The organism is Paenibacillus konkukensis (assembly GCF_023523925.1).
Lineage (GTDB): Bacteria > Bacillota > Bacilli > Paenibacillales > NBRC-103111 > Paenibacillus_S > Paenibacillus_S doosanensis.
Map to the genome: position 1 here is coordinate 3,315,001 of NZ_CP027059.1, position 57,671 is coordinate 3,372,671.

Here is a 57,671-nt window from a genome sequence, read left to right on the forward strand (position 1 = left end):
GTACGCCGGAGGATTCTTCGCTGCCGCTCCAAGTTCCCAGCAGCTTCCTTGGTCTTCACCCATATCCACGAGGTTCGACTTCCTCTCTCCCCTCTTGCGAGGCCTTTTTGACGACGCGGCAGGATTCACTTCATGTTACGGCCTGGTATCTTGCTCGCCCTATCTCTGACAGGTACTTTCGTCGACGCGCTTCTACGCACAGATTTCGCCGTACGCAGGCATCCTAGCTACGCGGGGGCTTGGCCCCTCCCGCGACCGGATTTTCACCGGCTAGAAGATGCGTGCCTCTGGGCACGCTAAACAATAAAAAAGGCACACCTTATCCAAGGCATGCCTCGCTTTGTTATTCAATCATACCTTCTACGGGGCTGCTGGCAGACGCGTAGCGTTTTTTAGGAATGCGGCCGGCTTGAAACCCTTTGCGGCCGGCGATGACGGCATGCTTGAACGCTTCCGCCATAAGCGCGGGATTTTGCGCTCCCGCTACCGCCGTGTTAAGAAGAACGCCATCCGCTCCGAGCTCCATCGCCAGCGCCGCGTCGGCCGGTCCGCCGATTCCCGCGTCCACGATGACAGGCACTTTGGCTTCCTCGATAATAAATCGCAGCTGGTTCGGGTTCGCAATGCCTTGGCCGGAGCCGATCGGCGATGCCCCCGGCATCACCGCCGCAGCGCCCGCTTCTTGAAGCTTGCGCGCCAAAATAGGGTCATCCGAAGTATACGGAAGAACGATGAATCCCAAGTCGACCAAAATTTTGGTCGCTTCCAGCGTACCTATCGGATCGGGCAGCAGCGTTTTCGGATCACCGATCACTTCGACTTTGATCATATCGCACAACCCGGAAGCTTTCGCCAGTTTGGCTATTCGCACGGCTTCATCTACTGTAAAAGCGCCGGCCGTATTGGGGAGCAGCGTGAATTTTTTCAGATCGAGCGTTTCAAGAAAGTTAGGCGCCTCCGGATTGTCGATAGGCAGACGGCGGATCGCGAACGTCAATATTTCCGCTTCCGACGCTCGCACCGCTTCACTTTGAATATCGAGCGCGGAAAATTTCCCTGTGCCCAAAAGCAAGCGGGATTTAAATTCATAAGGTCCAATTTTCAAAATATCGTTCATGATCAATGCCTCCATAATAATGATCTAAATGATGCCGGATAAGCCAATAGCTTATTAGCCTCCGCCTACAAAATGGACGATTTCAAGCGAGTCGCCGTCCTTCAAAAGCGTATCCGCATAAGCGGAACGTTCCACGATTTCCCGGTTCAGCTCGATGACCAATATTTTTTGCTCCAGCTTAAACGACACCAGCAAATCGGCGACAGAGGATACCTCCGCGATCTCGCGCGGTTCCCCGTTAATAATCAGCTTCATGATGAGACACCCCGCTTTCCGCTGCAGTTGATGACGCACAGAACAAATTCCGTCGTACATGAACGGCTGCGCATCGTTTTCCAAACAAAAAAGTCAACCCGCGCAAGGGTTGACTTTGTACGAAAGCCGTCGGTCGGCATCGTTACGTTCGTCCACTTCCCTACGCTGGTATCATCCAGAAGCATGTTAATGCAACATGCCGTATCAGGTTCCAAGGGTCAAGGAACGGCTTCCTTATCTCAGCCCCGCATAATAGGGCTCCCCTAGTGGCTATTCAATTCACTTTATTATATCAGAAAAAAAAGATATTGTCGCTTCCCGTTCCTTATCTCTTTCCCGATTCAGCTGTTCAGATAGCGGATCTCAAACGTAGACACCTGCTCATCCACGGTATAAATGATCTCTTTGGTCAACGATTTTTTGACCAGCTTATTCAGAATAAGCGGAAGCTCGAACTGAATGTCGGACAGCTTGTCGATCTGCTGAAGCTCCTGCAGGCTCCAAGCTTCCTCGCGACTTGACAATACATCGAGCAGCGGCTTGCAGCAGCGCTCCATCTTGGACATGACGGAGAACTCGCAGGCAAGCAGCACGAGTTGAACTCTTTGCTTCAGCGTCTCGTTGCTTAACGTCAGCTCCTCATACAGCTTGTATACGCCCGGATTGATGTTCTTGACCTGCCGCCAGACGGTAATCTCGGGATGGATGCCCGCCTCGATAATGACGATCCGCGCCCAATGATGCAGAGCTTCGAGGATATCGTTATACGCATCAAGCAAATGGTCGTACAGCACATATTCCTTGCTGTCCAAATATCTCCGCAGAAAACGGGCGAACTCGATCAATAGCTTATGTTCGCGCATATCCGGAGGAAACTCCAGCATCCGATGCCGCAAGCCTTCCAAATACGTATTCTTATCCAGAAGAATCTCTCCTTTTAAGATCCAGTAAATGAGGTTGCGATGCTCTCCGTGCACAATAAGCCGGCTTAGTTCGGAAATGCTTAGCCATCTTTCTTGTATACGACAGTTGTCTTTTATATAATGATACTGTTGGTTTGTTCGCTGGTCTTCGTCGGTAACGACAAGCAGCAGGAGATCGAATCCGTCCGTAACCGCAGAAAACATCGACGGATTATCCACCGCCAATATGCTGATAACCGCGTCATCATCCCGGAGCGTAGCAACCCGTTGTTCCTTTAGGGCATTCATCGCTGCAGCCTCCTATAGTCCATTCCATGATGCATCTTATTTCTACAAATGCGGGTCTTTCTCCTGCATCGCATTCGTGACAAATATCACAATTTATATTACAAGAAAGAAGTGACCAATGTTGAGGTTAAAATCCAGTAAAGTCAATGAGTTCAGACTGTGGGGGCTGCTGCTTACTTTAGGCGGCATGCTGCTGATGATTGTAGGACTCGCAGGGATCGTTTTTAACTGGGGAACGTTCGGAAAAATTATGGCGGGCGTATTTATGGTGCTCGGCGCTATCTCGATGCTGGCCAGTATGGCCGTCTACTTCTGGGCGGGGATGATGTCCACCAGCACGACTGTCGTGGAATGTCCGGAATGCGGGAAGCAGACCAAAATTCTCGGCAAAACCGACCGCTGCATGTTCTGTAAAACGATCCTGTCTCTGGACCCCGCTCACGATCCGACTGCAAAAGCCAACGCCAATGTAAACGGATAGCCGTTCGGCCATTCCCCTCTACGGCCGCCGAACGCCGGCGAATGGAACAAATCCCCCAAAAGTGACGTGATGCTCTGAAGCTTATTCCGTCCGCATCCAGCTTCGGCTGGATCGGCGTCCAAACAATCCGCCGGGATCGTTCTATGGCTAGACAAAAAACTGGCTCTCTCCCGCCTTGACGGCAGTGAAAGAGGCCAGTTTTTTTGGTATGCCGCAAAGCTGTGTCAACAGCCTGCTCATTGGGCCAATGAAGTACGGATAAGCTCCCAGATGGCCGGGTTTTCGTAGCCCCTTCTCCAGGAAGCGACGCCTGCCAGTTTATACTTCTTCACAAGGTCCATGCGCGCTTTCATGGAAACCTCGTCTTCGATCCATATTTTGATCAGTTTGTCCCCGTCTTTATACTCCACATAATTTTGTCCCGCTTCCGGCAAAAATACCGGGGTAAGGTTCTTTTCCTTGATCACTTTCTGCGGATTGTCCATGTACACCGCGCGCGAGCTGACCTTCTTCTTGCCGTTCACCGTCTCCTCCGTCCATATTCGGGTGTAGAAAGGAACTCCGAGAATAAGCTTGTCGGCGGGAATGTTATCCTCTTGCATCAGCTTCACGACGTTCTTCTCGACCCACGGCAGCGATGCGACCGAGCCGGCCGTCGGACTGCTCGCCCAAAATTCGTCGTATGCCATAATCATCATATAATCCAAAGATTCGATAAGTGCTTTGCGGTCATAGAATGCCGACCACATCTCGCTCCCCGACTTCGGGGTCACGTCCATCGAGACGACAAGCCCCTGCTCGTGCATTAAAGGAACCATTTCACGCACGAATTGGACGAGATTGTCTTTGTCCTTCGTATTGACGTTCTCGAAATCAATGTTGATTCCTTGCAAAGAGTACAGCTGCGCATAGCTGAGAAGCTGCTTGATCATCTTCATTCTTTTGTCGTAGGAGGATAAGGCCTCCGAGGTCTGCTTAGGCTCGAATCCGTTATCGAAGAGCGCCCATACTTGATAGTTTTGATTATGCGCCCATTTGACGTAAGCCGGGTCAGCCAGGTTCTTCAAGTTGCCCTCGGCGTCGTCAAGATGAAACCAGGTAGGGCTTACGACGTTAAGTCCGGGCATCGCCGGAATTTTGCTCGTATCCGGATTTTTGGGGCCGGCTACCTGCTCCCACGTCATGTTGATCTTCCCCCCGGCCAGTTTCGGAGGCACAAAGCTCGGAGGCTGCTCATCCTTCGGAATCGTCTCCGTCCGTTCAGACGCAAGCTGCCCTTTCTTAACGTAGCCTAAATACCCGTTCTTGAGCTGTACCCGATACCATTCGGCGTCCTCCGACCAGATCATCACTTCCTCTCCTTGCTTTAAATCGGCAAGAATGGGAGATTTGATCGAAGGCTCTTTGCGCATGGCGACGGTTTTATCCGGCTTATCCGGGTAGGAAGCCGCCCCTGCCCAGCGGATGGCATCGCCTTCCTTAGCCATTATTACGGCCCCGGTATCGGCCGACTCTCTCAGCTCGATCCGGTACAGCTGCTTGAGCGGTTCCATAGGCAAATATAAAGTCCCGTCTATCTTCTCCAAAGGAAATTTAAGGTTGAAAGGCTTCTCGTTCATCAGTCCCGTCAATTGACTGGTTCTGAGGCGCACCACTTTGTCCTGAGTCGTTATGATAGTAGAATCGCTGGCCGCCTCGTAAATCATCGTCGGGTCCACCAGTTCCTTCACAATGTCGAAGGGCAGCTTCAGGCTCTCCGCCTGGCCCTGCGCCGGCTTGTCGAGCATGCTCCCTTGATAGAAAATAGGCTTACCCATACCGTCAAAGGAAGGGTCCTCATGCTTGCCGGTAGGGACGTATTCATCCCAAAACCATACAGCCGCGGCTCCGAGCAGGATAGCGGACAGCAGTGTCCAAACGCGCCATTTTTTCGACTTTCTTCGCTTAGATCTGTAAGTCCTATTATCGAGTTCCATTACTTCACTCCCATGTTGACTCTAGTAATCTCTGTATTATATTAACAAAAAAGACGTGCGAAAAGCCACTTGTCAGACAAGTTAGCCTAAGCACGTCCATTATACCTTATTTGCCGCGCGCCATTCCACGCAATTGTTATGCCCGCTTCGCCGTAGCGCATTCCGCGCATATACCGTACACTTCCACACGATGGCTTTTGACAAGAAAGCCCGTCTCCTGTCCGGCCGTCTTCTCCAGATCGTCAAGCGGCTTGTAAGCGAAATCGACCAGTTTGCCGCATTCCTCGCACAAAGCATGATAATGATCGGACATATCCGCATCGAAGCGGCTGGAATGATCTCCGTACGTCATTTCCCTGACCAATCCGACTTCGATAAACACCTTCAGATTATTATAGACCGTCGCTACGCTCATGCTTGGAAATTGCGGAGCTAGCGCTTTATAAATCTCATCCGCCGTAGGATGGCTCATCGTATTCAATAAATAGGCGAGAATGGCATGTCTTTGCGGGGTCATGCGCACGCCCAACTGCCTTAACTTTTGCAACGCTTGCTCCAATCGTTCATCCATGCTGTCTCACCGCCTAATCCGAGAAAAGAGTATCAATCTATTCTATGCGGCTCGGAAGCGGTTTGTCAATCCATGAGGGCCCTTTCACCCGGGGAAATCGCCGAAAGGATCAGCTGGATCTTCGGATCGAAATGGACCCTTTCGTGTCAATCTGAATTTTATTTTTGCCGCTGCCGACAGTGCCGTTCACCGATTTTTTGCCTATATCCAGCGGCAGCTCCGAGCGGATGCTTCCGTTTTCGCCGGAGCCTTTAACGGTATAATCCCCTGCGGAAGGAAGTTCTAACCGGATATCGCCATGACTTGTTTCCACGCTCCAATCTCCGTCAACCTTATGAGCGCTTACTTCCACCGACCCGTTGGTCGTACGGGCTTTGACGGCTTGAGGCGCCTCGCTGATTTGAATGTTGCCGTTCGTCGTCTCGACGTCCATACTGCCGCTCACTTGGCTTAAGGTCAAGCCGCCGTTGGTCGACTCCAGCTCCACATCCCCTTGATGGCCTGTTACCTGAATCTCGCCGTTGGTCGTCTCGGCCCGCAATTTTCCTATGCTATCCGTTATGACGATGCGGGCATTCGTTGATTCCAGATCTACTTTGCGCGCTTCCAGCGAAGAAAGCTGAATGGTCCCGTTCGTCGTGTTGGCCTTGAATTCCTTAGGGAATTTCAGCTGCCCGGCCGTTATTTGCCCGTTGGATGATTCAACATTCATATCGACGTCGGCATGCGGCGGAACGCTGATCACCAGATCCGTCCTCACCAAAAACTGCTGCCAAAACCCGCTAACCGCCGTATTGCCTTCCGCCTTGATCGTGAGCGTGCCGCCGCCGACGCTGTGCTCCAGCCGGGTTTGCTCCGCGATACGTCCGGCCTCCTGCTCATCCTCCAGCGCTACGTATACGATAGACTGAATTTGCAGCTCGTCAGCGGTTCCCTGTTGGAGGACGATATTTCCTCCGGAAGGATTTTTCACGACGATGCGGTTGACCCCCGCGTCAATGGGAATCTCCGTGACGCCCTTATCAAACTTGCGGCTTTCTCCCTTCGTAATAGAGTTCATGGCACCGCCCAGATCAAAATGGCCGAACCAATTGCGCAAGGCGGAAGCCGACTGCGTGCTGCCTATAACCAGCGCCGAAATCACCACGGCGAAGACGACTCCTCCAATATCGAGCTTCAGCTGTTTTTCGCTCTCTCCGTATTTCATATTAAATAAAATGTACTCGATTCCGAGCGCCACAAACAGCACCGGCCACCACTGAATCAGCATATCGGTCCAATGCGACCCCGCATATTGATCCGCAATAACCGAAGCGCCGACGGCGACTAGGAGAAGAGCGGCTGTATAACGGCCTGCTTTATGCATACATCATGTCTCCTCTCTACCTTGGTCCGCTTTGCCGGACGCTTTATTTTTTAGTCGATTCCCGCAAAAACAGCACGACTCCTACGACGATCAAAATGACCGCGCCGATCGAGGAACCTAGGAGATCGAAAATCCGGTTAAGCCACTCCGGCTTGCTGCTGACGAGAAATAGAAAGACGCCGCCGATAATGAGCAGGTAACCGAGCGTGCTCCCCTTCGGCCACTTGCGTCCCGTCAATCCTCCGTTCCCTCCCGGCTCGCCGAAGGAATCGGAGTATAAGCCTCCCCATTGCCCGTTCACCTTGTCGGTTTGCTGCAGCGCATCGAAAATGTTGTAAAAATAAATGACCGGCACGAACAAGGAAAACAGCACGATCAGCGGAATGCTGGTACTGGAGCTTGTAGCAAAAAAAACGATAGCGAATATATCCAATATAAGCAGCAGCATAATCATCATGCCCCGCTGCATGAGACCGAGATACAGCTGGCCGGTTCCGGGAATCAGGAAAGATAACAGACAGGCGATGATTTTGCTCTTGCGCGGCGCTATCCGAAACGGATCAAACGGCGGTTGGCGGTTTGAGTGAGGCTGGTTCCATCGTTCCATCCGCTCCCGCAAAAATTCGTCTTCTCTCTCTTCTTCATTTGCAATAGGTTCTTTGCGTTGTTCTTCCATCTAGAATTGACCTCCATTCATTACACAGCTTTTTTTGCGGAAATATACGTTAAGCTCAGAGCGGCTGTTACATCCGGACCGGATCAGCTAGAGAGCCGCTGCACGATCCATTCGACTGCGGCGACCTTGCTCTGCACGTCGGCGCCCCATTGCTCGGCGTTAATGGAAATGATTTTGCCTAGGACGCCGGAGGACACGAACAAGTAAGTGGCTGCAGCAGCCACCAGTCCGTGCAGCAGCTCGGCGCGCCATCGCGGCTTCCGTGCGCTTGCCGGACGGGCTTCCGGCTGCCCGCTTGCGGCTCGCGGTGGGGCGGCAATAGCTTGCATCACCCGATCTTCAAGGCCTGGCGAAGCGTGGAGGAGCGGCAGCGAATCAAGAAGCGATTCCATATCGAGATACGCGCGAAGTCGGGTCCGGCAGACCGGACAGGATTGAATATGCCGTCCGATTTTTTTCAGCTCCAGCTCGGAGCAAGCATTATTTAGAAATTGTTGAAGAGCGCGGTCGTCCGGATGCAGATGATGTTTGTTCATTGTAGCGTACCTCCTGCCATTTTTGTTTGAGCAGCGCCTTGCCCCGATACAGTCTGGTTTCGATGGTTTTGAGCGGAAGCTGCGTCGCTTCGGCAATCTCCTGATAGCTGAGCTGCTTGTAATGATACAAATAAAGAATCAGTCTATATTTGTCGGGAAGCTCGGATAACAGCCGCAGCATCGTCTGCTGCTCTTCTTTTTGCAGCGCCGCGGCTTCCGGCTCTTCCATACGGTTGCCGAACCAGCCCTTGACTTTATCCAAAATCGCTTCGTACGGCTTGCGGCGCTGCGAACGGCGGTAATCCGTAACCAAATTGACCGTTAAGCGGTATACCCAAGTTGTAAACTTGGCGTCCCCCGAAAATGAACCAGCGACCGGTACAGTTTAATGAAAATTTCCTGCGTCAAATCTTCGGCGGTTTCGCGATGCTCGACCATGCGATATACGAGGGTATAAATGTAATGCTTATGCCGCTCGATTAAGAAGCGGTAGGCTTCTTCATCGCCTTGACGGATCTGGTCGACCAACTGCTCATCCGTCAATTGCTCCATCGTTTCACCGCCTTTGCATGTTGTTCTAAGTATAAGACGTCAGGCTGCCGTTCGCCCCCTTCAAATTCATCCAAAAAATTTGGCTTGCAGTTGACTTCCCCTCCGATGACGCTACACTAAAGGGTAGGGATGAAACGTTTAAAGCGTTAATTTTGCATCGACTAAAACGGAGGACGTCACATGACCACCTATTCTCAAGCTTTTATAGAAAGACGCAACGCCATCCGCAAGCTGGCCGCCAACAAAGCGCTGGAGCTGCCCCTCCTGCCGAGCGGCTTCTGGTTCCATAGCGATGTGCGCGATAACTTCTACTACGCCATTCATTTGTTTGCTTATTGCTCAGATCCGGGGACATGTCCCGAACTCGGCGAAACCGAACGCCAAAATGCGCTGAAGCTTGCGTCCGGCATGATCAGTAGAGTGCTGAGCCTGCAAATGCAGCATCCGGAGCATCCGATGTACGGCCATTGGCCGCTGAATCTCGGCAGCGACCCTGCTGCGGCGAAGCCAAGCGGACTTCCCGTGGAGCTGATGGGCTGCTTAATCATCTTATTTTATAACCAATATCAGGACGTACTCCCTCTGGAGCTGAAGAGCGAGCTGAATATCGCAATTGTTCATATGTATCAAAGCAGCGTGTACCGTCAGCAGCTGGAGCAAATCCATCATCATGAAGCTAAGCACACGTCGCTCAAGCTGCTGCTCGGGCATCAATTCGACGATCAGGAGCTGCTCGGACAAGGACTGCGCTTCGCCAAACAGCAGCTGGAGCATATCCGCACTTTCGGCTTCAAGGAATATGGCGCATTGCCGTGGCATTGGCACTGGATTCAGTCGTTTACCTGCGTGTGGCAGGTTGTAGACGATTCTGCGGTTCGCGAGACGGTTACGGCCATGCTGGAGCATCTGTGGAGCCTGCGCGCCGATGTCTACCTGAAGGGCGCATGGGTCGGAGCGCAATCCAGGCAATGGCCCCATGACGGGCCGAAGGATAATAACACCTTGCTCGATTATATCCAATTCGGCGACTTTCCGCAGCCTTCTGTCATTACCCGATTGGAAGGAGCGTATTTGTACACGTACCAAATCCCGGAGAGCATTTATAAACGGGGCGTAGAACGCAGCGGAGCGGAGGAGCTGAAGCGGAAAATCCGTTTCGCCGGAGCGAACGGCCAGGTGCAGGAAGAAGCGCATACGTACGCGTATATAACGCCGGACTATGCCGCAGGAGGCATCTGGGAGCGCCGCGAGGAATTCGATAACGAGCAGCAGCGCTGGGACATTACGCTGCCGCTGACGGACCCGGCAGCCCAGGAAGGCGTGAATCAGGCGTTCTTCTTCCATCCGGGAGCCAAATACAAGGAAGGCGACGACCGTCACGCCAGCAATTACGGCGAAGTTCTCCTGCATCAAGATACCGCGATTCAGCTGTGGGCGGTCCCGGCCGAGGATACGACGGCTCATCCGGGGCTTGTCGGCTGTCTGCCCAAGGGAGATTGGACATTTGCCGAACGCAGCGGCTGCGGGAAGGTTGGCCATATATACATCGTTTTTCACTTGATGAACCCGTTCACGGCGGAAGAGCGCTCAGACCGCTTCTCCATCGCCAGTCCGCTGGTCGACGGCTTGAACGGAGTCGTTATGGAAGCTATCTCCGCGGAAGAAGCGGCCCGGCTCGGCATTAACAATTTGGCCCAGTTTGCCGCCGCGGCACAGACTCGGCAAGCGCTGTTCCAGCCGACCATCCAGGAGAGCGGAACGGAAGCTAAAGGTGTCAGCGTCCGTTATACAACAAGAAAGCGGGACGAGCTTGCTCTAACGCTCGGCTTCTCCGGCCCTCTCGCCATAGTAAACGGCACTCCTGTCCGCAAGGACGACTACATCATCCGCTAGTCCGCTAGTTCGGAGCTATTGTTTAAATAAGCCGTGATGCGCTTTTTTCGGCGCTTCACGGCTTTTCGTTAAGTGCCCAACGAGGGCATTTGCTTGTAAAATACGGTGAGCGTTACATCCGGTGCAATCTCGATAATTTGGCAGGACTCGTAACCGTATTTGCGGTAGAGACGAATGGCGGGATCATTCTTGGTTCCGGTCGAAACCTTGATAGGGAGTCCGGGTACGGCGCAGCCTTCTGCGAATCGGAGCAATTCGCCGGCGATGCCTCTGCGGAAAAAGGACGGGTGCACCATCATCCGGCATATGATCAGTTCCTTGGCGCTCTGCTTGACGGAGACGGCTCCTGCCAATTGCTCCTCTATAAAATAACCGAAAAATTGCTCGCCGCTTTCTCTTATCGTCTTGGGAGAATCCCATAGAGGGGGAATCTCGTCAAAGCCGATCCGTTCAGCTTCTACGCGGTAGGACAATTGTTGAAGCATCAAAAGCTCCAGCACCAACTGGTCGTTCGATAGATCGATGGACCGGATCATAGATTCCCTCCTGCTTACAAGTTATTAGAAGTATACACCAGAACGGCGCCGATTCCAATCGTTCCCAATAAGCCGCCGCGAAAAAACTCCTTTTTACGAAAAAAAGAAGCCGTTTACGCAACATGACTGCGTACGACTTCTTCTCCTTCACTGCGCCTTCTATTGATTCAAGCACTCCACAATCAGTTTGTTAACTAATCCCGGATTGGCTTTACCTTTGGTTTCCTTCATCACCTGGCCGACGAGGAAGCCGACGGCTTTATCCTTGCCCGCCTTGAAATCGGCGACGGACTGCGGATTATTCGCGATCACCTGCTCCACGACCGCTTTAATGGCGCCTTCGTCGCTGATTTGCACCAAGCCCTGTTCCTCTACGATCGTTTGCGGAGCTTTGCCGGTTTCCAGCATCGCTTTAAAGACCGTTTTGGCAATTTTGCTGCTGATCGTTCCTTTTTCTATCAAGCCGATCATCTCGCCCAGCCCTTTGCCGGTAATCTTGACGTCCTGCAGCTCAAGATTGTTGGCGTTCAAATAGCCGAGCAAATCGCCCATAATCCAGTTGGACACGGCTTTGGCGTCCTTCGTATAGTTCAGGCTCTCTTCGAAGAAATCGGCCAGCTTCATCGAGGATGTAATCACTTCCGCGTCATAGCTAGGAAGGCTGTATTCCTCGATATAGCGCTTCTTGCGGGCATCCGGAAGCTCGGGAATGCTTACGCGCACGCGCTCCTTCCATTCGTCGTCGATGTAGAGCCGCACCAGATCCGGGTCCGGGAAGTAGCGGTAATCATGCGCTTCCTCTTTGCCGCGCATCGTCAGCGTCTTGCCTTGGGCTTCGTCCCAGCGGCGCGTCTCCTGCACGACTTCGCCGCCGCCGTCCAAAATATCCGCTTGACGCCATTCCTCGTACTCAAGCCCTCTCTGCACGCCGCGGAACGAGTTCATGTTCTTCAGCTCCGCTCTTGTGCCGAACTTCTCCTGGCCGTACGGGCGAATACTGATATTCGCGTCGCAGCGCAGCGAGCCTTCCTCCATCTTGACGTCGGAAACGTCGCAATACTGCATAATCGCCTTCAGCTTCTCCAAATAAGCGCGCGCCTCTTCGGGCGAACGCAGATCCGGCTCGGACACGATCTCGATCAGCGGGGTTCCTACGCGGTTGTAGTCCGCCAGCGTTGCGTAACCGCCGTCCACATGCGTCAGCTTGCCCGCATCTTCTTCGAGATGGACGCGGGTCACGCCGATTCGCTTCGTCTGTCCGTTCACTTCGATCTCGATCCAGCCGTGCTCGCCGATCGGCTTGTCGTACTGGGAGATTTGATACGCCTTCGGCGAATCGGGGTAGAAGTAGTTTTTGCGGTCGAATTTACTCTCCGTCGCAATTTGGCAGTTCAGCGCCATCGCCGCTTTCATCGCGTACTCTACCGCCTGCTTGTTAAGCACCGGCAGAACGCCCGGGTAGCCTAGACAGACCGGGCATGTATGGGTATTCGGCGGAGCTCCGAATTCGGTGGAGCATCCGCAAAAAATTTTGGACTTGGTGTGAAGCTCGACGTGAACCTCCAGCCCGATGACCGTTTCATATTTTGTTTCGGTTGCTGACATGCTTCGCTTGCTCCTTTCGTCTATTCTCTTACAGCTGCGGACGCCGTTTATGATGATCGGTATGCTGCTCGTAAGCATGGGCTACGCGCAGTACGGTCGACTCGTCCAGCGCTTTGCCGATAATTTGCAAGCCGACCGGCAGGCCGTCCGCCAAGCCGCAAGGAACGCTGATCGCCGGAATGCCCGCAAGGTTGACCGGAATCGTCAATATATCGTTCAAATACATCGTGATCGGATCGTCCACCTGCGAACCGACTTTGAAAGCCGTCGTCGGCGCCGTAGGCCCGATCACCACGTCGTATTGTTCGAATACTTTATCGAAATCTTGCTTGATTAGGGTGCGCACTTTTTGCGCTTTCAGATAATAAGCGTCGTAGTAGCCGGAGCTCAAGGAATAGGTCCCCAGCATAATCCGCCGCTTCACTTCCGGTCCAAAGCCTTCGCTGCGCGATTTCAGGTACAGATCGAGCAGGTTTTTCGGATTGTCCGCACGCACGCCGTAGCGCACGCCGTCAAAGCGGGCCAGGTTGGAGGACGCCTCCGACGAAGCCAGCAAATAATAAGATGCTACCGCGTATTCCGTATGAGGAAGAGACACTTCCTCGACGACGGCGCCGAGACCTTCGAGCACCTTCAGCGCGCTAACAACCGCTTCGCGGACTTGCGGGTCGATTCCTTCTCCCATGTATTCCTTCGGCACCGCAATGCGCAAGCCTTGAACGTCGCCGGTCAAAGCGCTCAAGTAATCCGGGATGTTCACGTTGGCCGAAGTGGAATCCTGCGGATCATGTCCGGCGATCGCCTGCAGCAGGTAGGCGCTGTCCTCGACGTTTTTGCTCAGCGGACCGATCTGGTCCAAGGAAGAGGCGAACGCGACTAGGCCGAAACGGGATACGAGGCCGTAGGTCGGCTTCATCCCGACGATGCCGCAGTAAGCCGCCGGCTGGCGGATGGAGCCGCCCGTGTCGGAGCCGAGCGAGAAATACACCTCGCCCGCCGCAACCGCCGCCGCGGAGCCGCCGCTGGAGCCGCCCGGAACATATTCGGTGTTCCATGGGTTATAGGTGGTGTGGAAGCTCGAATTTTCGTTGGAACCGCCCATCGCAAATTCGTCCATGTTCAGCTTGCCGACGGATACGGCTTGCGCCTCTTTCAATTTCCGGACTACCGTAGCGTCGTAAACGGGGTTGAAATTCCGCAGAAATTGGCTGGCGCAAGTCGTCGTTACGCCTTCGGTCACAATATTGTCTTTGATGCCGATCGGCAGACCGAAAAGCAGCCCTCTCTCATCGCTTTTGCCGAGCTGCTCGTCCAATAATTGCGCCGTCTTGCGGGCGTTCTCTTCATCCAGCGTCAAAAACGCCTTGACTTTATCTTCCACCTGACCGATTCGCTCGTACGAAGCGTTCACCAGGTCGGAGACGGAAAGCTCCTTGGCGCTGAGCTTGCTATGTATTTCTTGTAATTTGAGATCAAATAAAGACAAAACTGCATCCTCCCTTCAGCTGTATCGATCGGCTATTCCAAAACGGCAGGCACTCTAATTTGGCCGTCTTCCTCGTCAGGCGCGTTCAGCAGCACCTTCTCAAGCGGCAGCGACTCTCTGGCCGTATCTTCGCGCATCACATTGGACAGCGGCATCGGATGGCTGGTCGGCTCCACATGGTCCGTGTCCAGCTCATTGAGTTTCTCTGCATATTTTAAGATGGCGTTCAACTGCTCCGTGAGCTGTTCATTCTCTTGATTGCTGAGTTCCAGCCTCGCCAATTTCGCCACATGCTCTACATCTTTGATTGTAATACTCACTTGACTCCCCCCGCTTCGTAGTCACTTCCATTTTCGACAAATTCACCGAAAACTCATCCTTAACATTATAGACCAGATGTATATTGAACTCAATTGCCCAGAAGCGCATACACAAACAAATCCCCCAAAGTGGCCGACGATCTAAAGCAATTTCCAAACAGCAAAAACAGCCCGCCTCCGGAAAAGCTCCGAATGGGACTGCCGTTGGTCATATTTCAAATCCAAGCTTTCAAATTGACCTGCTTAATAAAATCTTCCTGAGACATAACATCCTTCGCGGCCTCGGCGGCCTCTTCCGGTTCTTCGTCCCCGTTCATAATGCGGCGGAACAGCTCTTCGTTCTTCGTAGCCAGCGCGAAATCGATCAGCGCTTCCCGCTCCAACCGGTCGACCTCCTGCTGAATGAGCACTTCCTCCAGCTCGATATCATCGGCGGCAACGAAAAAATGCTTGTTTATTTTAGGAACGCGAACCACATAATCAAACACGTTATCCGCATTGCGGTCGTAAGCGATAATGTATCCGTAATCCCCCACAGGCAAATTTTGCTCAAAACGGTCTGCGACGATATATACTTTTTGCCCCAAACGCAGCATATGCCATTCCTCCCAAGACTAACGCGTCTATTTGATTCATGGTCGAAATTCGTTATGATGTAGTAGGTAATCCAACATAATAGAGGTGTAAGATGAGTCGATCCATGAGTGTAAATATACGTCGGTGTTTAATTCTATTAATTTTAGCATCTTTTTTTTGCATTAGCAATGATAGAGAAACGTCCCAGGCTCATCCTCTGAACAACGGCTATTCGGAAATTACGGTGCAGGAAACCGGAGTGGACTACCGGCTCTTTATTCCCGAGTATAGCTTGACCGCCTACGATACCGACCATGACGGCCGCCTGACGGAAAACGAACTATCCTCCCAGCAAGCGCAAATCGAGCAAGAGCTCCGAGCGCATTTGCAGCTTCAGCAGGACATGACGGATATGGAGTTCAGCTTCCGCGGCTGGCAGCGGACCGAGAAGGAATCGATTCCCGGCGTCAGCTTCTCTCTCTATTATACTAGCGCTCAACCGATAAGCGGCTTTACTATTCAATATAACCTGCTTTTTGACGATGCAGACCCGAATCATTTGAATTTTGCCGTTATTTTGGACGGCGACGATGCGGACCAGACGATCTTCGACGCCCAGCACCGCACCTATCGCTATCAATCGCTGCATCCGGCTACGGCCTTGACGACGGTTTGGCGTTACTTCGTCCTGGGCATCGAGCATATTTTGACCGGCTACGACCATCTGCTCTTCCTGTTCTCGCTCCTGTTGATCGCGGGGCGTTACATGGACATGCTTCGCATCGTCACCGCCTTCACCGTCGCTCACAGCATCACGCTGATCGCAGCGTCGACGGGATGGATTCACCCATCCTCCAGCTGGGTCGAAGCCGGTATCGCGGCGACGATCTGCTATGTGGCGCTCGAAAACATATGGTCGTCCAGGCACGAGCAGCGCTGGCTGGTAACCTTCGTGTTCGGCCTCATTCACGGCATGGGATTCGCCGGCGCGCTCGGAGAAATCGGACTGCCCCCATATGCCTTCGCCAGCTCGCTTCTCACCTTTAACCTCGGCGTCGAAACCGGCCAATTGGCCGTCGTGGCGGCCGTCATGCCGATCCTCTTATGGCTGCGCAAAAAAGCGGGCTACCGCGCTTTGGTGATTTACGGCTCGGCGGCTATTTTCCTGCAGGCTCTCTGGTGGCTGCTGGAGCGTATCGGGCTGTTGCCCGGGTAGAGCCCGCAATCCGCTTTCACAAGCTTTCACAGACAGAGGGGACTCGGTAAAAGAAAAAGGTTACCGTCCCCCTCGCCGACCTTCCGGCCCAAAGGGTTTCGATAACCTTACGTACTGCAAGCCCGCCCGGTCCGCTTAAGGCGGATTGATAGCGGTCTAGCTTTCGACTTTGCCGGCAGCCGCGCTGGCGATTTGCCGGAATAACAATTCGAAATCTTCAACGGATAACGGCTTGCTGAAGAAATAACCCTGCGCTTCATTGCATTTTTGATTTTGCAAATAATGCAGCTGCTCGACCGTCTCCACGCCTTCGGCAATGACTTTCAGCTTGAGGTTGCGCGCCATCGCTATGATCGTCGTAATGATTTCATTATGATCGGACGCGTCGGTGATTTGATTAATAAACGACTTGTCGATCTTAAGCGTATCGATAGGGAATTTATTCAAATAATTCAAAGACGAATACCCGGTTCCGAAATCGTCGATCGCAATTTGCAAGCCCAGCCGCTTGAGCGAGTTCAGCTTGTTGATCACGTAATCCTCGTTATACATCGCAATGCTCTCGGTGATTTCGAGCTCCAGCAGCTTAGGATCGAGTCCCGTTCGTTCGAGCACCGTTCCGACGTAGCCGACGAGATTTTGCTGCTGAATTTGCCGCGCCGAGAGATTGACGGAAACCCGCATTAGCGGAAATCCTTTACCCTGCCACTGCATAATTTGACTGCATGCCGTCTCCAAAATCCATTCGCCGATCGGAGCGATCAAGCCGGTCTCCTCCGCCAAAGGAATAAATTCGATCGGCGAGATCATGCCTTCCTCCGGATGAATCCAGCGGATAAGCGCTTCGACCCCGACAATATGCCCGGTCTGCAGATCGATCTGCGGCTGGTAGTGCAGCCTGAATTCATTGCGTTCCAGCGCTTTGCGCATCCCCTTCTCAAGCACGGCTCGCCGCAGAAATTTATTTTTCATTTCCAGCGCATAGAATTGATAGTTGTTCCGTCCCTGTTCCTTGGCGCGGTACATGGCGATATCCGCATTTTTGATCAGCGAATCGATGTCCCCGCCGTCGGCCGGGAACATGCTGATGCCGATGCTCGGCGTGACCGACAGCTCCTGCCCTTCGTAGAGGACGGGCTGCGACAGCAGCTGAAGAATTTGCTCCGCCTTCTGCTCCGTCATCTCGCGGGTATAGCCGGGCAGCAGCAGGACAAACTCGTCTCCGCCGATCCGCGAACCTACCTCGTCTTCCGCCGACAAATCGGCGATGCGTCTGGCGACCTCTTTGAGCAGATAATCTCCGCTGGAGTGACCGAACGTATCGTTAATCCATTTGAACCGGTCCAAGTCCAAAAAAAGAACCGCGATAGAGGTGCCATCCTTCTTCACCGACTCCAACGTTCCCTGGAACCGCTCGTTGAACAGCCGGATGTTCGGGAGCCCGGTAAGGAAATCGTAATTGGCGCGAAATTCAATCTCCTCGTTCTTATCCTTGAGCTCTCGGGTGTACGCGTCGAGATTCATTGACATCGTATTGACCCGCTTGGACAACAGCCCGAGCTCGTCGCTGCGGTTGATCGAAATTTTGGCGCCGAAGTTGCCTTCCGCGATTTCATTGACCTTGTACAAAATATGATTTACCGGCCTCGCGATATAATTGGCAAGCAGAAAACTGATGCCCAGCACGAACAGCAGCACGATAATCGAAATGACCGTATTGTTTAAAAACTGCTCGTTTAATATATCCTGAATCATCTGATAGTCGGTAACAATTCCGATAATGTAAGGATTAGCCGATGAGATCGGGATGAAGCTCTTCAGCACCTTTTTGCCGTTCGATTCGGCTACGACACTGAGAATTTTGCCGGATTGGAACGATTTCTTGACGTTGCTTACGTCATCCGGCTCCTTATATTCGTACTGCCCGAACTGGATGTCGCGGTTGACCAGATCGATATACTTTTGCCCGTTCGCTTCCGAGTAGACCGGCGGCTCTCCGAATGTCTTCGGATTAAATCCGGTAATTTCCAAAACGCTTTTATTATTGTTGAGAATCTTCTCCAGGATCGATTGCGGCCCCAAAATTTGCTGGAACTTCAAAATCTGCGTATCCCGGATGTAGGGATTAATAATGTAGTTTGTCGTACCGTCGAAGTAATACCCCCATTTATCCACATGATCGGGGTCCGTATACGAGATATTGACCGGTCCCGACCAAAAATTCGGCAGCTTCAATCCTTGAGATACGTTCGTATTTTTATCCGTCAGCAGCTGCTTGAAGGCTACGAACCAATAGTCCCAATCCTTCGTGCTCATATTGATCTCTTTGGGATCGGACGATTTAACCCCTACGATGTCGTCGCCTACCTCTTGCATGAGAGTAATATGCGAGATGCCCAGCTCCTCGGACAGCCGGGCGAGCTCTTCATTGGTTACGTTCGCAATGTCGGGATTCAGCGCATTCCGGGCGGCGATCGCCGCAACGCGCAGCTTGTTGCCTATCAGATCTTCGACATATTGGGCTCCGAACTGGGATTGCTCAATGGAAATGCCGATTTGTTTGGCCAAAAGATCCATCTGCTTCTCCTGGTCTTTGATCAGCAAATCCCTCGAGAAATAATAATTCAAAAAATTGTACAATCCCATAATCAGAGTGACGACGAGCATAAAGGTAATCGCTAATTTTTTTCGAAGAGGCAATCGAATCCCTCCAACTTAAACCGAGTCGTAGATCATAGATGTCACGCGAAGTATTCAAAGTAGTTTTTCTCGGTTTCCCACAGACCCACTTTATACAATTTGGGAATCCGTGCGGCCAGCATCTGGCAAATGACCATGACGACCACGTCGGATGTCGGATTCAACTCTTTAAACTCTTCCGTATCGAGATTCAAATGCTTATGGTCGAATTTCTTGATGACAAGCTCGTCGACGATCGCGTCAAGATCAGCCAAGTTCATAATCATCCCCGTGACAGGGTCCGGCTCGCCCTGAACGGTTACGTCCAAATAGTAGTTATGCCCGTGTCCGTTCGGATTGTTGCACTTGCCGAAAATCCGTTTATTTTCCTCATCGCTGAGCAAATGACTATGCAAACGATGCGCCGCGCTGAAATGATATTTTCTGGTCAAACGAACCATGGAATCCAGCTCCTTTTCCGAATGTAAATAATGATTTTCACGCAAAATGAGTTTGTACAGCTCACAATCCGGAAATTTGCCGCTCAAAGCATCCCATAAGTATTGAACGATATTTTCGGTCGTCGGGATACGCTCCCGGAAATACGGGTGCTCCCGGTCGAGAAATTTGCCGTCCAGCTCCTCTTCGATCAAGCCCTTGGCTACCCGGTCGATATCCGTAATGTTGACGACGATTCCCGATAAAGGATCGAGCTCGCCGCGCACCATAATCTCCAGTACGTAGTCATGGCCGTGCCCGTGCGGGTTGCTGCACAATCCGAACACTCTTTTATTCTCCTCTTCGCTCCATGCGTCGACATGATACACATGAGCAGCGGAAAAATGAATTTTCCTGCTTAAATAAATCATGAATTCAGCTCCCACTTTTGAAATTCGATTGTATTTGGCAGTCAGACGAGCGGCGATTTAAATAACTCCTTTGGGAGGCGTCATCGTTATCTCGTCTATCCGGACATGCAGCGGCGTCTGCGCGATAAAGGCGGCCGCCCGGGCAGCATCCTCCACATGCAGCATATCGTCTTGAGTGAAGCCTTCCGCCTCGGCCCATAGATCGGTGTACGTGGCCCCAAGACACAGCTTGGTCAGGAAAATCCGGTGCGGATGCCATTCCTCGGCCAGCGCCTCGCCCATACCGTTCAGCGCATGCTTGGAAGCGGTATAAAGAGCGGATTGCGGCAGCGGCTTCTCCGTCATAATCGAAGAAATATTGATGATTCTTCCGCCGTTTTCTTTCATTAAAGGAAACGCCCGCTTCATGCATTGGATGGGGCCGTACACGTTGGTTTCGAACGTATCCTCCCAGGCCTTCGGCTGAAATTGCTCGAACGGGCCGTTGATCATAACCGCCGCGTTATTGACCAGAACGTCCAAAGCTCCGTGCTCTCGGGCGATCAGGTCGAACGCCTCCTCGACGCTTCCTTCCTTGCGCAGATCCATCGGAAGATGAATCCAGTTTCCTTCGCGATATCCTTCGCTCGCGCGGCGGCTCGCCGCATAAGCAATATAACCGCAGCGTGCCAGCTCTTTGCCGATGGCCTCGCCGATCCCTCGAACGCCTCCTGTTACCAGGGCGATCTTGTGTTTCATATTTATCACCTTTCCTTATGTAGCGATTAACCGTTTACAGTACGAAAACACGCGCGGTTTCTCCGATCCGCTCCGAATCCTGCTCGTCTTCTGCGGCATAGTTGTCGGGAAGCCTTGTGAAGGGCCGTCTCGCGGATCTGTCGCGTGAGTGTTTCTATTATTCTATCTTTTCGACAAATGCAGATATTACCCTGCATAAATATGCTAACTTTTAATGAAATTGTACATTTCTAATAGAAAAACAAACTAATTTATACTAAAATGATAATTTTTTTTGCCTGCCTCCGGGTTATCTGTCGCTGTCTGTCAAATGATAACGAACGGAAAAAACGCCCGCTCGCGCTTCTTTCAATGCTTGCGCACGGCGTAAACCATATGAACCCAATCGTTCAACTGCTGCTGCACGGTAATATAGTCATGTCTGCGAAACCAGCCGATGATTTTGGAGCGATCGGCGGGAAAGCGCTGCGACAGGCCGGTCAGCAGCTCCTGCCGCCCCGCCAGCCGCAATTCGTTCATCCTCGCCTCCTGCGCCTCTTTATGCTCGAACATCAAGGCGGTGATGACGATTCTTCCGTGCGGCTTCAGCACCCGGTCCATCTCCTCCAAAGCCAGCGTTTGCTGTTCTTCGTTCAGATGGTGAAAAGCAAAATGCGTTGCTGCAAAATCAAACTCGGCTTCCAGAAACGGCAGCGCCAAGAAATTGCCCAGCTTGGCCTGTACATCCGGATAGTTGTTGCGGCAGCGAACCAGCATTTGGCGCGATTGCTCGACGGCGGACATCCTCGCCCCCGCCTGCTGCAGCCGGCCGGCCAAAGTTCCTGTCCCGGCCCCGATATCAAGTCCGGCTTCTCCCGGACGCGGCGCGAGCCACTGCCCGGTAAAGCTGAGAGCCCGCTCATAATCGGCGGCGGACGCCATGAAACCGACCGGGCTCGCGCTTTGTTCACCGCCGCTGCGGTCGAATTGCTCCGCCAGGCCGTCGTAATCCCAACGATCCTCCCAGGACGAGCGGGTCGATTTTAGCCGTTTCATGCTTGCAGCCAGCCCGAACAGATCGTCCAAGGCAAGCGGCCTGCGCTCCGCGCTCTTGCCGATCAGCTTGTCCATCGCGGCAAGCACATGCTTCCACTCGACCCACTGCGATACTAAGACGGCCCGCTGCAGCTCCAAATAATGACGGAAGCTCTCTTGATCGCCCCGATCCGCATACTGCAGCAGCTTGGCAATGCCTCCGACGCTGAAGCCGAGCTCGCGGAAGGCGGCGATAGCCTGCAATCTCCACGCGTCTTCCTCGGTATAATAACGGTAGCCGTTCTCTCCGTAGACCGGATGAAGCAGCCCCTTCTCTTCATAGAAGCGAATCGCTCTCGGCGTCACATCGAGGCGCCGTGCAAGCTCATTGATTTTCATCCGTTCCCCTCCATCTAGTATTGTAAACGATGACGTAACGGAAAGGTATATCCCCGTTCTTCGAAATATTCCCCATCCATGCGGCCCGCAGGAAAACTTGAACAGATTGTGTCCAACTGGCTGGCTATTGATCCATCCAATTGGATGGTTACTTATTGGCGCAATTACGTTACAATAAAACCGGATAACCCATCCATAATCCATTCCATATAGAAGGTGATTGTATGAATCTGACGGTTTTGTACATTCTTATATTTATCGTCGCAATGTTCGGATTGACGGCTACCATAGTCATCGGCGTTTCGCAGAAAAACCGAGAAGGCAATCCCAATTACGACAAAAGCACAGGCAAAATTTTTCTGAGGCTGGCCGTTTATTACATTATCGCTATTGTAGGCGGTTACCTTGCTTACGTCTTGTGGGCTTTCAGCTAATAAATTCGCTCCTCGGGAGGAAGCAGACCATGTGGAGGCCGGATCGCTCGGGCGATAAGCCCATCTACCAGCAAATAGCCGAGCATATCGAGCGCAGAATCGCATTCGGCGAATTGCCTCCCGGCTCCGCCCTGCCCTCCGAGCGAAAGCTGGCCCAGCAGTGGGAGGTCAACCGGAGCACGGTCATTCAAGCTTATGAAGAATTGCGGGCATCCGGCTTAATCGAAAGCATCCCGGGAAGCGGCCGACGGGTGAGCCGTTATAAATGGGGCATCGCCCCCAAGCATACGCCGCCCAATTGGCGGCAGTACGCGGAAGGCGGCACGTTCATGCCCAATTTGCCGTTCATCCGCCGCTTGCGCGAGGCGAAGCGGTCGGAAACGCCGCTAATCGATTTCTCAAGCGGAGAGCTCGCTGCGGATTTGTTCCCCAACGATGCGGTACGGAAGCTGATGAAGGAGCAGCCGTTCACGGATCATCTGGGCTATCACGATCCGCAAGGGTATTTGCCCTTGCGGGAAACGCTGACCGCCTACCTGCAGCGGTATCATCAGATTCAGGCCACCGAAGCGTCCGTCTTCATCACTTCGGGCTCGCAGCAGTCGCTATATCTCATCACGCAATGCCTGCTCAGCCCGGGCGACGCCGTCGCTATCGAGGACCCTTCGTACGCCTATTCGCTGCCGATGTTCCAATCGGCGGGCCTTCGCTTGTTCAGACTGCCTGTCGACGAGGGCGGCGCGCGGCCCGAGGATGTCGTCGCCCTGCACCGCAAGCATAAGCTGAAGATGATTTTTCTCAATCCGAACTTTCAGAACCCGACCGGCAGCGTGCTGCTTCCGGCGCGCAGGAAGCGAATGCTGGAGCTGGCCGCAGAGCTCGGCGTACCGATCGTGGAGGATGATCCGTTCAGCTTGACCGCCTGCGGCGACATGCCGCTGCCGCTGCCGCTTAAATCGCTGGATACGGATGGGACGGTGCTCTACATCGGAAGCTTGTCCAAGATCGCCGCTTCGGGCTTTCGCATCGGTTGGCTGATCGCTCCCCAGGAAATCGTCAGCCGCTTGACGGACGCCAGGCTGCAGATGGATTTCGGACTGAGCATCTTCCCGCAATGGATCGCCAATGCGTTTCTGCAATCGGAGCATTTCCCGCAGCATCTGCATGAGCTGCGTCAGGCACTGAAGGCAAGACGCGATTTGCTGCTGGAATCGCTCCGGCAGCTCCTGCCCGAAGAGATTTCTTGCCGCCGACCTGAAGGCGGCCTCAATTTATGGTGTAAAATACGGCAGCCGATCAGCGATTCGCGGCTGCTGGAGGAAGGGATCAAACGCAGCATCCTGTTCGTCCCCGGAAGCGTGTACGGCTCCGAGTCGGGCTATGTCAGGCTGTCCTATTCCCGGCCAGGATTAAGCGATATTCCCGTCGGAGCGGCCAGACTGGCCGAAGCTATCCGCGCCGCCAGACTGTAACGGTCCGCAGAGCTCACCGGCACGGCAGACGAACAGAACAAATCCCCCAAAAGCCATCCATGCCGCTACGCGGCACCACAGACAATGGAAATGGGGTACCAAGAGTAATTTCCAGGGTAGTGACGTGATGCTCTGAAGCTTATTCCGTCCGCATCCAGCTTCAGCTGGATCGGCGTCTAACCATTCAGCTAGGATCGTTCTATGGTTAGACATTACTTTCGGGGGAGCCCCCGGATATCCCCAGGAAATTGCTGCGCATCATTTCCTAAACAACAAGAAAACCCGCGCAAGAGGCGCCTGACGGCAGCCTTTTTGCGCGGGTTTATGCGTTCCTCTTCCCAAGTAATTCGGATAATCATTGAGCCGGGGGCTTGGGTCCGGCGCCGCTTCACCGCTGCCGGCTCGATGCTTTAGCCCGCGACCGCTGCCCACAACTCCAATTCGTTCGTGCAAATAAGCAGCGAAGGATAGGCGGCCAGCTTCTTCATATCGCTTTCCTTATCGACCGTCCAAGAGATAAGCTGAATATGCTCCCGCTCGCAGCGGCGAATGAACTCCTCCGTCATATATGGATAATAAATGGACATGTAGCCGCATTTCATTTCCCGGGCCCAAGGAAAGAACGCCGGAGAGGCTCCCTGATTAATGAGCCCGATATCGATTCGGTCGTCAAGCTCCCTCACCCTGGCAAGCGAGTAATGATCGAAGGATGTCAGAAATACTTGCTCCTGCATTCCTTTTTTCTTCACCGTCTGAATAACGGCTTCTTCCAATCCCGGGTAAAGATCCCCCATCTGCTTCAATTCAATATCGACGATCAAACGGCCGTTCAGCAACTCAAGCGCTTCCTCCAAGGTCGGAATACGTTCGCTTCCCCCGACCGTCAGCTGCTTCAGCTCCGCTAACGTCAAATCTTGAACACGTCCCGAGCCGTCCGTCATCCTGTCGACGGAAGTGTCGTGAATGACGACGGGAACTCCGTCCTTGCTCAGCTGCACGTCCAGCTCCAGATGCGAATACGACAGATCGCATGCGGCTTGAAACGAAACCAGCGTATTTTCCGGATACCGCACGGGGTATCCCCGATGAGCGATGCCTCTTACTTTCATCTTATATCCTCCTCCGTCTCCGAAACCGGGCTTAACAGGCCAAGCGCCTCCATCGCCTCGACAACGCCGTCTCCATAGCTGCGGCTGCATACAAACGAAGCCTTCGCTTTCAGCTCGGGATGGCTGTTGGCTACGGCCGCCCCTACGCCGGCGTACTCTATCATATCCATATCGTTCAGCTGATTGCCTATGCCGAGCACCTCGGCGGGCGTTACTTGCAGCAGCTCAGCCAGCTTTTTCAACGCAGAGCCTTTGCTCTGGTTCGGAGGAATAACTTCAAAATAATCGTCCTCCGACTGAATCGTAGCATAGCTTCGGTTGAAGCTCGGAAGATGCAGTTCCCACAGCTCTCGGATGCGCCTCATATCGCCGATGAGCAAAATCTTTTGCAGCGGCTTGCCCTGCCATCCTTCTTCGCTTGGATCGACGACGACGCAGCGAATTCCCTCTTTTATCTCGAATTGCTCGACGGCGGCCGTCCGGCTGAGCACCGAAACTCCCGCTTCCTCAAACAGCATCACCGTAACGCCCGACCGCTCCGCCGCCAGCAAAAAAGGCGTCAGCTCCCGCAGCTCCAGCGTCGAAGCCGACCAAACCCGGCTGCGGTCGGCAATTACGCTGCCATTGCACAAAATAAACGGGATGTCGATATCCAGCTCCTCGACGATTTTTTGGGCGGCGAGCCCGAAGCGTCCCGTCGCGATGGTGAACATCCCTCCGTTCGCCCTGAACCTGCGAACCGCCTCCTTGACCGGTTCGGTCAAGGAATGATCCTCGGATAGCAACGTACCGTCAAGATCGCTCACGATCAATCGTATGTTGTTCATACTTGTTCCTCCCGCTCATGGACGGAGCGGATGAAATGAGTTCCCGCCTGCCCGCCGCAAACGATCAGGGAATGCGTTATCTCCGCATGACCCGCATCCTTGGAAATGCCCGCCAGCAGCAGTCCTGTCGTAATTCCCGTAGCCGCGAACACGCAGTCGTCCGAAGAGACGAGATCATGCAGCGTCAGCAGCTTATGGGGATCGGCTATTCCCATCGAGCGGCACCGTTCGTATTCCGCCTCGGTTCCCGGCAGCAGCCTCGCCTGCATTTCGCCGCCCAGCCCCTTCAACGCGACTGCCGAAATGACGCCCTCCGGAGCTCCGCCTATGCCGTAAAACAGGTCGACGCCCGTTTCTTCGACCGCGACCGAAATCGCGCATGTTACGTCTCCGTCGTCGAACAGCCGCACCCTCGCCCCGGTCCGGCGAACCATGTCAATCGCCGCTTGATGCCGATCCCGGTACTGCATCATCACCGTGACGTCGGAAATATCTTTGTGCAGCGCTGCCGCCACTGCGGCCACGTTATCGACGAGCGGTCGCTCCAAGCTAGCGGCGCCTTTGGCCTTGGGCCCGACGGCCAGCTTCTCCATATACATATCGGGGGCATGCAGCAGCGTACCGCGCGGCGCCGCGGCGATCACGGCCGTCGAATTATCTTGGCCGGAGGCGACAAGCGTCGTGCCTTCGAGCGGATCGACCGCAATATCGACCCGCGGCCCCCTGCCGGTGCCGAGACGTTCCCCGATGTACAGCATCGGCGCTTCGTCCAGCTCGCCTTCGCCTATGACGACGACGCCGTCCATTTCCATCCGCTGCAGCACTCCGCGCATCGCCGTCGTTGCCGCATCGTCGGCTTCATGCTTGCAGCCTCTTCCGATCCACGGCTTGGCGGCAAGAGCCGCCGACTGAGTCACCCGCAAAAAATCGAGCGCGAGATGATTCATGCGCCGGCCCCTTCCGTCACCGCGCGCTTCCACTGCTCGGCGAAGGCGGCGAGAATATGGCAGGCCGAAGCCGCTCCGGGATCGATATGGCCGGCCGACCGCTCTCCGAGCCGGCTGGAGCGGCCCAGCTGCGATACGAGCGCCGCCGTCGAGCGCATCCCCTCTTCTCCGGCACGAACCGCAGCCTCCAAGCAGTCGGACAGCCCCTTGCCTGCGGCTCTCGCTTGCTCCAGCGCATCCATCGCCGGCAGCCACGCATCCATCATCGTCTTGTCGCCCAGCTGCGCCTTCCCGCGCTCCTGAATGCCCCGCACCGCCGTCAGCCAAAATTGTGCGATATCGTCTTCAGTCAGCACTTCCTTCCCCTGCAGCACGGCGCCGCCCCGCAAAAACGCCGTCGCATACAGCGGGCCGACCGAGGAGCCGACCGCATTCAAAAACGTCATCGCCATCTGTTGGCACAGCGCGCCGCAATCGGTCCCTTCGTACGTCCCGATCACCCCTGCGATCGCCTGCCACCCGAGCGACATCGTCACGCCGTGATCTCCGTCCCCTACGGCGCGGTCCAGCTCCGACAGCTCTTCCTTCGTCTCCTCTATCCGCTCCGCAATATGCGTAAAGAGACCTTTCCACTCGCGAATCGTTATCTCCACCACCGCTTCACCCTTCCTTTCCTTCTCTATGCTGCGCATACATCGGCGTATCCGCCGGGTCATCAACCAGCTCCGCGAGCTCGTCGTCGAGCTTCAATACCGAGACGGAGCATCCGCCCATCTCCAGCGAAGTGACATATTCCCCTACGAAGGAGCGGTGAATATGCGCCCCCAGCTCGGCAAGCCTCTGCGCTACGCGCCGGTATACGATGAACAGCTCCATTTGCGGCGTCGAGCCGAGACCGTTGATGAGTACGGCGACCCGGTCGCCCGACTCCACCGGCATATCGGCGAGAATCCGCTCCAGCAGCGCGTCCGCGACTTCGTCCGCGGTCCGCAGCTTGCCGCGTTCCACGCCGGGCTCGCCGTGAATGCCGAGCCCGATCTCCATCTCGTCTTCGCCGAGCACGAAGCTCGGCTTGCCCGTCTGCGGCACGGCGCACGGCGTCAGCGCTACGCCCATCGTGCGGATGGCATCGTTCGTCTTGCGAGCGACTCGCACGACGTCCTCGAGGCCGTATCCGCGCTCCGCTGCCGCTCCCGCCGCCTTGAACACGAGGAAGCCTCCGGCGATCCCGCGGCGGCGATGGGCTTGCGACGGCGGCGCCGAAGCCACATCGTCGGTTACGAGCACCGTCTCGACGCGGATATGTTCCATGGCCGCAAGCTCGGCCGCCATGTCAAAGTTCATGCAGTCGCCGGCGTAGTTGCCGTACATGTAGATCACGCCCGCGCCGCCGTTTACGGCGCGGGTGACTTCCAGTATCGGCGCCGGCGGCGGCGAAGCGAACACGTTGCCTACCGGTGCGCCGTCGGCAAACCCGCGCCCGATCAGCCCCATGAACGCCGGTTCGTGGCCGGACCCGCCGCCGATCACGACGCCGACCTTGCCGGGACGCGCCCCTCCGGCGCATACGACCGCCCGCTTGTTTTGCGGCAGCACCTTAACATGCCGGGCATATGCCGCGGCGTAGCCCTCGATCATTTCATCTACAACCGCATTCGGTTCATTCATCAGCTTCTTCACGCTTCTTCGCTCCTTTCTATGACCAAAGGGGATGAGCAGGAGTAGTTTTCCTTGCGCCCGCCGCCCGCGGCAAACAGTCTCTGCTCCCCGTCCATAATCTTCTGTACCTTCCTGCCGGAGCTGCCTCCGTCGAATTCGGCTTCGAGCCATGCGCGTACAATATGTTTGGCCAGCTCCGGCCCGATCACTCTCGCTCCCATAGTCAGCACCTGCGCGTTGTTGCTGCGCATCGCCCGCTCCGCCGAATACGTATCATGACAGAGCGCCGCCCTAATACCGGGAACCTTATCCGCGGTGATCGTCATGCCGATGCCTGTGCCGCATATCAGAATGCCCCGGTCGAATCGACCTTGAGCAATTTCTTCGGCGACGGCAAATCCGACATCCGGATAATCGATCGGCTGCGTGCCGTCAGACGGACCGAAATCGACATAGTCCACCTTGCGCTCCTCAAGATAGGTTTTAATCATTTCTTTCATGTCGTATCCGGCCTCATCGGCTCCAATCGCAATTTTCATGGTGAACAACCCCTTCGCTTATGTTATGGGATAAGGACGATCTTGAGCGATTGCGCTCCCTTTTTCATCAGCTCGAAGCCTTCCATATACTGCTCAAGCGGAAGCTTATGGGTAACTACGCCTTCCGTCGGGAATATGCCGCTCTTGATTCCATCGATGACAAGCGGATAGCAGTAAGGGCCAAGATGAGAGCCGAGAACGTCCAGTTCTTTTCTGTCGCTGATAATGCTCCAGTCTACCGTAACCGGGTCCTTGAACACGCTGAATTCCACAAAACGGCCCAGCTTGCGGATCATGGCAAGCCCTTGCTCCACCGACTTGGGATGGCCCGTCGCTTCGATATAAATGTCGCAGCCGTAGCCTTCGGTCATCTGCTTGATCTCCTTCACTACGTCGACTTCATTCGGATTCAGCACGATATCCGCGCCGAACTGCTTAGCCAGCTTCAGCCGTTCCTCGAACAAGTCGAGCACGATGAGCGTTCCGGCGCCGGATTGTTTGGCCGCTCCGACCATGCCGAGCCCGAGCGTCCCGGCTCCGGAGATAACGACCGTATCGCCTAACTGGATCTGCGCCCGTTGCACCGCGTGCAGCGAGCAGGCGTACGGCTCGATCAGAATCGCCTTCTCCAGCGGCAAATCATCCGGCACCTTGTAATTGATCGCTTCTTTGGTAAATTTCATATATTCCGCCATGGCACCGTTTACATTATTTTGGAACCCGTACAAATCATGCTTCTCGCACATCCAATACTGTCCCCGGTTGCAGAAACGGCATTTCCAGCAGGGAACGATTTGCTCGGAGATAACCCGGTCGCCGACGGCATAGCCATCGACTCCTTCGCCGAGTTCAACGACGAAACCGATAAATTCATGCCCCGGAATCATCGGCGCTTTAATATAAGCGGGCTGCGTCTCATCCCCCCAGAAGCTCGGCGCCCCTTGAAACGCCTTAATATCTCCGGCGCATATGCCGCATGCTTCCACCTTGATTACCATTTCCCCCGGACCTGCCTTGGGCACGGGAACCGTCTCCAGACGGTAATCGCCCGGGGCGTAAGCGACAACCGCTTTCATTTTCTCCGGAACGCTGACATTGTTCATAGGAAATCCTCCTCTATAAAATGGATTGAGTATAATCATCAATAATTTGGAAATGATCTATATTTATTTTTGCATTTACCTTATGTTTTGTCAACGTTTTTTATCATTTGATGTTGTTTGCTTTCATTTACCTATATTCCTATGAACCTATCATTGCAATTTCGGCTCACGCTTCGCGTCAGCGGCATCCCCTTTATTGTCGGTAAATGTTGATAATTGTTTCATGAATTTGCAAACGCCCCGAGCTTCAGGGACGCAATTCACTTTGCCAACGTTATATAAATTGATTTTTGTTTTCAGATGTTTTCTATATATAATTGTTGTATGATGATTTTTCATTTGATATAATTTCAATAAATCGTTAATATGGGAGATGCGAAGATGTTAGCACCCGAACGCCGCAATCGAATTATGCAAATTTTGAACGAACACAAGCAACTGCTGGTCAAGGACGTTTCGCTGGAGCTCGGCGTTTCCGAAGGCACCTTGCGGAACGACCTGAAAATATTGGAGGAAGACGGCTTGCTGGAGCGAACGCACGGAGGAGCCGTGCTGCCCAAACCGCATACGCCGGAGTATACGTTTCAATCGCGCAGCTTGACCAATCAAGAGGAGAAGAAAATGATCGGCAAAGCTGCGGCGAAGCTCGTACAAAACGGACAGTGCCTTATTCTCGACGCCAGCTCGACGTCGCTTGAGCTTGCCCGGCATCTGGTGCACTACGATTATTTGACCGTCATTACCAACGGACTTGCCACCGCTCAGGAGCTGACGCGCAATCCTCATATCAGCGTCATTGTCGTCGGAGGCGTGTTAAGACCCGGCTCAAGCTCTTTGGAGGGACTGCTCGGAAAAGGGCTGCTCGGGCAAATTCATGCGGATGTCTTCTTTACTTCCGCCCACGGCTTTACGGTCACTGCCGGGCTCTCCGATTTCAGCATTTATGAAGCGGAGCTCAAAAAGACGATGATATCGAACGTAAGCAAGGTCGTCGCCCTGCTCGATCATTCCAAGCTTAACCGCAGATCGATCGCTTCCTTCGCGGAAACGTCGCAAATCGATACGATTATTACCGATCCCGGAGCCGATCGCGAGTTTCTCGACGAGCTTGAAGGAGTGGAGATCATTATCGCGGATTAATGCACAATAAAAGTTCCTCTGCTTGCCGCATGAGGAACTTTTTCATTTTACGCCCGCCTCCGCTATTCGACGGATTTGCCTACATACCAAGGATAGTCAACGAAAAAAACTATTCCAGCCCTTCTTTACCCATTTTAACAAATTAATGGAGTGAAAGAGAATCCCTATTTTCCCATTTACGTCACGCGATCAATCGATTCAAATCGTTCATACAACGACAAAAGGCCGCGCAGCATGCAAATGCTACAACGGCCTCGCCTATTGCAGAGGAGCCTTTTCAATCGTTTACCCGATCCAGGCGCCGCTTCATCCGCTTTAACGTCTTCATTACGTCGTTTCCGCCTCTGCCAAGCAGCTCATGAAGCCGGTTATACTCCGAATACAGCTCGTCATACACGTCGCTGTGCTCTTCCACCGGCCGGTAGCTTTCTTCCCGCAGCCGGGTCATGCGCTCCGCAGCTTCGGTTATGCCCGCGCAGCCTCCCCTCGCGGGACCGGCGGCTACAGCGCCGAACATCGCCGCTCCGAGCGCAGGCGTCTCTGTCGAATCGGCAATCCGGATTTCGCGCCTCATCACATCCGCATAAATCTGCATCAGCAGCCGGTTGCGCTGCGGCAACCCGCCGCAGGCAATAAGCTCCTTCACCTCCATGCCGGACGTCTCGAAGGTCTCGATAATTTTGCGCGTGCCGAAAGCGGTCGCCTCCAGAAGCGCCCGATAGATCTCCTCCGGCCTCGTTTGCAAGGTCAATCCGACGATCAGGCCGCTTAAATCGGCGTCGACGAGCACCGTACGATTGCCGTTCCACCAGTCGAGTGCCAGCAGCCCGTGCTGACCCGGCCGCAGCTCTGCAGCCCGCCTCTCCAGCCAGCCATGAAGGGTCAACCCTTCGCTCGCCGCGGCATGCTTGGCGTAAGACGGCGCAGCTTGCTCCACAAACCAGCCGAACAGATCGCCGACGGCCGGCTGCCCCGCTTCATAGCCGTACAGCCCCGGGATGATGCCGTCTTCGATGACGCCGCACAGCCCTTCCACGCACACTTCTTTATCGCCAAGCAGCATATGGCATAAGGATGTCCCCATCGCCATAACCATCTGCCCCGGCCGCACGGCCCCCGCGCCGACGGCTCCCGCATGCGCGTCGATAATGCCGACGGCAACCGCGGTTCCCGGGCGCAGCCCCGTTATCGCAGCAGCCTGCTCCGTCAGCTCTCCGGCTTTGGAGCCGAGGGGAAGCACCTCGCCCCGCAGCTTGGTCTCCGCGAAGCGCTCCAGCCGGGGGTCCAGCGCCCGGAAGAAGGACCGCGCCGGATAGCCTTCCCGCTTATGCCAGAAAGCCTTGTATCCGGCGGCGCACCCGCTTCGTACCGGATTACCCGTCAGCCGCTCCACGATCCAATCGGCCGCCTCGATAAACCGGTCCGCCATCCCGTATACGGACGGAGCTTCGTTGAGAACCTGCCAGGCTTTAGCCGCCATCCACTCCGAGGAGCTTTTGCCGCCGTACCGGCGCAGGAACGTCTCGCCTAAACGCCGGGCAGTCTCGTTGATCCGGCTCGCTTCTTCCTGAGCGGCATGATGCTTCCACAGCTTGACGTAGGCATGGGGCTCGTCCCGCAGCGCCTCCTGAAAGCATAAGGGCGCGCCGGAGCTATCCACCGGCAGCACCGTGCTTGCGGTAAAGGCGATGCCTACGCCGATCACCTGCGCGGGATCGATGCCGGAGAGGCGCAAAACCTCCGGTACCGATCTCCTTAACACTTCCATATAATCATCCGGATGCTGGAGAGCCCAATCGGGCTCCAGCAGCTTGCCGGAATCCGGCAGGCGCTCGTCGATCACGCCGTGAGGATACGGCGTTACGTGAGAAGCCGCTTCTTCCCCCGTGCTCACGTCGACCAGCAATGCCCTTCCCGATTCCGTTCCGTAATCGATGCCTATCGCATACCGTTTCTCCATCGCCGAAATTCTCCTTCCGCCTTAACCGTAGAGCGGCCCCAATGCCGCGCAAGCTCTGTAATCCGCGCCTTGCGGATCATCCGCTCCGAAGGCGCTCCAATAGCTCGGACGGAACAGGCGTTCCGGGTCCACGTTATGCATACTGACCGGAATGCGCAGCATGGCGGCCAGCGTAATCAGCTCGGCGCCTACGTGACCGTAGCTGACGGAGGCATGATTAGAGCCCCAATGGCTCATCACCGAGTATACATCCCGGAATGCACCCTCCCCAGTCAAGTTCGGTACGAACCAGGTTGTCGGCCATGTCGGGTTAGAGCGCTGATCGAGCGTATCGTGAACATCCTCCGGCAGCTCTACAGAGTACCCTTCAGCCAGCTGCAATACCGGACCTACTCCTCGGATCAGATTGATCCGCGCCATCGTCAGCGGCATACCGCCGCGAGTCGTAAAGTCCGTCGAGAACCCGCCGCCGCGGAAAAAGTCGACGGCAGGGCGCCATTGCGTCGCCTCCAGGCAATCCCGGACTTCAGACTCCGTGATGTCCCAGAACGGCTTCATGACCGGTTGTCCGTCTTCGGTCTGCCGGCCGGTTCCGTCCAGTGCCGCCGCCCCCGAATTGATCAAATGAATGACGCCCTCCGCGGCCCTACCGGTCAAGTCTTGTCCCGTCACGCGCCGCACCGCCTCAGGACTCCAATACGTCCGCACGTCGGCAAAAATTTGCGCGCGGTTCGTCAGCAGATGGCCGAAGAGCATCGTAACGGCGTTCAAGTTATCGTTCTCGGTAGCGAGCATGTACGGCTCGCGAATACCGTTCCAGTCGAACGAGCTGGTCAGCATCGCTTCCATGAAATCGCCGTTCGGAAAATGGTCCGTCCACGCCCGCTGTCCCTGAAAGCCCGCCGCAATGGCGTTATGCCCCATGGCTTCCTCCTCGTAGCCCAGCTCGGCCAGCTTGGCATTGCCGACCATCAAATCGCGGGCGATCAGAGCCATTTTGACCATCGTCTCCCAATCCTGCGCCTTCTGCTCCTCGGAACGGATGAACCCGGGCGGGTTCGGATCGGCCCCGATACGGCAGTTCTCCCGGGTCCAGGCCAAAGCCCGCTCGTATTCGTCCCGGTCGTAGATACCGCGCTCGATACGGCGAACGAACTCGCTCATATCTACATATTCGTTGCGCATGCCCAAATAGTTTTGGAAAAACGTCTCATCGGCAATGCAGCCCGCTATCCCCATCGATACGGTACCGAGCGCAAGATAGGATTTGCCCCGCATAGTAGCTGCGGCGAGTCCCGCCTTGGCGAACTGAAGCAGCTTCGCCTGTACATCCCGGGGGATCGAGCCGTCCCCGATATCCTGCACGTCTCTGCCGTAAATACCGAATGCGGGCAGTCCCTTCTGATTATGCGCAGCCAGCGCCGCCGCCAGATAGACCGCTCCCGGGCGCTCCGTTCCGTTAAAGCCCCAGATCGCTTTGGGCATGTGCGGGTCCGTATCCATCGTCTCCAGCGGGTAGCACCAGGACGGGGTTACCGTAATGGTCAGCCCGACGCCCTGCTTGCGGAACTTCTCCGCCGCCCGGGCCGCTTCCGCCACGCCGCCGATCGTCGTATCCGCAATGACGCATTCGACCGGCAGGCCGTTCGAGTGCCGCAAGTTATCGCTTAACAGCTTCGCGCAAGCGATAGCCATGTTCATCGTCGGCTCCTCCAGCGACTCCCGGATACCGCCCCGGCGGCCGTCGATGACCGGGCGAATGCCGATCTTCGGCATGTCTCCTTGCAAACGGTTGATTGTCGGGTTCATGCTCATACTCGCTTTCCTCCTAATTGTTCGGTCATATACCGGGTGAGGCGGCGCAGCTGCTCGACCTCCAGCTTATGGGTCGCGGTAAACTCCCCGGCGCTTTTGGAACGGCACTCGAAATTGGACAGGACGCCTTCCAGCATCAAATAATATTTGGCGTTAACCGGGTACAGCTGCTTCTCGATCAGCGACGCCATGCTGAGAAAGCTTGCCAGCAGCTCCGCTTCCTCCGGCTCGGCAGACGCTTGCTTCATTAGCCGTACGTACAGCTCCGGATGAAAATTGGCCATAACCCCGCTATACCCCGTCATGCCCAGCTTGATCGTCTCCAGCAGCGTGGCGGAGTTGGCATTATAAATGCGCAAACCCGTCCCCCTTACAGCCTCCAGCTTGGCTCGCATATTGCCGACATCGCAGCTGGTGTCCTTGAGAAACCGGAAACGTCCGGTTTCCGCGCACCGCTTGAGCAGCTCCGGCGATATAAGCCGTTTGTACGGATACGGGCATTCGTAGAAGCCGAGCGGTACCGAGTCCGGCAGCCCGGCCAGCAGCTTCTCAAGATTAGCCAGCCATACATCGTCAGGCTCATCCTGCCGTGCCAGCCGATTCGTAATCAACACCAAGGCGTCGATCCCCGTCGCCGCCATAGCCCGCAGCTCCTCCAGCTGCTCTTCCGGAGAATCGGCGATATGGCCGGAGGCGATTACGGGCACACGGCCCGCCGCCTTGGCCTTCACGAAGGAGGCGAGCTTCACCCGCTCTTCCAGACGCAAATAAAACATTTCGCTCGATTGACATACGGCGAACAGCCCGTCAACCCCTTTCGCGATATACCATTCAATCAGCTTCTCCAACGCCTCGTAGTCGATCTCATTATCGTCGGTAAACGGAGTGACCATCGTCGGCCATACTCCATCGGATATATGTCCCTGCATCGGTTTTCCCCCTTTGTTCATTTCTTGTCTAAAAGTATGGTGAAAAACGATTGGCCTGCGGCTGCCGAGCATCGAATCGTTTCTAAGTTTAACGGACACCGGGGAGCTAAATTCGTCGCAAACAGACGTATTTGAAACGTAACGGACGTCATGGCGCTTACATAGCTCCGAATGGCTTTCTATGAAGGCTTTGCCAACCAATAGCTGCATCTGTGTCCGTTAAAAATCCAAAATGGCCGATAGGACTAATATAACGGCCGCTGTGTCCGTTGCTTCCGATCGCTGTTGAAATCGGGGACAAAGGCAAACGCTTCATTTCTCCAGATTGCCCTCGCTTGCTCTATCTGTTTTTTCGCCGGTTCCAACAAGGTGATGATTTCGTCGTGGACTGCGCTTGATAGAAGTTTCCGCTCGCTTGTTCGCCACGCTTCTAAAAGCGCACTAAACAGCGCCGCCGGTCATCGCGCAGGTACGGACCACAGCTTGATCTGCCCGAACAAGCCGTACGGGTGCACAAGATACTGCGGCGTACGGTCTTTGCCTTCCTTGCGGAACGATTCGCAGCTCGTCGTCGGCGTGCCTCCCAACGCTTGATGGAACGGCCCGAACATATTTCTCGGACTGCCCATGACCTCGATTTCCAGTCGGTTCGAGCCTGGGAGCAAGTAGGAGGTCACATCGACGCCGTCCGCGGATTTCCAAGGGATATGCCCGGCTGTACGCCCGTTGACGCGAATTTCCGCGATCACGGCCGAGCAATCCCCCAGCTCCAGTACGAATCTGCGCTGTGCCGCCGGCTGATGCTCGTAATCGGCATGATAGACGATGCTGCCGTTATAGTGATAATAGCCTTGGAGACACCAGTCTCCGGCATGAAGCGTTAACGGCTCCTTCACGATGCGCCGGTCCGGACTCACCGCAAAGTCACCGATCAAATAGACATCTTCGACCTCCAGCGCCTGACGGTACAAACAGCGCAGCTCCAGCTCGTTCATTCCCCGGACGAGCACGCCGAGAGGCACGCGGTCCATCGAGCGGTCGACGAACCAGCCGGTCGGTGAGTTGGAAACCTCCATACCGTTAAGAAAAATCCGGTAATGCCGGGCGCCCTCAATAACCAGATCGACGCCAGCAGCCGGCACATCGGCGACCTCGAAGTTCAAGAGAAAGGCAGCCGGCGCGCCGTCATTCGGATGCGGCTCGTGAATCCATTTGTACCGCTGCGTCATGCCGTTGTGATGAACCGGCCGCATCCCGAGCACTTCGCGAATTTGCCGCTGCGCGGCCCAAACGTCCGCTTCCTCCGCAGACCAATCGGTATCGCCGAGCCGGAACCGGCATGTATCGAGCGTCAACACGTTAGGCATCGTCCGCGTGAAGCCGAAGGCGGGCCCAAAGGCTTGTTCCAGCGCCGCACCCGCTTGGCGGGTCGCAACGGCAAGCCCGGAAGACGGCAGCGCCCCTCCCGCATCCGCTCCACCGACCCAAGCTTCCGCAGGCGGCTTCTCCTTATAGATGATGTACAGCATCGAATCCGCCGGTCCAAAATGAGCGTCGAAACGCATTTCTCCGTCCGCAAGCGATACCGCCACTTCATGAATCCGGCCGTTCAGCGCGTCCCACCGTTCTACGCGGCCGGTCAGCGCGGTAGAGACGATAACGTCGACGGCCCGATCGCGGTCGTTATTAACGACGAACAACGAGTAGTACGAGTCGGTTTCCTTCAGCATGTACAGCAGCTCCGGCGCTTCCGCCCCGTACGCGCTGCGGAGGCTGACCGGCCGCGGCATATGCCGCTCCAGCGCGCGGACCGCCTCCTCCTTGCCGCTTACGATCGTGACGCCGGAATGCTCGTACAGCTTGGCCGCCTCCGCCGACGACCGTCCCTCGATCATCGCAGCTCCGGGCGTCATCGCGATGATCTTGCCTCCGGCGTCCAAATAACCGAGCAGCAGCTCGTACGTGCTGCGCAGCATCGTGCGGATCGGCGGAAGGACGACAAGCTTATAGGCCGCCTGATTCACATGCAGCTTCCCGCCATGTACCGCTCCCGCTTCGGCCATGATCGTCTCGTCCCCGAGATCGAAATCGTAGTGGGAACGGGCAAAATGCCGCAGCAGATCGTTAAACGCATAGCCGTATTCGTCGATGGCCGGAATATCCCGGTCCTTCCCCCGGGATGGACTGCCGTAAGGATTCGTGCCGAGCATCGACCATGCGGTCGTGGCCGGATGAAGCACCAGAATGTCCCGGATCGGCTTGCCTTCCGTCAAGATCATTCCGAGCCGGGCGAAGTAATCCTCCACAATCCGGTTATATTTCCACCAGCTCGTCTGGTAATTGAAAAACGGCGGGTAATCTCTCTTGCGGCAGCCCCGGATCGAGTACTGGGCAAGATGCTGCGAGCGCAGGTTGACGCCGAGCGCGTACTGCCAGTCTCCCATCCATTTTTGCCCTTCAAAGGTAAACTCCCATCCGGCGCAGCCGTACATCTCGGAGATGACGAACCGGCGCCCGTATTGATTCGCCACGCTGGTACACTGCTTGACGGTCATGTACTCGTCCGTCTGCTCGCAGAGCATATCGATGCCCGGCACATGCTGGTAGCGGTAATGCGGCATAATCGCTCCGCCGACCCGCGTAGCTACGCCGAGCGCGCTCTCCCACAAATAATGCCCGGTAAATTCAAGACGGTTGCGCTCGCACCAGTCGCCAAGCTGTTTGGAATACGCCTCGCTGTATTTCTCGGTAACGGTGCGCCAGTAATCATGCCGCGCAGCCGACGAATGCTCGCCGTCGAAATATAAATATGGCAGCAGTCCGGTTATGTCATAACCCCTTTGCTTCAGAAAATATGGCTGAAACGTGTACGTCCACGGCAGCCAGCCCCGGCCGGCCGTAAACCGGCAATGTCTGTCATGCACGCTCGGCTCGTCGGTGAATATCCCGCGGATCGCTTTCCCGAACTGCTCGCCGACCTCATCCTTATAGCGCTCATAGGTCGATTCGATAAACCGTGCGACCGTCTCCTCGTTCATACTGTCGGGCGGCGCCTCGCCGTTAAACCATTCGCTACCGGCCGATACCTCGATCCGGAAAACAAGCAGCGTCTCGTTGTCCCCCAGTACGGGAGTCTCATGGAGCGGCAGCCGCTCGCAGCGCTGAAGCCTCATCCCGTCGATGACGGCCTTGAACAGCGCGATCATGCATCCGCCCGGCTCGAAAGAGCCTCTCGTCACTTCGACGGTCAGCCCCTTGGCGCGGTACTCGTCCCCTCGGGCAGGTACCGTGCCCCCGGCCGATCCCGACGGCCAACGGTCCTCGTCATAGAGCCAGGCGTGCATGCCAAGCGACTCCGCGCGGGCGACGGAAGCCTTAACGGCTTCCATCCATTGTTCTCCCATATACGGCGTTTCGAGCCCGTCGCGCGAATGCATGAAAAATCCGCCCATCCCCTGCTCGTTCATATCCTCAATCTGCCGGACCAGCTCTTCTTCGCGCAGCTCGTCATTCCATGACCAGAAGGGCATCGAGCGGTAGGCCGCAGGCGGATTCGGAAACGCCTTCTTCAGAGCGGCCAGTTCCGTCCATTCCTTCATTGTGTGCCACCCCCGTCAGCTTTCTTCAAACTCCAGCTCCAGACTCCAGCACACAATACGCTCCCGCTTCCAGGTATAGGTCACATGGACGAAATTCCCCTGCGCGATGACGGCGGGATAAGAAAACTCGCCGTATTCGATCGGCACCGTATATGACGTATACTCGCCCTCCAGCACTTTGAGCTGCTCCCATGTCTCCCCGTTATCGGCGGAGATGCTCAGCATAAGCGGAGTGCGCGGCCCCCGGTACATGCCGATCGGGTTATAAGCCAACACAAGCGCTCCGTTGTCCATTCTCGCCAGATCGATGCCGCTGTTATTGTTCGGCAAATAGGTCCGGTAAGCGGGCGACCAGGTGCGGCCCGAGTCGCCGGAGTCGCTCCGGTAGATGAATCCCGCCGTGCTGCGGGTCAGCATATGCACCCGCCCCGGCGCGGATTCCCACACCGTCGGCTGGATAATGCCCTTGCCCCGGATCGGCTCCGCTCCTTCCGGGTATTCGCCCTCGGCCTGACCTTCATGGCGGACCGGCACCTTGGCGCTGGCCGTCCAGGTAAGCCCTTGATCGGTCGAAATATCGGCGAAAGCGTCCCAATACGTCCCTTCCAGCGACGCCGGCGCAACCCATGTGCCGTCCTGCAGCTGAATCAGCTTATTTTTTACCGGCCCTCTTCCCCCGATATCGCCGGGCACCAGATCGACGGGGCGGCTCCAGGTCAAGCCGTCGTCATCGGATACGGTAACCCGCGTATACCATTCGGGAATCGGATGTCCCACCTTATAATGGAGAACGATTTGCCCGTCGTCCTTGCGGAACAGGACGGGATTCCAGTGGACGAGATCAGGCTCGTCGGCGACAAGATAAGGCGCCGACCAGGAGCCGTTCGTCCGTTTGGAGCACCAGATGCCTACATCCGGATTGCCTTCCTTGGAGCCTGCAAAATAAGCGGCGAGCAATTCCCCGTTCGGGAAAGCGATCACCGTCGAGGCGTGGCAGCTGGCAAACGGGCGCTCCTCCTCGAATAAAAATTGTTTCGTATACTGCTTGATCTTCATCTGCATTCCGCTCCTTGTTCGTGACGCATTACTTTTTCATTCGGGCCAATGCGTCGTTATAGATTTTTTCCAGCTCGCCGGCCCCCATGTCGCGCGCTTTCTGGATCACGGCGTCATATTCGTCGATCTTCTTCACGCCCATAATAAATTTATCGTACTCCTGATCGAGCATCGTATTAATGGTAACATTCAGCTCCTTGACGCGGGAAGCTTCCTCTTTGCTCAGCGGCGGGTCCATTACAGGTTCGTTATATGCTTTATCTTTAGCGATAATGCCCCAATATTCATCGTTAATCGCATCCCAGTTGCCCGTCATTTTCTCAATCTGGTTCTGACTCATCGTGTTCGTATAATGAGGCGTAAAGCTCAGCTGGCAGCAGCCTAGATCGGAATACAAGGCATAGTACGGCGTCGGCGTAGCGTCTTTGAATTTGGCTACGTAATCTTCCTTATACTTCGGCTCGCCTTTATCGTCCAGGGCGTAATGCACCCCTTCAATACCGAAGTTCATCAGATTGGAGCCTTCCTCCGAATACATCCAATCCAGCAGCTTCACCAGCTGCTCGGGATTTTTCGCCTTCGCGCTTATCGCGAACGTCTTGCCGCCGAATACCGTAGCATAGAAGTTGGCGCGCGCTTTGCCAGGAGCATATTCCGGAATGGGCAGCACCTGGAATTGTCCTTCCGGCTGCGTTTTGCGCAGATCGCGGGTGTAGTTTAAGGAAAATCCGCTATTATCCAGGAAGAAGAACGATTTCCCGCTGGTCAGCTTCTCTGTCCACTGCTGCTGCGTGGTCACGGCGTAGTCGGGATCAAGAACGCCCAGTTTATATGCTTTGTTAAAATAGGACAGCACGTTTTTAAACGCCGGAGTGGCGGGACCGTAGACATATTTGCCACCGTCGATATCCTTATCGTAGTACATGCCGTTGCCTTTGGTGCCGTTGACTCCGCTGCCCAGCATATAGGCGGTCGTCACCAGCAGCTGCGGCGTGCCGTTGCGCACCGTCCATGGCTTGGAGTCCGGGTACAGCTCCTTCAGCTTGGCCAACACGGTAAGCAGCTCGTCGAAAGTTTTCGGCTGCTCCAGCTGATGCTTCTTCAGCAAATCCTCGCGGATGACCGGGCCGAAGCCGTTCTTCAGCTCATTGCGGGCTACCGCCGGGAAGCCGTATAACTCCCCGTCCACCGTCAGCTTGACCATGTCGGGATTGGCGTCCCATATCTTCTTGAAGTTCGGCATCAGCCCTTTGTTCATATAGTCCATCAAAGGCAGGAACACGCCCGTTGAGCCGAAGTCGTTCAAATCGGTTTTTTCCACCTGGATAATGTCGGGCAAATTGTTTGTCGCGATCAGCGTCTTCTTCTTGTCGTTGTAATTGCTGCTCGGCACCGTTTCAAAGTCGAGCTTCACATTCGTCCGTTTGAAAATTTCCTGCTGAATCGGAGAATTATTTTTCACCGGCTGATTGGCGTTTTCGGGAAATACGACCTTCACGGTGCGCTCTTTATCCGCAATTTTCGCGCCTGCCGCCGCCTGACTGCCGCCCGTGTCGGCCGGGGCCGCCTCCTTGCCTCCCGAGCATGCCGCCATGCCGAGTGTCAGCGCAATCCCCGTCAAGGAAACCGCCGCCATGCGAGACCATCTTTTTGCCATACTTACTACCTCCCTGGAATGATTAGCTTTGTTTTTCTTAGCTTCTAGTCTTCTTGCTCAGCCTTTTAAGGCGCCTATCATAACCCCTTTGGCAAAATACTTTTGCAGGTAAGGGTACACCGCAAGAATCGGAATGATCGTAATGATGATGACCGCGTATTTATAGTTGGCGGCCACGACCCGGAAGCTGGAACCCGCGCTGCCGATATCCCCCTGCTGGTCGGCGAATTCGCCGGCAATGACGATATTCCTCAGCAGCACCTGCACCGGGTACATATCCTTGCTGTTCAAGTACAGCAGCGACGGGAAGAAGCTGTTCCAATGATGGACCGCATAAAACAGCACCATCGTCGCCATAATCGGCATCGATAACGGGAGAATGATCCGAAGCAGAATCTGAATATCGTTCGCCCCGTCCAGAAAAGCCGATTCCTGCAGCGATACGGGAATCCCTTCGAAGAAGGTTTTCATAATGATCATATTGAACGTGTTGATGGCGGGCGGTAAAACGATAGCCCACATCGTATCGATCAGCCCCAGCTTCTGAATGACCAGATACGTAGGGATCATGCCCCCACTTAAAAACATCGTAAACGCGATCATAAAGATAAACGCATTGCGTCCGTACATATCCTTGCGCGACAGCGCAAAGGCGCACATCGCCGAGAAGACGACGTTAATGGCCGTACCGATGACCGTGTAACGCAGCGTATTTCCGTAGGCATGCCAGATGTCTTTGTTTTTGAAAATAATTTTGTAGGCTTCGATCGTCACGTCATGCGGAATCCACTTGACGTCGCCCCGGTTCACGGCGCTTCCGTCGCTGATGGAGACGATGAAAATATAGTAAATCGGATATAAGGTAACGAACACGAGCGCCAGCAGCAGTACGATAATGACGCCGTCCAGCAGCCGGGATGCGAGCGTTGCTTGTCGGTTCATCTTCTCTGTCCCTCCCTACCACAAACTGGTTTGGCTTATTTTTTTGGACGCTTTGTTCGCGGTATACAGCAGCACTAAGCCTACGATCGCTTGAAACAGCTCGACCGCCGTGGCGTAGCTGAAATCGCTTCCGAGCAATCCCCTGCGATAAACGAATGTGGAAATAACATCCGCGGTTTCATACGTCGATCCGTTGTAAAGCAAAATGATTTTCTCGAATCCGACCGACATCAGCCTGCCCAAGTTCAAAATCATCATAATGGAGATCGTCGGCGCGATGCTCGGCAGCGTAATGCTCAGCAGCTGATGCCAACGGTTCGCTCCGTCGATCTTGGCGGCGTCGTACAGCTCCACGTCGACCCCGGTCAGTGCAGCCAAATAAATGATCGAGCCCCAGCCGACGCTCTGCCATATGCCGGAGGCAACGAAAATCGTACGGAACCACTCGGGCAGCATCAGAAATTTAACGGGTTCAAATCCCAGCCATTGAATAACCTGATTGATCAGCCCGTCCGAGGACAAGAAGTTCGCGATCATCCCGCAGACGACGACAGTCGAAATAAAATGCGGCAAATAGCTGATGCTTTGCACGATCCGTTTGAACGCCTGATTTTTCAGCTCGTTGAGCATGAGCGCAAGCACGATCGGCGCCGGAAACGCCCATATCAATTCATAAATGTTAATCAGCAGCGTGTTGCGGATCAGCTTCCAGAAATACGGGTCTTTCAAAAATTTCTCGAAATGATGAAACCCGACCCACGGGCTCCCCGAGATGCCCTTGACGATGTTGTAATCTTTGAACGCAATGATGATTCCGTACATCGGCCAATAATGAAAGATGACATAATAGCAGAACGGAATAAAAAAGATCGCGTACAAATATTTGCTCCTCGCCATCCCCTGGATGACAGGGTGGCGTATTCTCGCCGAGCTGAACGCGGCCGCCTGTTTGGTCTCTTGACTATGAATCATAATCCCCTCCCGGTTTAACGCATATCCCTCTCCCGTATGCACAGGTTGCTTCAGGATGCTTTCTGATTCGGACGTTCCCTAGCCGGTCATCGCCCGGTGAGCTTATTATAGAAACCGCCGCCGCCGTCTGAAAAGAACCGATACCCGACCCGACGATGCACTTTTCGCACTCCGGCGGGCTTGATTCAACTTTCTACCGGTGTCCATTTTTCCCCCTTGGGCCGCCAGAAACGGGAGCGAAGCCCCGGCAATCCGCCGCCGAAGCCGTGCCGCATGTCTTTCCCCGGCCGCATAAAGTCTTGCCTTCCAATCCAAATAAGATAGCCAAAAAGCCATAGACCAAGGCGGGTCTATGGCTTCTATTGAACTGTTATGAACAAGCTTGATTCGGATGCGCCCTCATTTCCGGTGCAGGGAACGATAATCGTTAGGCGCGATTCCTTCCATTTTTTTGAATACCCGCAGAAACGTCGTCCGGCTCGGAATGCCGATCTGCTCGGCGATATCGCTTACCCGCATATCCGTCTCGGTCAGCAGCTTCTTCGCTTTATCCATGCGAACCTGGTTAATGTAATCGGTCAGATTGACGCCCGTCTTTTCTTTGAACACGCGGGATACGTATTTGAGCGAGACGCCCATTTCTCCGGCGATTTGTTCCAGGCCGAGATCCTGCCGGTAATTGTCCTCGATATACTTTTCGATCAAGGAGACGAGGCTGCCGGATTTGCCGTCGCCGCCCGTTCGCGTCGCATCGATGATCTGCACGTAATAGGCGTAAATCGCCTCCTGCATGTCCCTATACTCGGAGAACGATACGCTGCGCTCGCCCTCCAGCAGGCGGCTTAACTTCTCGTCCGCGGCGATGGAATGGACATCCATTCCCCGCTCCACAAGAAACCGCGCGCCGGTCGTGTACATTTCCTGAAACAACAGCCCCAAATATTCGTACGAGATGCTGCCCTGCACATTCGCCGTCACAATCTGGTCGATAATATCGCGAAGGGCGTCCTTATGGCCCAGCTTCAAATGATTCCATATTTTTTGCTCGTCGAACAGCGAGTACATGAACCGGTTTTCAATCTGGAGCTGTTCGGAATCGACGATCTGGAACCGGTCTTTGCCGCTGCGCTTGCCGATCGCCGTCATCGCTTCGTTATACGAGGCTCCGATCTCGTTAATACCGGAATAGAACGTACCGATGCCGACGGTCATGTCGTAGTACATATGAATGTCGTATTGAAACAGGCTCATCAGCTTTTGGAACGTGGGATGCAAAGCCGCCGCCTGTTCCCGATTCTCGACGTTGATGATCGCCACGAACAAATTTTGCCGGTACTCGATGACGTACGACGGCGCAATTTCCCCGAGCAGCGTCCAAATGATTTTCTTAATCCCGTTCATCACCAGCATCCGGTCCGTATCCTGAATGTCCTGGTAGAACGGCTCCTTAAAGTCGAAGGACACTCCGCAGCAGACATACCCGGCTCTGTCGAGGCCGAATTCCGCCTGCAGCGTCTCCTGCAATATTTCCTCTTGATTCAAGGTATGTCCCTTCAGCAAAAATAAAAAGGATGACTCGACATATTCGCTCGTATGCTGATCGTATTTCCTTTTATACTGCCGATGATAATCGGTTAACGAACGAAGGCTCTGTTGGATTTGTTCAAAATCGTTAACCTGCTGCGCCGGCGCGTGGCCTTCATGGCTCCATAAATCGCTTTTGTCCAGGATAATATTGCGAATATTGCGTATCGGATTATAAATTCGCGAGCTGAACACAAAGGAGAATACGATGCCCATCAAGACTAACACCAGGCATAAGAGCAAGGTCATCAGAAGAATGCTTGAAGTATGGCGGTGAAATTCGCTGATCGGCGTAAACGAGTAATAGTCCCAGCCGTACAGCGCCGATTTGGCGTGAGACACCTCATAACGCTCCCCCGCGATGTCCATTTCTCCCTTTAACGCCTGATCGCCCTGACGGTCCGCAGCGGCTTCCGCGAATAGCGGGTCCGCCATATAGCCGTTCGGATCGAACAGCGCCTTGCCGCTGCCGTCCGTAATCACATAGCGGGTCGATTCGAAGACGGCGTTGCCTTTGAGCGCTTTCTCAATCGCGTCTACCGCCACGTTGATGACCATCACGGCATTATAGCTTTGCAGCCGGTCGCGGATGACGACGGGCACGACCTGCTTGTCGTAAATTCCTTCGCGCTTGACGGAGGCTGCGGGCAGCAGCTCGATGTACTTGTCCGAATTTAGCTTCTGCGCCCAGTAATCGGCGTCGTATTGATCGTATTTGTACATCGTGCCAAAAAAAGAATCGAATCGGTTCACGCCCGCGCTGACATAAACGTTCGATGTATCGATGTACACAAACATCCGGTCGGTGAAGTCGCTGACAATGTTTTCATTGCGCTGAATAATTTTTGGCAGACGCCATATTTCCGTCCTCACTTCCAAGCTTTGCTGCTCCTCGGGCATTAACAGCATCCGCACGGTGTAATCGCTGAAAAAATTAAAGCTGATTTCTTGCAGCGAGCCCATTTTGGCGTCGATCGTCTGAGCGGCGTTTTGCAGATTCGTTTTGATCCGGTCGTTAAAATCTTTCTTCATTATATAGAGCGAGTACATATACGTGGACAGCCCGATAATGACGATCGGAATCAACAGTGTGAGAAAATAAAATAATATTTTGAAATACAGCCGGTTCTCTCTATTGCGGAAGAAGCTGTTCCAGCGCAACTCCCGTCCCCCTCCCTTCATCGGACCGATTCTTTATCAGAATTCAAACGGGCCGCCGCCCGGTTGTATATATCCTCCAATTCGGACGCTCCCAGCTCGCGGGCTTGCCGTATCACTTGATCGTACCCTTCTATAGGCTTAAGCCCCATAATAAATTTGTCGAATTGCTCGTCCAGCATATCGTTGAGCGTCGAATGGATGTCCTTGGCTCTGGCAGCTTCCCGCTTGGTCAGCGGCGGCTCCATCACAGAGGGACGGTAGGCCGGATCGGAGGCGATCAGACTCCAATACTCTTCGTTGAGCTTATCCCAGGTGCCCGTCATCTTTTCGATCTGAAACTGGGACAACGTGTTGGAATAATAAGGCGTGAAGCTGAGCTGGCAGCAGCCCAGTTCCGAATAGAGCGCATAATACGGCGTCGGCTGGGCGTGGATGAACGTCTCGACGAAATCTTTCTTGTAAACGGGCCGGCCGTTGCCATCCAAAGTATAGTGCACGCCTTCGATCCCGAAATTCATCAGCCGGAACGCTTCCTCCGAATACATCCAGTCCAGCAGCTTTACGACCGACTCAGGGTCCTGCACCTTGGAGCTGACGGCAAACATTTTGCCGGAAAACGTATTCATATAAAACTGCGCTCTTGCTTTCCCTTCGGCATATTCGGGAATCGGCATCACTTGAAAAAATGCTTCGGGATGGGCCGTACGCAAAGCTCTGGTAAAATTCAGGCCGAAGCCGCTGTTATCGAGGAAAAAGAACGATTCGCCGCCGGTCAGCTTCTCCGTCCACTGCTGCTGGGTCAAAACCGCATAATCCGGGTCCAGCACACCCGATGTATACGCTTTATTCAGAAAAGTCAGCACGTTCTTAAACTGCGGCGACGCCGGACCGTACACATACCGGCCGCCGTCCTTATCTTTATCGAAATAGATTCCGTTGCCGACGTTATAACCGCTTCCCAGCATGTATGAGGAAGCCGCCAATAGCTGCGACGTTCCTTTGCGGACGGACCACGGCGCCGACTCGGGATACAGCTCCTTCAATCGCTTCAGCACATCAAGCAGCTCGTCGAACGAACGCGGAACCGGCAGATGATGCTTCTGCAGCAGATCCATCCGGATGACCGGTCCGAAGCCGTTCTTCGCCTCGTCGCGCACGATGGCCGGGAAACCGTACAGCTCGCCGTCGACGGTCAAGCGGATCAGATCGGGATTCTCGTCCCACAGCTTCTTGAGGTTGGGCATTAGCCCCCGGTTCATATAATCCATTAACGGCAAAAACGCGCCCGCCGAGGAAAATTCGTTCACGTCCTGCTTATCGATCTGCATAATATCAGGCGCGTTCTGCGTAGCCAGCAGCGTCTTCTTCTTATCGTTATAATTGCTGGTCGGCACCGCCGTGTACATCAGCCGGAACCCCGTCCGCTTGGCGATTTCCTGCTGAATCGGCGTGTTCGCCCTTATTTTCTGATTATCCGTCTCGGAAAACATTACTTTGATTGTGCGTTCATGGACCGGAAAGCCGTCGGCTCCCAAACGGTGCGGCAGCTCCGTATCGCCGATCAACAGCCGATAGAAGCATCCGAATAAGACGGCGACAGCGAGGATAGCAACTGCGGTGGCGCCCCATGTTTTGGTCATGCAAACGATTCTCCTTGCAAACTTATTAACAAGCAAGATTCAAGCTAAGTATACCATTAACCGCCGATGACTTGAATAAACTTATGAATTTTGTCGAAATACGTATTTTTTTGACACAGCTGTCCGTCCCTTGAAAAGGAATCCCGCCGTACACGTCGAATGTTTTCGGTATGATGCGAATAATAAACAGTACCGCTCTCAAATATGCGACATTGATGATTATATTTTTTAGCGTTCTTGTCGGTCTGCGTTTGGCTTGGTCGGGGGCTTTTTATACGGCCAATCATCCCAGTCCCGTCGACGGCGTGCTCGACCTGCGCGGTTTGGACTTGGAACGGTCACCCTCGTTCGCGTTGGACGGCGAATGGCAGTTTTATCCGGGGGCGTTCGTCACCCGGCAGGACGAGCCGGTGGAATCATCCCCGCTGCGCCGCATCCAAGTGCCCGGAGACTGGGGCCATGTGCTTCATCCGGAATCCGGCTCCTCGTACGGATACGGAACGTACCGGATGCGCATATTGATCGATCCGCTCAAGCAGCCGGTCGCTTTGTGGCTGCAGGGCATTCAAGCTTCGTCGGAGGTGGAAATCAACGGAGTTTTAACGGCCTACATCGGCAAGCTTGCCGCCAATGCCGCCGAATATACGCCCAAGAACGTCTCTTATACCGCCTCCTATATGGCGGAAGGCGCGACAGAGATCGAGGTGCTTATACGGGCGGCCAATTTCGACGAGCCTTATCGCGGAGGACTTACGCGCACGATCCGCTTCGGCTCTCAAGCCTCGATCGATTTCGTACGCTGGTATTCGATCGGCTTTCAAATGATTGCGCTCATTATTTTGCTGCTGCACGGTTTATATTCCTACACCCTTTACTTGTTCTATCCCCGTGAACGGGCGCTGCTTATCACGAGTCTGCTGACGCTATCGGTCGGCATTGCCGTTGTGGCCGGTCACGATAATTTGCTGACGCTATGGCTGCATCTCAGTTACGCATGGAGTCTGAAAATCAGATTCATCTCGCTTCTATGGCAAAATCTGTTTATTCTTCTCGTATTCCGAAGATTCGCTTCGGCCCCGTCGCGCAACGTATGGCTGCGGGCGTATACCGCGGCGCTCGTCGCTCTGACGGCGTTCCTGGCGGCCGCGCCGGCTTCCTGGGCGAACGGATTTTACGATTATTATGCGTTCGCCGCCTTTTATATGTTCCCGTTCGTCTGGTTTCTGTATATCGTCGGGACGATGATCTTCAAGAAGCAAACCGACAAAGATGTCGTCTTCCTGCTGCTGAGCGCCGCGGGAATTATTTCGAATCTGCTGTGGAGCCTGGCCGAAGCGGCTAAAGACGTTACCACCGTCTACTATCCGATCGATATTATCGTAGCTATCATCGGTTTCTCTACCTATTGGTTCAAAAAATATTTCCGCAACGCCGTAGAAATCGCCAAACTGAACCGGCAGCTGATGGAGGCCGATAAGCTGAAAGACCAGTTTCTCGCCAATACTTCCCATGAGCTGCGAACGCCGCTGCACGGCATTATGAATATCGCTCAAACCGTCGTCACCAAAGAGAAAGAGACCCTTAACGAGAAAAGCCTTAAAGAGATGGAGCTGCTCATTACGATCAGCAGGCGCATGTCGAATATGCTCGGCGATCTGCTGGACGTCGCCCGCCTGAAGGAGCGCCGCATCGTGCTGAAGCAAGAACCGCTGCACATTCAAGCGGTCGTTCCCGGCGTGATCGGCATGCTCAAATATATGATCGAGGGCAAGCCTATTAAGTTGAGCGCGGACGTCGCGGAATCGTTGCCTCGGGTTATGGCGGACGAGAAGCGGCTCGTGCAAATTTTGTACAATCTGCTGCATAATGCCCTCAAGTACACCGAGGAGGGAACCGTTCGCGTCTCTGCCGAAACGAGCGGCGGATTTGCCGTCATCCGCGTCTCCGATACCGGCGTCGGCATGGACGAGGAAACGCAGGCAAAGGTGTTCCTGCCTTATGAGCAAGGCTCTCACGGCATCAGCGACGGACGGGGGATCGGTCTCGGCTTAAGCATATGCAAGCAGCTGGTCAATCTGCACGGAGGCGAGCTGACCGTCCGCTCCGAGCCCGGCAAAGGCTCCGTGTTCAGCTTCAATCTGCCGCTCGCCGAGGCGTCGAAATTGCCGCTGCCGCAGGATGATGCTCATCGTCCCTCCGGCTCGGACGTGATGGAAATCGAGCTCGCCGACTTCGCGGGGGCGGACGCGGCAATCGCCGAGACGGCCGCCTCCGCCGCGATCCCGCCGCTGCTGCACGAAGGGAAGATGCACATTCTTGCCGTCGATGACGATCCGGTGAATCTGAATGTGCTCGCCGGCATTTTGTCGACGGAGCCGTACGCGATTACGACGGCTCATTCGGCCCGGGAAGCGCTGGAGCTGCTCGGCGCGCAGCCGTGGGATCTGCTCATTGCCGATGTGATGATGCCGCAGATGTCCGGCTACGAGCTGACCCAAAGAGTACGCGAACAGTACTCCGTATCGGAGCTTCCGGTGCTGCTCTTGACCGCTCGCAGCCAGCCTACCGACATCTACACCGGATTCTCGTCGGGAGCGAACGATTACGTAACCAAGCCTGTGGACGCGATGGAACTCAAATACCGCATCCGGGCGTTGATTTCATTGAAGCAGTCCATCAACGAACGGCTGCGCATCGAAGCCGCATATCTACAGGCGCAAATCCATCCGCATTTTCTGTTCAACGCGCTGAACTCGATTATGGCGCTGAGCGAGATCGACACGGAGAAGATGCGGAATTTGGGGGACGCGTTTACATCGTTTTTGCGGATCAGCTTCGACTTTCTAAATACAGGGGAGCTGGTCGAGCTATCGCATGAATTGGAGCTGACCCAAGCCTATTTGTTTATCGAAAAGGAGCGATTCGGGGACAGACTGTCCGTCATATGGGAAGTCGAGCAAGGCATCAGCTTGTTTCTGCCTCCGCTGTCCATTCAGCCGCTGGTGGAAAATGCCGTCAAGCACGGCCTTCTCAGCCGCAGCAAAGGCGGCACGGTGCACATTCGGGTCGTTCGTCAACCCGGTTCTACGCTCGTAGAAGTGAAGGATAACGGCAAAGGCATGGACCGGGAAATAGTGGAGCAGCTGCTGCAGCCGACCATGAAAGGCAAGGGAGGAATCGGGGTCGCCAACACGAATCGACGGCTCATGCAACTGTACGGCTATGGCTTATCTGTGATCAGCAAGCCCGGCGAAGGAACCGTCGTATCGTTCGTCATTCCGGACGGTCCAAGACATCTGACCTAGAGGATTGGAGAAGCAAAAAGAAGTCCCTCGCCTTCATTTGAAGGCAGGGGCTTCTTGCTATGGCTGCTGAAGCCGACGTTCACTTCTCGGGATAGTTAGCTTTGTCCACAATGTACCACTGCAAATCGAGTAAAACCGGGGGGATAAAGATCGGCTCAAACCATGTATAACTCCCATTTAGTTCCCTTGTCCTGATGTGGAGTTCTCCGTTTTCTCGTTGCATCAGCCATTTATCGCTTGCCAGGGTTTTCCCCTGCATAACTAGTTGCACGGCCTCTTTAAAGGGATAGGATTGACCATGATATTGAATTTGTTCAATGACCGGTTCTTTCTCCGATGATCTAGCAGAATCCCATACCTCTCTAAATTTAAATCCAGTAAGCTTGGCTTCAAGTACTTTATCCCGAAATTGATCTGTTACAAAAACTCGTGTCATACTATGTTGAGGGGTTTTAAAAATGGATTCATCAGCAATAAGGCTTTCGATAAAAACATACTTATTAATTTCTTTTACACTATCACTTCCTGTATACGTGGAAAAATCCGCCTTAGAGAAATCAATGCAATCAATCATATTAGTAACATTAATAGCAAAATATTTGTCGTGTTTATGCTGATACGGAAGCACTTCAGCTTTCCCTTCTAATAAATGATTAAGAACCGAGACTGCTTTTTCACTAAAAATAGGGTTACACGACAGTTCGTTCATGTCGTATTTTGGGGCATTCTGTGAAACTTCTTCGATCCAAACCGGTTCCCAATCGCTACTCATTGGTAATCCTCTAAATTTATCAAGAAAAGCCTCTATTACTTCTTCATTTTCAAATACTAGATTCGATTTTTCCGCTAATAAAATATAAACTTTCATATACACCTCTACTTTGAATATAAGTAAATTAGGGCTTGCTGAACGACCAAAAAATCCAGTAACGACAAGGGTTTGATGCGCATTTCGTCGAATTCATATGCAAGGAAATCGTTTCAAAACGATGAAAAACCGTGCACATGGAGGATGACGATCATGTACCAACCGTACGCCCATGAGGAAAACCAGTTGTTGCTGCCGAGCGAGTTTTTCTTGCCATTCGGTGGCCGTCTAAATCCGGATAATCGCTGGATCAAGCTCGCACAGATGATCCCGTGGGCGCAGGTGGAGCACAAGTATGCAATGTCATTCAAGAAATCGTTCCGCGGCCAAAAGGCGATTTCGGTTCGGATGGCGCTGGGTGCCTTGATCATCCAGGAAAGACTGCAACAGTCCGATCGAGAGACGGTCGAGACGATCATCGAGAACCCGTATCTCCAATACTTCCTCGGCTTGGCGGGCTATCAGGATCGGCCGCCGTTTCATCATTCACTGATGACTCATTTCCGTAAGCGCCTCGGCGAAAAAGTGATCGCGGAAGTGAACGAATGGATCGCTGTAGAAGCTGCGAAGGCAGAACAGCAAGATGATGACGACGACATGAAGCCCTCGGCTTCCGGCGGTCGAGGCGGAAAGTGCAAACGCTCGAAGGCGGACCCTAACCAAGGAACGCTGCTGCTTGATGCGACCTGTGCGCCCGCCGACATCGCGTACCCGACGGATATCACGCTACTGAACGAGGCCCGCGACAAGCTGGAGACAATCATCGACGTGTTACATGCCCCGCATGTGGGACAACGTCCGAAACCGCGCACGTATCGGGAAAAAGCGCGCCGCTCGTATCTCGCACTCGCCAAGCAGCGCCGAATCGGCTATCGGGCGCTGCGCCGTGGAATCGGTAAGCAACTCGCCTTCATCAAACGCGACCTTCGCATCATTGAAGAATTAGCGAAGATCACGTCGCTCACAGCGCTGAGCAGACGGCAATACAAGCAGCTGCTTGTCATTCAGGAGTTGTATCGACAGCAACGACTGATGTATACGAAGCGAGTCCATCATGTGGAAGATCGCATCGTCAGCATTCATCAACCGCATATTCGTCCGATCGTTCGCGGGAAAGCAAAAGCGAAAGTCGAATTCGGGGCGAAGGTGTCCGTCAGCATGGTGCAGGGGTTCGCCTTCTTGGAACGCCGCCAATGGGACAACTTCAATGAAGGCGTCACCTTGATCGAATCGGTAGAGACGTACAAAGCTCGGTTCGGCGTGTACCCGAAAGAAGTGATGGCCGATCAGATCTACCGAAACCGGGAGAACCGCGCGTACTGTAAGGAGCGCGGCGTACGGCTCAGCGGACCTCCGCTCGGCCGACCTTCGAAGCAGGCGGACACGGCGGAGATGAAACGAATCGCCAAGCTGGATGCAGGCGAGCGCAATGCGATCGAAGGCAAGTTTGGCGAAGGAAAACGAAAATATGGGTTGAATCGAATCCGGGCGCGACTCGAGCAAACGAGCGGGGCCGTCATCGCCCTGCAGTTCCTCGTGATGAACCTAGAGCGCCGCTTGCGGCTTCTTTTCGTCTTCATGTTCAACATTATGCTGAATCGTATCGGCTACATTAGATTTGCTCTGTAAAGTTTCGTTCAGCAAGCCCTAAATTATGAATTTCATATTTATTATACATAACCCTTTTCACTTCTCGGGATAGTTAACCTTGTCCACAATGTACCACTGCAAATCGAGCAAAACCGGGGGGATAAAGATCGGCTCAAACCATGTAAAACTCCCATTTAGTTCCCTTGTCCTGATGTGGAGTTCTCCGTTTTCTCTTTGCATCAGCCATTTATCGCTTGCCAGGGTTTTCCCCTGCATAACTAGTTCCACGGCCTCTTTAAAGGGATAGGATTGACCATGATATTGAATTTGTTCAATGACCGGTTCTTTCTCCGATGATCTAGCAGAATCCCATACCTCTCTAAATTTAAATCCAGTAAGCTTGGCTTCAAGTACTTTATCCCGAAATTGATCTGTTACAAAAACTCGTGTCATACTATGTTGAGGGGTTTTAAAAATGGATTCATCAGCAATAAGGCTTTCGATAAAAACATACTTATTAATTTCTTTTACACTATCACTTCCTGTATACGTGGAAAAATCCGCCTTAGAGAAATCAATGCAATCAATCATATTAGTAACATTAATAGCAAAATATTTGTCGTGTTTATGCTGATACGGAAGCACTTCAGCTTTCCCTTCTAATAAATGATTAAGAACCGAGACTGCTTTTTCGCTAAAAATAGGGTTACACGATAGTTCGTTCATGTCGTATTTTGGGGCATTCTGTGAAACTTCTTCGATCCAAACCGGTTCCCAATCGCTACTCATTGGTAATCCTCTAAATTTATCAAGAAAAGCCTCTATTACTTCTTCATTTTCAAATACTAGATTCGATTTTTCCGCTAATAAAATATAAACTTTCATATACACCTCTACTTTGAATATAAGTAAATTATGAATTTCATATTTATTATACATAACCCTTTTCACTTCTCAGGATAGTTAACCTTGTCCACAATGTACCACTGCAAATCGAGCAAAACCGGGGGGATAAAAATAGGCTGAACCCATGTAAAACTCCCATTTCGCTCCGTCCTTCTGATGTAGAGTTCTCCGTTTACTAGCTGCATCAGCCATTTATCGCTTGCCAAGGTTTTCCCCTGCATAACTAGTTGCACGGCCTCTTTAAAGGGATAGGATTCCCCTTGATATTGAATTTCTTCTATAACTGTTTCTTTTTCTGAGGATTTAGAAGAATCCCATACTTCTATAAATTCAAATCCGGTAAGCTTGGCTTCAAGTACTCTATCTCGAAATTGATCTGTTACAAAAACTTCAGTAGCTATAAACTCTGGTATTTTAAATATAGTCTCGTCCATTATCATATTTTCATAAAAAGCATATTTTGTTATTGACTTAACGAATCCATCTGTATATTTCTGACAATCAGCTTTGGAGAAGTCAACACAATTTAACACATTAACAACATTGATTGCGAAATATTTCTCTGTTTTATGAGTATATGGCAGAATTTCAACCTTCCCGACCATCAAGTCATTAAGAGCGGATACAGCATTTTCTGTAAAAATGGGGTTACATGAGAGCTTACTAATATCATATTTCTTTATGTTAGGCTTGATATCTTCTAGGAGTATATCCTCCCACGATTCTTTCATCGGTTTACCATTAAATCCGTTATACAATAATCTAATCTTACTATCATCAACAATGGATAAAAATGAATCTTTGTCCTCCAGAATATATACCTTCATACAGCACCTCTTTTATAATGATTTTTTCTACGACCGATCAATTAACTCACTAGCTTTCCCTTTTTCCACCAATAAGCTTTTTATGACTCGGTTTAGTACCCTTATTATACAGAAAAAAAGCACAATCCTCCTCCAATTCGAGAAGAATTATGCTTTCTTTACATAACAAGGACTTTCCAGTGGCCTCTTGCAATACAGGAATTATCTTCAAAATACGGCTTAACTCTTTTTCATCAATGTGATACTTTGCAGTGCTGCCGAAGCTCGCAAGCAGAACGGAGAACGGCATTAGTTGAGTTTGAACACCTGGGCTTCATAAGGGCGCAGCGGAAGAGCCTGCAAATTCCATCCTTCCTGAAGCTCGTAATTCCCTATGAGCCGCTCGGCCGACCCGCTCGGCACCGAATCCGGAAGCTCGAAGGTGACCGGCGTCTCACGGAAGTTCAGCACGACGAGCAGGCGCTCGTCTCCCAGCGTGCGCGTATAGGCGTAAATCTGCTCGTCCTGCTCCAGCAGCAGCTCGTATTTGCCGTATACGATCACATCATGCCGCTTGCGCAGCTCAATCAAACGGCGGTAATAATGAAACACGGAATCCGGATCGTTCATCGCCTCTTCGGCGTTGATCCGCGTGTAGTTCGGATTGACGGTAAGCCACGGCGTTCCGGTCGTAAAGCCGCCGTGCGGGGCCGCGCTCCACTGCATCGGCGTGCGGGCGTTATCGCGCCCTTTGCCGTAGATGGAAGCCATGATGCTCTCCACGCTATGCCCGGCTTCCCGATATTCGTTGAACATGTTCAGCGTCTCAATGTCCCGATATTGATCGATGGAATCGAATCGGACATTCGTCATCCCAAGCTCTTCGCCTTGGTAAATGTACGGCGTCCCCTGCAAGGTATGCAGCAGCGTAGCCAGCATTTTGGCCGATTCCTTGCGGTACGGCCCGTCGTTGCCGAAGCGCGACACCATGCGCGGCTGGTCGTGATTGTTCAGGTACAGGCTGTTCCAGCCCCGGCCGTACAGCTCGTTTTGCCATTTGCTCATAATGCGCTTAAACTCGGGCAGCGTCCACGGCTGAATGTTCCACTTGCCGCCTGGGCCGGAGTCGATATCCATCAGCTCGAACTGGAACACCATGTTCAGCTCGCCGCGATCCTCGCCCACGTACTTAACGGCTTCATCCGGCGTCACGCCGATCGTTTCGCCCACGGTCATAATATCGTATTTGGACAGAACCTCCCGGTTCATCTCCTGCAGAAACTCGTGAATGCGCGGGCCGTTCATAAAATATTCTCCGCCGAACTGATAGTCGCCCTCTCCCGCTGCGTCAGGCAAGCCCTCTACTTTGCTGATCAGGTTGATAACGTCCATCCGGAACCCGTCGATGCCTTTATCGAGCCACCAGGTCATCATATCGTACACCTCGCGGCGTACGGTTTCATTTTCCCAGTTCAAATCCGGCTGTTTCTTGGAAAATAAATGCAAAAAGTACTGTCCCGTCCGCTCGTCCAGCTCCCAAGCCGGTCCGCTGAAAAAGGACGACCAATTGTTCGGCTCC

At 53.9% G+C, this 57,671-nt stretch carries 48 protein-coding genes and 1 riboswitch (1 of these 49 running past the window's edge); of the genes, 8 read left to right on the forward strand and 40 right to left on the reverse strand.

Annotated features, from left to right (window positions below; translation table 11 throughout):
* Positions 1-343: 343 nt before the first annotated feature.
* The 3 genes from SK3146_RS14205 to SK3146_RS14215 form a co-directional block, all read right to left on the reverse strand.
* Positions 344-1,117, reverse strand: coding sequence for a thiazole synthase (locus SK3146_RS14205; protein ID WP_283942822.1), 774 nt, complete (start codon positions 1,115-1,117; stop codon positions 344-346).
* A 54-nt stretch (positions 1,118-1,171) separates the two neighbouring features.
* Positions 1,172-1,372, reverse strand: a complete 201-nt coding sequence (thiS, locus tag SK3146_RS14210; protein ID WP_249865641.1) for a sulfur carrier protein ThiS — start codon at positions 1,370-1,372, stop codon at positions 1,172-1,174.
* Between the two features lie 140 nt (positions 1,373-1,512).
* A riboswitch (TPP riboswitch) is annotated at positions 1,513-1,647 on the reverse strand.
* A gap of 66 nt (positions 1,648-1,713) precedes the next feature.
* On the reverse strand, positions 1,714-2,583 hold the full coding sequence (locus SK3146_RS14215; RefSeq protein ID WP_249865642.1) for a nucleotidyltransferase-like protein: 870 nt from the start codon (positions 2,581-2,583) through the stop codon (positions 1,714-1,716).
* 121 nt (positions 2,584-2,704) lie between these two features.
* Here SK3146_RS14215 and SK3146_RS14220 point away from each other — a divergent pair, with 121 nt between their 5' ends.
* Positions 2,705-3,064: a DUF2614 family zinc ribbon-containing protein gene (locus tag SK3146_RS14220; RefSeq protein ID WP_249866297.1), complete on the forward strand. Its 360-nt coding sequence runs from the start codon at positions 2,705-2,707 to the stop codon at positions 3,062-3,064.
* Between the two features lie 236 nt (positions 3,065-3,300).
* On the opposite strand, the gene SK3146_RS14225 is transcribed toward SK3146_RS14220, so the two are convergent.
* From SK3146_RS14225 to SK3146_RS14255, 7 genes are all read right to left on the reverse strand, one after another.
* On the reverse strand, positions 3,301-5,040 hold the full coding sequence (locus SK3146_RS14225) for a glycosyl hydrolase family 18 protein (RefSeq protein WP_249865643.1): 1,740 nt from the start codon (positions 5,038-5,040) through the stop codon (positions 3,301-3,303).
* 136 nt (positions 5,041-5,176) lie between these two features.
* A complete protein-coding gene (gene perR / locus SK3146_RS14230; RefSeq protein ID WP_249865644.1) occupies positions 5,177-5,611 on the reverse strand; it encodes a peroxide-responsive transcriptional repressor PerR in 435 nt (144 codons plus the stop codon).
* A 109-nt stretch (positions 5,612-5,720) separates the two neighbouring features.
* Entirely contained in the window at positions 5,721-6,977 is a 1,257-nt protein-coding gene (locus SK3146_RS14235; RefSeq protein WP_249865645.1) for a DUF4097 family beta strand repeat-containing protein, read from the reverse strand.
* A 43-nt stretch (positions 6,978-7,020) separates the two neighbouring features.
* Entirely contained in the window at positions 7,021-7,653 is a 633-nt protein-coding gene (locus SK3146_RS14240) for a hypothetical protein (RefSeq protein WP_249865646.1), read from the reverse strand.
* A gap of 83 nt (positions 7,654-7,736) precedes the next feature.
* A complete protein-coding gene (locus SK3146_RS14245; RefSeq protein ID WP_249865647.1) occupies positions 7,737-8,189 on the reverse strand; it encodes an anti-sigma factor family protein in 453 nt (150 codons plus the stop codon).
* Complete coding sequence (locus SK3146_RS14250; RefSeq protein WP_249865648.1) at positions 8,134-8,502, reverse strand: RNA polymerase sigma factor; 369 nt, start codon at positions 8,500-8,502, stop codon at positions 8,134-8,136. Before SK3146_RS14250 ends, SK3146_RS14245 begins: the two co-directional genes overlap by 56 nt.
* 8 nt (positions 8,503-8,510) lie before the next feature.
* The gene (locus SK3146_RS14255) at positions 8,511-8,741 is read right to left on the reverse strand and encodes an RNA polymerase sigma factor (protein WP_249865649.1); all 231 of its coding nucleotides are present in this window, start codon (positions 8,739-8,741) and stop codon (positions 8,511-8,513) included.
* Positions 8,742-8,921: 180 nt separating this feature from the next.
* On the opposite strand from SK3146_RS14255, the gene SK3146_RS14260 reads away from it, so the two are divergent.
* Positions 8,922-10,634 (forward strand): hypothetical protein, encoded by a 1,713-nt coding sequence (locus SK3146_RS14260; RefSeq protein ID WP_249865650.1) that lies wholly within the window; start codon positions 8,922-8,924, stop codon positions 10,632-10,634.
* A 68-nt stretch (positions 10,635-10,702) separates the two neighbouring features.
* Here the strand turns inward: SK3146_RS14260 and SK3146_RS14265 are convergent, their stop codons facing one another.
* The 5 genes from SK3146_RS14265 to SK3146_RS14285 all read right to left on the reverse strand — a co-directional run bounded on the left by SK3146_RS14265 (position 10,703) and on the right by SK3146_RS14285 (position 15,177).
* Positions 10,703-11,170 (reverse strand): GNAT family N-acetyltransferase, encoded by a 468-nt coding sequence (locus SK3146_RS14265; protein WP_249865651.1) that lies wholly within the window; start codon positions 11,168-11,170, stop codon positions 10,703-10,705.
* A gap of 159 nt (positions 11,171-11,329) precedes the next feature.
* The gene (gene gatB, locus SK3146_RS14270) at positions 11,330-12,775 is read right to left on the reverse strand and encodes an Asp-tRNA(Asn)/Glu-tRNA(Gln) amidotransferase subunit GatB (RefSeq protein ID WP_249865652.1); all 1,446 of its coding nucleotides are present in this window, start codon (positions 12,773-12,775) and stop codon (positions 11,330-11,332) included.
* A gap of 28 nt (positions 12,776-12,803) precedes the next feature.
* Complete coding sequence (gene gatA / locus SK3146_RS14275; RefSeq protein WP_249865653.1) at positions 12,804-14,261, reverse strand: Asp-tRNA(Asn)/Glu-tRNA(Gln) amidotransferase subunit GatA; 1,458 nt, start codon at positions 14,259-14,261, stop codon at positions 12,804-12,806.
* A gap of 32 nt (positions 14,262-14,293) precedes the next feature.
* Complete coding sequence (gatC, locus tag SK3146_RS14280) at positions 14,294-14,581, reverse strand: Asp-tRNA(Asn)/Glu-tRNA(Gln) amidotransferase subunit GatC (protein ID WP_249865654.1); 288 nt, start codon at positions 14,579-14,581, stop codon at positions 14,294-14,296.
* Positions 14,582-14,796: 215 nt separating this feature from the next.
* Entirely contained in the window at positions 14,797-15,177 is a 381-nt protein-coding gene (locus SK3146_RS14285) for an ATPase (RefSeq protein WP_249865655.1), read from the reverse strand.
* Between the two features lie 224 nt (positions 15,178-15,401).
* Between SK3146_RS14285 and SK3146_RS14290 the strand changes: the two genes are divergently transcribed.
* A complete protein-coding gene (locus tag SK3146_RS14290; protein ID WP_249865656.1) occupies positions 15,402-16,373 on the forward strand; it encodes a HupE/UreJ family protein in 972 nt (323 codons plus the stop codon).
* A gap of 156 nt (positions 16,374-16,529) precedes the next feature.
* On the opposite strand, the gene SK3146_RS14295 is transcribed toward SK3146_RS14290, so the two are convergent.
* The 4 genes from SK3146_RS14295 to SK3146_RS14310 form a co-directional block, all read right to left on the reverse strand.
* Complete coding sequence (locus SK3146_RS14295) at positions 16,530-19,073, reverse strand: EAL domain-containing protein (protein WP_249865657.1); 2,544 nt, start codon at positions 19,071-19,073, stop codon at positions 16,530-16,532.
* A gap of 41 nt (positions 19,074-19,114) precedes the next feature.
* Complete coding sequence (locus SK3146_RS14300; RefSeq protein ID WP_249865658.1) at positions 19,115-19,921, reverse strand: 6-carboxytetrahydropterin synthase; 807 nt, start codon at positions 19,919-19,921, stop codon at positions 19,115-19,117.
* Between the two features lie 57 nt (positions 19,922-19,978).
* Positions 19,979-20,659, reverse strand: a complete 681-nt coding sequence (locus SK3146_RS14305; protein WP_249865659.1) for an SDR family NAD(P)-dependent oxidoreductase — start codon at positions 20,657-20,659, stop codon at positions 19,979-19,981.
* A 348-nt stretch (positions 20,660-21,007) separates the two neighbouring features.
* Positions 21,008-22,072, reverse strand: coding sequence for a MerR family transcriptional regulator (locus SK3146_RS14310; protein WP_249865660.1), 1,065 nt, complete (start codon positions 22,070-22,072; stop codon positions 21,008-21,010).
* Between the two features lie 224 nt (positions 22,073-22,296).
* Between SK3146_RS14310 and SK3146_RS14315 the strand changes: the two genes are divergently transcribed.
* On the forward strand, positions 22,297-22,506 hold the full coding sequence (locus tag SK3146_RS14315; RefSeq protein ID WP_249865661.1) for a hypothetical protein: 210 nt from the start codon (positions 22,297-22,299) through the stop codon (positions 22,504-22,506).
* 29 nt (positions 22,507-22,535) lie between these two features.
* Complete coding sequence (locus tag SK3146_RS14320) at positions 22,536-23,978, forward strand: MocR-like pyridoxine biosynthesis transcription factor PdxR (protein ID WP_249865662.1); 1,443 nt, start codon at positions 22,536-22,538, stop codon at positions 23,976-23,978.
* Positions 23,979-24,388: 410 nt separating this feature from the next.
* On the opposite strand, the gene SK3146_RS14325 is transcribed toward SK3146_RS14320, so the two are convergent.
* The 7 genes from SK3146_RS14325 to SK3146_RS14355 are packed head-to-tail and all read right to left on the reverse strand — an operon-like array spanning position 24,389 to position 30,162.
* The gene (locus tag SK3146_RS14325; RefSeq protein WP_249865663.1) at positions 24,389-25,087 is read right to left on the reverse strand and encodes a glycerophosphodiester phosphodiesterase; all 699 of its coding nucleotides are present in this window, start codon (positions 25,085-25,087) and stop codon (positions 24,389-24,391) included.
* Complete coding sequence (locus SK3146_RS14330; protein WP_249865664.1) at positions 25,084-25,914, reverse strand: HAD family hydrolase; 831 nt, start codon at positions 25,912-25,914, stop codon at positions 25,084-25,086. Before SK3146_RS14330 ends, SK3146_RS14325 begins: the two co-directional genes overlap by 4 nt.
* Complete coding sequence (gene glpX / locus SK3146_RS14335; RefSeq protein WP_249865665.1) at positions 25,911-26,861, reverse strand: class II fructose-bisphosphatase; 951 nt, start codon at positions 26,859-26,861, stop codon at positions 25,911-25,913. The genes SK3146_RS14330 and glpX overlap by 4 nt, the downstream gene beginning before the upstream one ends.
* On the reverse strand, positions 26,858-27,553 hold the full coding sequence (gene dhaL / locus SK3146_RS14340; RefSeq protein ID WP_349655208.1) for a dihydroxyacetone kinase subunit DhaL: 696 nt from the start codon (positions 27,551-27,553) through the stop codon (positions 26,858-26,860). The genes glpX and dhaL overlap by 4 nt, the downstream gene beginning before the upstream one ends.
* A complete protein-coding gene (locus SK3146_RS14345) occupies positions 27,522-28,541 on the reverse strand; it encodes a dihydroxyacetone kinase subunit DhaK (protein WP_249865666.1) in 1,020 nt (339 codons plus the stop codon). The genes dhaL and SK3146_RS14345 overlap by 32 nt, the downstream gene beginning before the upstream one ends.
* Positions 28,538-29,059 (reverse strand): ribose 5-phosphate isomerase B, encoded by a 522-nt coding sequence (rpiB, locus tag SK3146_RS14350; protein WP_249865667.1) that lies wholly within the window; start codon positions 29,057-29,059, stop codon positions 28,538-28,540. The genes SK3146_RS14345 and rpiB overlap by 4 nt, the downstream gene beginning before the upstream one ends.
* 23 nt (positions 29,060-29,082) lie before the next feature.
* Positions 29,083-30,162, reverse strand: a complete 1,080-nt coding sequence (locus SK3146_RS14355; RefSeq protein WP_249865668.1) for an MDR/zinc-dependent alcohol dehydrogenase-like family protein — start codon at positions 30,160-30,162, stop codon at positions 29,083-29,085.
* Positions 30,163-30,543: 381 nt separating this feature from the next.
* Between SK3146_RS14355 and SK3146_RS14360 the strand changes: the two genes are divergently transcribed.
* The gene (locus SK3146_RS14360; protein ID WP_249865669.1) at positions 30,544-31,302 is read left to right on the forward strand and encodes a DeoR/GlpR family DNA-binding transcription regulator; all 759 of its coding nucleotides are present in this window, start codon (positions 30,544-30,546) and stop codon (positions 31,300-31,302) included.
* A gap of 277 nt (positions 31,303-31,579) precedes the next feature.
* Here the strand turns inward: SK3146_RS14360 and SK3146_RS14365 are convergent, their stop codons facing one another.
* From SK3146_RS14365 to SK3146_RS14410, 10 genes are all read right to left on the reverse strand, one after another.
* Complete coding sequence (locus tag SK3146_RS14365; RefSeq protein ID WP_249865670.1) at positions 31,580-33,262, reverse strand: ribulokinase; 1,683 nt, start codon at positions 33,260-33,262, stop codon at positions 31,580-31,582.
* A 21-nt stretch (positions 33,263-33,283) separates the two neighbouring features.
* On the reverse strand, positions 33,284-35,071 hold the full coding sequence (locus SK3146_RS14370; protein WP_434006900.1) for an L-fucose isomerase: 1,788 nt from the start codon (positions 35,069-35,071) through the stop codon (positions 33,284-33,286).
* 2 nt (positions 35,072-35,073) lie between these two features.
* Positions 35,074-36,006 carry a dihydrodipicolinate synthase family protein gene (locus SK3146_RS14375; RefSeq protein WP_249865672.1) on the reverse strand — a complete coding sequence of 311 codons (933 nt, stop codon included), beginning with the start codon at positions 36,004-36,006 and terminating at the stop codon, positions 35,074-35,076.
* Between the two features lie 458 nt (positions 36,007-36,464).
* Positions 36,465-39,605, reverse strand: a complete 3,141-nt coding sequence (locus SK3146_RS14380; RefSeq protein WP_249865673.1) for a glycosyl hydrolase — start codon at positions 39,603-39,605, stop codon at positions 36,465-36,467.
* A 15-nt stretch (positions 39,606-39,620) separates the two neighbouring features.
* The gene (locus SK3146_RS14385) at positions 39,621-40,661 is read right to left on the reverse strand and encodes a sialidase family protein (RefSeq protein WP_249865674.1); all 1,041 of its coding nucleotides are present in this window, start codon (positions 40,659-40,661) and stop codon (positions 39,621-39,623) included.
* 28 nt (positions 40,662-40,689) lie between these two features.
* Positions 40,690-42,318 (reverse strand): extracellular solute-binding protein, encoded by a 1,629-nt coding sequence (locus SK3146_RS14390; protein ID WP_249865675.1) that lies wholly within the window; start codon positions 42,316-42,318, stop codon positions 40,690-40,692.
* Between the two features lie 57 nt (positions 42,319-42,375).
* Positions 42,376-43,260: a carbohydrate ABC transporter permease gene (locus SK3146_RS14395; protein ID WP_249865676.1), complete on the reverse strand. Its 885-nt coding sequence runs from the start codon at positions 43,258-43,260 to the stop codon at positions 42,376-42,378.
* A 15-nt stretch (positions 43,261-43,275) separates the two neighbouring features.
* Positions 43,276-44,232, reverse strand: coding sequence for an ABC transporter permease (locus SK3146_RS14400; protein WP_249865677.1), 957 nt, complete (start codon positions 44,230-44,232; stop codon positions 43,276-43,278).
* A 399-nt stretch (positions 44,233-44,631) separates the two neighbouring features.
* Entirely contained in the window at positions 44,632-46,977 is a 2,346-nt protein-coding gene (locus SK3146_RS14405; RefSeq protein ID WP_249865678.1) for a helix-turn-helix domain-containing protein, read from the reverse strand.
* 17 nt (positions 46,978-46,994) lie between these two features.
* The gene (locus SK3146_RS14410; RefSeq protein WP_249865679.1) at positions 46,995-48,617 is read right to left on the reverse strand and encodes an extracellular solute-binding protein; all 1,623 of its coding nucleotides are present in this window, start codon (positions 48,615-48,617) and stop codon (positions 46,995-46,997) included.
* Between the two features lie 170 nt (positions 48,618-48,787).
* Between SK3146_RS14410 and SK3146_RS14415 the strand changes: the two genes are divergently transcribed.
* Positions 48,788-51,922: a hybrid sensor histidine kinase/response regulator gene (locus SK3146_RS14415; protein WP_249865680.1), complete on the forward strand. Its 3,135-nt coding sequence runs from the start codon at positions 48,788-48,790 to the stop codon at positions 51,920-51,922.
* 79 nt (positions 51,923-52,001) lie between these two features.
* Here SK3146_RS14415 and SK3146_RS14420 read toward each other — a convergent pair whose 3' ends face one another.
* A complete protein-coding gene (locus SK3146_RS14420; protein WP_249865681.1) occupies positions 52,002-52,790 on the reverse strand; it encodes an imm11 family protein in 789 nt (262 codons plus the stop codon).
* A gap of 153 nt (positions 52,791-52,943) precedes the next feature.
* Here SK3146_RS14420 and SK3146_RS14425 point away from each other — a divergent pair, with 153 nt between their 5' ends.
* Positions 52,944-54,419, forward strand: coding sequence for an IS5 family transposase (locus SK3146_RS14425; RefSeq protein WP_249862892.1), 1,476 nt, complete (start codon positions 52,944-52,946; stop codon positions 54,417-54,419).
* Positions 54,420-54,476: 57 nt separating this feature from the next.
* Here the strand turns inward: SK3146_RS14425 and SK3146_RS14430 are convergent, their stop codons facing one another.
* The 3 genes from SK3146_RS14430 to SK3146_RS14440 all read right to left on the reverse strand — a co-directional run.
* Positions 54,477-55,265, reverse strand: coding sequence for an imm11 family protein (locus SK3146_RS14430; RefSeq protein WP_249865682.1), 789 nt, complete (start codon positions 55,263-55,265; stop codon positions 54,477-54,479).
* 62 nt (positions 55,266-55,327) lie between these two features.
* Positions 55,328-56,113 (reverse strand): imm11 family protein, encoded by a 786-nt coding sequence (locus SK3146_RS14435; protein ID WP_249865683.1) that lies wholly within the window; start codon positions 56,111-56,113, stop codon positions 55,328-55,330.
* Positions 56,114-56,401: 288 nt separating this feature from the next.
* Positions 56,402-57,671, reverse strand: the 3' portion of a protein-coding gene (locus tag SK3146_RS14440; RefSeq protein WP_249866299.1) for a glycoside hydrolase family 13 protein. Its footprint extends 404 nt past the window's final position; only the last 1,270 of its 1,674 coding nucleotides appear in the window; its start codon lies off the right edge, out of view; the stop codon is at positions 56,402-56,404.

Coding starts and splice junctions, on each gene's coding strand:
- SK3146_RS14205 (WP_283942822.1), bottom strand. CDS start 1,117: ATGAACGATATTTTGAAAATTGGACCTTATGAATTTAAATCCCGCTTG.
- thiS (WP_249865641.1), bottom strand. CDS start 1,372: ATGAAGCTGATTATTAACGGGGAACCGCGCGAGATCGCGGAGGTATCC.
- SK3146_RS14215 (WP_249865642.1), bottom strand. CDS start 2,583: ATGAATGCCCTAAAGGAACAACGGGTTGCTACGCTCCGGGATGATGAC.
- SK3146_RS14225 (WP_249865643.1), bottom strand. CDS start 5,040: ATGGAACTCGATAATAGGACTTACAGATCTAAGCGAAGAAAGTCGAAA.
- perR (WP_249865644.1), bottom strand. CDS start 5,611: ATGGATGAACGATTGGAGCAAGCGTTGCAAAAGTTAAGGCAGTTGGGC.
- SK3146_RS14235 (WP_249865645.1), bottom strand. CDS start 6,977: ATGCATAAAGCAGGCCGTTATACAGCCGCTCTTCTCCTAGTCGCCGTC.
- SK3146_RS14240 (WP_249865646.1), bottom strand. CDS start 7,653: ATGGAAGAACAACGCAAAGAACCTATTGCAAATGAAGAAGAGAGAGAA.
- SK3146_RS14245 (WP_249865647.1), bottom strand. CDS start 8,189: ATGAACAAACATCATCTGCATCCGGACGACCGCGCTCTTCAACAATTT.
- SK3146_RS14255 (WP_249865649.1), bottom strand. CDS start 8,741: ATGGAGCAATTGACGGATGAGCAGTTGGTCGACCAGATCCGTCAAGGC.
- SK3146_RS14260 (WP_249865650.1), top strand. CDS start 8,922: ATGACCACCTATTCTCAAGCTTTTATAGAAAGACGCAACGCCATCCGC.
- SK3146_RS14265 (WP_249865651.1), bottom strand. CDS start 11,170: ATGATCCGGTCCATCGATCTATCGAACGACCAGTTGGTGCTGGAGCTT.
- gatB (WP_249865652.1), bottom strand. CDS start 12,775: ATGTCAGCAACCGAAACAAAATATGAAACGGTCATCGGGCTGGAGGTT.
- SK3146_RS14285 (WP_249865655.1), bottom strand. CDS start 15,177: ATGCTGCGTTTGGGGCAAAAAGTATATATCGTCGCAGACCGTTTTGAG.
- SK3146_RS14300 (WP_249865658.1), bottom strand. CDS start 19,921: ATGATTTATTTAAGCAGGAAAATTCATTTTTCCGCTGCTCATGTGTAT.
- SK3146_RS14305 (WP_249865659.1), bottom strand. CDS start 20,659: ATGAAACACAAGATCGCCCTGGTAACAGGAGGCGTTCGAGGGATCGGC.
- SK3146_RS14310 (WP_249865660.1), bottom strand. CDS start 22,072: ATGAAAATCAATGAGCTTGCACGGCGCCTCGATGTGACGCCGAGAGCG.
- SK3146_RS14315 (WP_249865661.1), top strand. CDS start 22,297: ATGAATCTGACGGTTTTGTACATTCTTATATTTATCGTCGCAATGTTC.
- SK3146_RS14320 (WP_249865662.1), top strand. CDS start 22,536: ATGTGGAGGCCGGATCGCTCGGGCGATAAGCCCATCTACCAGCAAATA.
- SK3146_RS14325 (WP_249865663.1), bottom strand. CDS start 25,087: ATGAAAGTAAGAGGCATCGCTCATCGGGGATACCCCGTGCGGTATCCG.
- SK3146_RS14330 (WP_249865664.1), bottom strand. CDS start 25,914: ATGAACAACATACGATTGATCGTGAGCGATCTTGACGGTACGTTGCTA.
- glpX (WP_249865665.1), bottom strand. CDS start 26,861: ATGAATCATCTCGCGCTCGATTTTTTGCGGGTGACTCAGTCGGCGGCT.
- dhaL (WP_349655208.1), bottom strand. CDS start 27,553: ATGCGCAGCATAGAGAAGGAAAGGAAGGGTGAAGCGGTGGTGGAGATA.
- rpiB (WP_249865667.1), bottom strand. CDS start 29,059: ATGAAAATTGCGATTGGAGCCGATGAGGCCGGATACGACATGAAAGAA.
- SK3146_RS14355 (WP_249865668.1), bottom strand. CDS start 30,162: ATGAACAATGTCAGCGTTCCGGAGAAAATGAAAGCGGTTGTCGCTTAC.
- SK3146_RS14360 (WP_249865669.1), top strand. CDS start 30,544: ATGTTAGCACCCGAACGCCGCAATCGAATTATGCAAATTTTGAACGAA.
- SK3146_RS14365 (WP_249865670.1), bottom strand. CDS start 33,262: ATGGAGAAACGGTATGCGATAGGCATCGATTACGGAACGGAATCGGGA.
- SK3146_RS14370 (WP_434006900.1), bottom strand. CDS start 35,071: ATGAACCCGACAATCAACCGTTTGCAAGGAGACATGCCGAAGATCGGC.
- SK3146_RS14375 (WP_249865672.1), bottom strand. CDS start 36,006: ATGCAGGGACATATATCCGATGGAGTATGGCCGACGATGGTCACTCCG.
- SK3146_RS14380 (WP_249865673.1), bottom strand. CDS start 39,605: ATGAAGGAATGGACGGAACTGGCCGCTCTGAAGAAGGCGTTTCCGAAT.
- SK3146_RS14385 (WP_249865674.1), bottom strand. CDS start 40,661: ATGAAGATCAAGCAGTATACGAAACAATTTTTATTCGAGGAGGAGCGC.
- SK3146_RS14390 (WP_249865675.1), bottom strand. CDS start 42,318: ATGGCAAAAAGATGGTCTCGCATGGCGGCGGTTTCCTTGACGGGGATT.
- SK3146_RS14395 (WP_249865676.1), bottom strand. CDS start 43,260: ATGAACCGACAAGCAACGCTCGCATCCCGGCTGCTGGACGGCGTCATT.
- SK3146_RS14400 (WP_249865677.1), bottom strand. CDS start 44,232: ATGATTCATAGTCAAGAGACCAAACAGGCGGCCGCGTTCAGCTCGGCG.
- SK3146_RS14410 (WP_249865679.1), bottom strand. CDS start 48,617: ATGACCAAAACATGGGGCGCCACCGCAGTTGCTATCCTCGCTGTCGCC.
- SK3146_RS14415 (WP_249865680.1), top strand. CDS start 48,788: ATGATGCGAATAATAAACAGTACCGCTCTCAAATATGCGACATTGATG.
- SK3146_RS14420 (WP_249865681.1), bottom strand. CDS start 52,790: ATGAAAGTTTATATTTTATTAGCGGAAAAATCGAATCTAGTATTTGAA.
- SK3146_RS14425 (WP_249862892.1), top strand. CDS start 52,944: ATGTACCAACCGTACGCCCATGAGGAAAACCAGTTGTTGCTGCCGAGC.
- SK3146_RS14430 (WP_249865682.1), bottom strand. CDS start 55,265: ATGAAAGTTTATATTTTATTAGCGGAAAAATCGAATCTAGTATTTGAA.
- SK3146_RS14435 (WP_249865683.1), bottom strand. CDS start 56,113: ATGAAGGTATATATTCTGGAGGACAAAGATTCATTTTTATCCATTGTT.